The organism is Pseudomonas sp. NFPP25 (assembly GCF_900116505.1).
Classification (GTDB): domain Bacteria; phylum Pseudomonadota; class Gammaproteobacteria; order Pseudomonadales; family Pseudomonadaceae; genus Aquipseudomonas; species Aquipseudomonas protegens.
Genome location: NZ_FPBG01000008.1, coordinates 194,597 through 252,267 on the forward strand (window position 1 = coordinate 194,597; position 57,671 = coordinate 252,267).

A 57,671-nucleotide genomic window follows, 5' to 3' on the forward strand; every position below is an offset into this window, starting at 1 on the left:
TGGTTTTCGATTTTGGTGGCGTGCTGTTCGACTGGAGCCCGCACCACCTGTACCGCCAGCTGATCCCCGACGATGAGCGCCGCCAGTGGTTCCTCGACACCATCTGCACCCAGGCCTGGAATACCCGGCAGGACGCCGGCCGCAGCCTGGCCGAGGCGACCCGCAGCCTGGTGGCCGAGCACCCCGACCATGCCCCCTTGATCGAGGCCTATTACGGGCGCTGGCCGGAGATGCTCAAGGGGCCACTGGATCAGGGCGTAGCCCTGCTGGAAGAACTGCACCAGGCGCAGGTGCCCCTGTTCGGGCTGACCAACTGGTCCCGGGAAACCTTTCCCTATGCCTGGGACAATTACCCGTTTCTGCAGCGCTTTCGCGACATCGTCGTGTCGGGGCAAGAGCGCCAGATCAAGCCGGATGCCGAGATCTATCACACGACCCTGGGGCGCATTCGTGCGCATTTGCCGGGGGTGGCTCCCGAGGAACTGGTGTTCATTGACGACCATGCGCCCAATATCGTCGCCGCAACGGCGCTGGGGTGGCATGCGATTCATCATGTGACGGCGGCTGAGACCCGGCGCCGGCTGGAGGAGTTGGGGGTGGTCCGAGCGCACTGACACCCCGTAGGGGCTGGCTTGCCAGCGAAGGCGCCGGCCAGGGCGATGCATGGCTGTCGCGGGCCTCTTCGCCGGCAGCCGGCGCCTACGCTCGCCCCCCTTTCTCACCCCCTCCTATCGCCATCCGCAATCACCTCCCGCCTGCATATCGCCCTTTGGAATGTCTCCAAAATCAACCCTTTACCGACCGTGAATCCACCGGTCGGAAACCCACAAAATCAATGTGCCATTACCCTGCCAATTCCACCCGCGCTGCTTAACTGCAAAAGCTGCCGAGTAGCGCAGCACCCCATCCACACCCACGGAAGGCAAACGCCATGAGCAATGCATCCCAACATGTGATCTCCCCCTTCGGAGTCGCCATCCAGTCGGCCATCAGCGAAGGCAAGCTGCCGGAGATGAAAGCCCTGCTGGCCAAGCGCGATCCGGCCAGGAACGAACCCAAGGATCTGCACAACGCCTACGAACAGCTGGCCAAGGAAGTCGCCCGCCTGGAACGCCGCTGATCGCGGTTCCCCTGTCATTGAATGGAGGCAAAGCAAATGTCCGGCAACTACTCGCAAGCCGAAGGCCTGTTCCCCCTGAGCTACCGCATCGGCACCTCGCAACCCGGCGCACCCACCCTGATCCTCAACCTGCTGGCCTATACCCCGGAACACAGTGTGCGCGGCACTTCCAGCATCACCCAGGCGGTCAACCCGCCCCTGGACCTGCACAGCGATGTCTGGGGCCAGTACACCTACCTCACCGTCATGCCGCCCAGCACCAGCAAGATCCTCATCACGGCCCAGGGCAACCAGGGCGGCCCGGGGTCGAACTCGGTGATCAACTTCAAGCTGCACCTGGTGGTCAGCGACGACTGGAAGGAAGGCGTGGCCAACTATCAGTACTACAACGGCCACAGCTGGGTGACGGTCAACCAGGTGCCCGCCCACCTGCAGGAAACCGTGCAGTCCAGCACCCTGTCGGCCCCTCTGCACCGCGGCCAGCCCAACCATCCGCTGCCGCCGATCTCGGCGCTGTACGGGGCGCCGATCCACGGTGCCATCGCCAGCGGTGACCTGGCGCAGATGAAGAGCCTGCACAAGGTCGCCACCCAGCAACTGGAACAGCTGCCGCTGATCCGCACCGCACTGGTGGCCGCCAAGGCCGAGATCAGCCAGCAGGAGCGGCGCTGAGCCCGGCCGTCCATCGAACCTGATGTCTTCAAGAAGATAAGGAGTTGCAGCATGACAATCGGACTGTTCCATACCCGCCTCATCGTCGCCAACCCCGTGATCGGTGGGCCGGTGCTGACCCTCGACCTGCTGGTCGATACCCCGAAGAAACGCGTCAGCGGCGTTGCCCGCGTGACCCAGAGCACCTCGCCACCGGTGCAGTTCCATGCCGACGTGTGGGGCGACTACTCGCAGGTCAAGCTCGACCCCTCCAGCGAGGGGCACATCATCCTCAGCCTGGCCGGCAACCCCAGCGGCCCCACCAGCCAGATCGCCGAGACCTTCCATCTGCAGGGCATCCTCGGCCTGGACTGGGCCAGCGGTTTCGCCAGCTACAAGTACCAGTTCCAGGGGCACTGGCACGTGGTGCAACACGCCGCCGTGAGCCCGGCCCCGGTGGAGCAGGCGCAGGCAGCGGACTACGCCAGCCAGGCCGGCCCGGCCGCCGAAGTGCGCCACCCGCTGTATGCCGTGGCGCTGCAGCAGGCCCAGGCCAGCGGCGACCTGGCGCGGCTCAAGGCACTGGTGGCCCAGGGCGAGCAGCAACTGGCCAACGCTGACAACCTGACCCAGGCGGTGCAGCAGTTGAAGGCAGAAATCAGCCGCCTGGAACAGCGCTGACCACCAGCACCCGGGGCCGCCCGCCGCGGCCCCGGGGGCTGCCACAAAACGACCGCGCCATTGCGACACAAGGAAGGCGCGCCTATTTCGATGGGTTGGTGCCGCGCACCGCCGGGTGCGCAAGGAACTCTCATGTCAGACCGTCTCCCCGCCCGCTACCTCAGCGAAACCGACCTCAAGCGCTTTGTCCCGGTGCATGTGGTCTGGGAAATCACCCTCGCCTGCGACCTCAAGTGCCTGCATTGCGGCTCCCGCGCCGGGCATCGGCGCCCGGGCGAACTCAATACCCAGGAATGCCTGTCGGTAATCGATTCGATCGCCGCCCTGGGCACCCGGGAAGTCACCCTGATCGGTGGCGAAGCCTATCTGCGCAAGGACTGGACGCGGCTGATCCAGGCCATCCACGACCACGGCATGTACGTGGCGATCCAGACCGGCGGGCGCAACCTGACCCCGGCCAAGATGCAGGCCGCGGTGGATGCCGGGCTCAATGGCGTCGGCGTCTCTCTGGATGGCCTGGCGCCGCTGCATGACGCGGTGCGCAATGTCCCCGGCTCCTTCGACAAGGCCCTGGATACCCTGCGCCGGGCCAAGCAGGCCGGGCTCAAGGTCAGCGTCAACACGCAGATCGGCGCCGCCACCCTGCCCGACCTGCCGGCCCTGATGGAGCTGATCATCGATGCCGGCGCCAGCCACTGGCAGATCCAGCTGACCGTGGCCATGGGCAATGCGGTGGATCACCCCGAGCTGCTGCTGCAGCCCTACCAGTTGCTGGAGGTGATGCCGCTGCTGGCGCGCCTGTACCGCGAAGGCGCCGAGCGCGGGCTGCTGATGAATGTGGGCAACAACATCGGCTACTACGGCCCCTACGAGCACATGTGGCGCGGCTTCGGCGACGACCGCGTGCACTGGAGCGGCTGCGCCGCCGGGCAGACGGTCCTGGCCCTGGAGGCCGACGGCACGGTCAAGGGCTGCCCGTCCCTGGCCACCGTGGGTTTCTCCGGTGGCAACGTGCGCAGCATGAGCCTGCACGACATCTGGCACTACAGCGAAGGCATCCACTTCGGCCGCCTGCGCTCGGTGGACGACCTGTGGGGCTACTGCCGCACCTGTTACTACAACGATGTCTGCCGCGGCGGCTGCACCTGGACCTCGCACTCTCTGCTGGGCAAGCCGGGGAACAATCCCTACTGCCACTACCGGACCCTGGACCTGGCGAAAAAGGGCCTGCGCGAACGCATCGTCAAGCTCGAAGACGCCGGCCCGGCGTCGTTCTCGGTGGGCCGTTTCGACCTGATCACCGAACGCATCGACACCGGCGAGGCGGTATCGAGCGTCAACGACAGCGGCCAGGTGATCAAGCTGGCCTGGGTCAACCAGGGCCAGGCGTCGCCCGAGGAAGGCCGCATCCCGCCGCGCCTGGCCCTGTGTCGCAGTTGCCTGGAGTACATCCACGCCCATGAAAGCACCTGCCCGCACTGCAACGCCGATGTCGCCGCCGCCGAAGCCCGGCACCAGGAAGACCGGCTGCGCCAGCAGGCGCTGATCAACACCCTGCACCAGTTGCTCGGCACGCCCCAGGAGCAGCCGCGCCTGTAACCCCCGCCCGCACCGCCGCCGCGCCCCCAATGGCGCGGCGACGGTTATATCGCCACGGGCGAGCATGGAAAAACCATCTATAAAAAAACCTCCGCGCAGGGCCGATAGCGGCTTTGCTATGGAAGTTCGTCCACAGGCCCGCGTGCCTGCCCGTTACCTGCGACCGGAGCACAGCATGAAAATCAACCCCTACCTGGTGTTCAACGGCACCTGCAAGGCCGCCTTCACCTTCTATGCCCAATGCCTGAACGGCACCCTGGAAATGATGATGACCTTCGGTGAAAGCCCGGCCCGTGATCACATCTCTGCCGACTGTCACGAACGCATCATGCACACCCGCCTGAGCGTCGGCGACCAGGTGCTGATGGGCTCGGACACCACCCCTGAGCTGCCCTACCTGGGCATCCACGGCTGTTCGATCTCGCTGAACATCGACAACGCCGCCGAAGCCGAACGGGTATTCGCCGCCCTGGCCGAACAGGGCAACGTGCAGATGCCCCTGGAAGCCACCTTCTGGGCCGAGCGCTTCGGCATGCTGGTGGACCGCTTTGGTGTGCCATGGATGGTCAATTGCGAGAAGCGCCCGTAACCCGGCCCACCTGCAAGCCCGGCCCCGGTGCTGTGCAACGCAGCGCCGCACCGCTGCGCCCGCCGGGAAAGATTTTGCGCACTTCATCAAACAGCCACCGCAACCCTGTACTAGGATACGAGGCGACCCTTTGTCGCCCAGAGCAAACAGGAGGTAAATCAACCCTGACCCAAACTCGTTGCTATAAGGCAGCCCCCCTCCACACCTTCACATTCATGGATGAAATGATGAACTCACAAATACTGTTTCCACACATTGGTAAGGTCATCGCCAGCACCGGCAGCCGCAACTTTCCGCGCATGCTGCACGACCTGATACTCACCCAGCTGGCTGTGGACGCCACCCATATCACCCAACTGCGGGCCGACCCGGAACAGGCCATCGGCAGAACCGGCAACACCCTGATGCAGACCCGCCACCCGCTGTACAGCGATGCCCATGCCAGCAATGACCCGCTGCTGCTCACCGGCTTTCCCGAACAACCCGGCGAACCGGCCCCGGGCCCGTCGCTGCAACGCCAGCGCGGCCACGCGGACCCGGCACAACTGCACCTGACCGGGCGCAAGGACTCCTACCACTACGTGCTCTCGGTGTACCGCAGCAGCCAGGACCAGAGCTTTTCCCCCCAGGAACGCCTGCTGCTGGAGGACATCTCGCCGTTGCTGCTGCCCATGGTGGAAAAACACATCAGCGCCCTGCAGCCCCGTGGCGATGCCGCCGAGCAGGACAGTGCCGCCATCGAGGGCCTGGCAAGCCTGCGCCTGCGCTTTGCCGCGCGCCTGGAACAGTCCGGGCTGCGCCTGTCCAACCGCGAGCTGGAGGTCTGTGTCGGGCTGCTGGCCGGGCGCACCGCGCCGCAGCTGGCCGAGCAGCTCAAGCTCAAGGTCAATACCGTCGAAAGCTACTTGAAGCGCGCCGCCATCAAGCTCGGCATCAGTGGCCGGCACTCGCTGCTGCGCTGGATGTACTCGCCCGAGGAACAAGCGCCGCACAGCAGCGAAACCCCGACGGCCTGATCCGGCCTTGGCCCTGTAACCCCCGCCGGCCCCAGCGCCGGCGGTTCGGTCTACGGCCTGTCAATCCCGGGCCAGGGCCTCGATGGGATCCAGGCGCGCGGCGTTGCGCGCTGGAACGAAGCCGAAGACGATGCCGATCAGGGTCGAACAGGCGAACGCGGTAATGATCGACCCCATGGAAAACACCATCTCCCACTCCTTGATGAACAGGGTGAACAGGTAGCCGATGGCGAACGACAGGCTGATGCCGATGGCCCCGCCGATCAGGCAGACCATCACCGCCTCCACCAGGAACTGCTGGCGGATATCCGACTGCCGGGCCCCCACCGCCATGCGGATGCCGATCTCCCGGGTCCTCTCGGTGACCGACACCAGCATGATGTTCATCACCCCGATTCCCCCCACCACCAGGGAAATCACCGCGATCAGCGACAGCAGCAGGGCCAGGGAGCGGCTGGTGCGCTGCACCGTCTGCATGATGCTGTCGAGGTTGTTGGTGAAGAAATCCTTGGTGCCGTGGCGCTGCTCCATCAGCTTCTTCACATGCTCCTCCACCACTTTGCTCGGCTGGCCGTCCTTGATCCGCACGCTGATGCTGTCCAGGTGGCGCTGGCCGAGCACCCGCCCGGCGGCGGTCTCGTAGGGCAGCCAGACGTTCAGCAGGTTGCTGGCGGCGAACATGTTCTTGTTCTCCCGGGTCACGCCGATCACCGTGCACGGCAGGTTGCCCACCAGGATCACCTGCCCCAGCGGGTCGACATCCGGCCCGAACAGGCGGTTGCGGGTGTTGTGGTCGATCACCACCACCTGGGCCTGGCGCCGCGCGTCGTTCTCGCTGAAGGAAATGCCGCTGGCCAGCTTGATGTCGCGAACCTGGAAATACAGGTGGCTGACGCCGTTGACCGTGGCGTTGAGGTCGATGTTGCCGTAGCGCAGCAACAGGCTGCGGCCGACCATGGGCGTGGCACTGTCGACGTAGTACAGCTGGTTCAGGGCCGTCACGTCGGCGGGCATCAGGGTCTGGATCGCCGCCGCCCGGCTGTCGCCGAAACTGGCCCCGGGGAAGATGTCGATGGTGTTGCTGCCAATGGCCTGGATGTCCTTGAGCACGTAGCGCTTGGCGCCCTCGCCGATGGCCACGATGGACACCACCGAGGTGATGCCGATGACGATCCCGAGCATGGTCAGCAGGGTGCGCATACGGTGCGAGACCAGCGCCACCCAGGCCATCACGAAGGCCTCCTTGAACAGCCCCAGGCTGGCCACCAGGCGCCGCGCACCGGCGGGCCGCACGCTGACCGGTGGCTCGCTCGGCGCCTCGTCCGCCGGGCGCGGGTTGGCCCGGTCGCTGACGATCTCGCCGTCGCGCACTTCGATGATGCGCTGGGCGTTGGCCGCCACCTTGGGGTCGTGGGTGACGATGATCACCGTGTGCCCCAGGCCGTGCAGTTCCTGGAGGATGTTCATCACCTCCTTGCCGCTGGCGGTGTCCAGGGCACCGGTGGGTTCGTCGGCGAGTATCACTTCGCCGCCGTTCATCAGCGCCCGGGCGATGCTCACTCGCTGCTGCTGGCCGCCGGAGAGCTGGCTGGGCCGGTGGCCCAGGTGCCCGGACAAACCCAGGCGCGCCAGCAGTTCCCGGGCCCGGCCATGGCGCCTGACTTGCGGGGTACCGGCGTAGATCGCCGGCATCTCGACGTTGTGCATGGCGCTCAGGTGCGGCAGCAAGTGGTAGCGCTGGAAGATGAAGCCGAAGTAGTCGCGGCGCAGTTCCGCCAGGGCCTGGTCGTCGAGGTCGCGGGTTTCCCGGCCGTTGACCTTGTAGCTGCCGGCGGTGGCGTAGTCCAGGCAGCCGAGGATGTTCATCAGGGTCGACTTGCCCGACCCCGAGGCCCCGGTGATCGCCACCATTTCCCCGGCCTGGATGCTCAGGTCGATGTGCTTGAGGGCCAGGAACTCCCGATCCCCGGCGGTGAAGCTGCGGCTGATGCCGGTGAGGTGCAGCAGGGGCTCGCTCATGCTCAGGCCCCTGCCGTGCCGGGCAGCGGATCACCAATCACCACCCGGTCACCCTCCGCCAGGCCGTCCTTGATCTGCACCTTGACGTTGTTGTTGATCCCGGTGCTGACGTTGCGCGCCTGGGCATGGCCCTTGGCGTCCAGCACCCGCACCGCGAAGCTGCCGTCGGCATTGCGCGGGCCCAGGGCCGCCACCGGTACCATCAGCACGTCCTTGGCGGTATCCAGCACGATGCGCACCTGGGCAGTCATGGAAATGCGCAGCCGATGGTCCGGGTTGGGCACGTCGAACAGCGCGTTGTAGAACACCGCGGTGTTCTGCTTGGGGGTGCCGGCGGTCTGGGTTTCGAGAAAGTTCTGCGGCGCCGGCTCAGTGCCCCGCAGTTTGGCGTAGTAGCGTTTTTCCGCCTCGCCGAGGATGGTGAAGTACACCTGTTGGCCGGGGGCGATATGGATCACATCGGCCTCCGAAACCTGGGCCTTGACGGTCATGGTGTCCAGGTCCGCCAGTTTGAGCAGCACCGGCGCCAGCTGGTTGGCGATCACCGTCTGGCCTTCCTGGGTCACCACCCCCACCACATCGCCATCGATCGGCGCGACGATGCGGGTGTAGGCCAGGTTGACCTTGGCGGTGTCGATCTGGATGTGCGCGCTCTTGATCTGCGCGTCCAGGGACAGCAGGTTGGCCCGCTGCACCTCGTAGTTGGATTCGGCGGTCTCGTAATCCTGCTGGGAAATCGAGGCGTCGGACTGCAAGTCACGGTAGCGCTCGTAGATGGCCTTGGTTTCCTTGAGCTGGGCCGCAGTGGCGCGGCGCTTGGCCTGCAGGTTCTCCTCGTCCACCTGGGCCTGGCGCAGGGTGTTCTGCAGCACCAGCGGGTCGATTTCCGCCAGCCACTGGCCCTTTTTCACCTTGTCCCCGACCTTGACCTTGAGCGACTTCAACTGCCCGGAGACCTGGGCCCCGACATCCACCTGCTTGATGCCTTCGAGCAGGCCCGAGGCCAGGACCGCGTTCTCGATATCCCCCCGTTCGACCTTGGCGGTCAGGTACTGCGGCGGCTCCGCCGGCGCCTGCACCGTATAGAAAATCAACCCGGCCACAACCACCAGCAACAGCCCCATACCGATTTTGCGAAACTTCGACTTTTCCATAGATGACCACAAGTCCGTTGAGGGCGGGCTGCACCGGCCAGCGGCGAGCCCCCTTACAGAACACCGTGCTGCCGTAGTGAGCGGTGTTCCAGATGAATGAAACCGGGTGTCCAGGCGCCGGCAGGGCCAGCGCCTGTGTTGCCCCGCGCCCTATGACATGACCTCCCCCTGGGGCAGCGCCAGGCCGTCATGCCACCAGGCCGCCAGGTGGTAGACGTTGGGCACCTTGAGCAGGCTGAAGTGGTTGCCCGGGCCGTACCACACCTGCAGGTGCGCAGCCTGCCGGCGCCAGCCCTGGACCATCCCCTGCTGCTCCCGGCGGTTGCCGGCGGCGTCCAGGCTCGGGTCACCCGCCAGCACCAGGCGCACCTTGCCCTGGTACGGGCGCAGAGGCTGGTAGCGGGTGCGCAGGGCGCTGGCGAAGGTTCGCGCCGGGCCGTGCATGGCCCGCGGGTCGGCGCGCGGGGACAACAGCCCGACCCGTACCATGCCGGCATGCAGCAGGTGCATCTGCATGCCATCGTCCTCGGCGGCGAAGCGCTCGGGGTCGATGCCCATGTCCTGGCCTGCAGCCAGTTGCATGGATTCGATCAAGCGCCACAGCGCCGCGGTGGTGGTATAGGGCCGCCCTAGCGCGCCATTGCCTCCGGGAGCCTCACTGTCGATCAGGGTCAGCGACACCACTTCGCGACCGGCGGCCTGCAAGGCCCCGGCCATCTCGAATGCCACCCAGCCGCCGAAGGAATGGCCGATCAGGTGCAGCGGCCCGTCGGGGTACTCGGCGGTGATGGCCTCCAGGTAATGCCGGGCCGCCACTTCGACCTGGCCATGGGGCACCCCGCAGCCGTCCAGGCCCCGGGCCTGCAGGCCGAGGATCGGCCATTCGGCCCCTAGGGCCTCGCTCAGGCCGATAAAGCCGGTGATGCTGTCACCGGCCCCGGGCACGCAGAAGATCGGCGTGTGCCCGGGGCGCCCGCTCTGGATCCGCAGCAAGGGCTGGTGCGGCACAGCGCTCACCGCGCCCTTGGCCCTGGCCGCCGCCAGGGCCTGGCCCAGGGCATGCCCCAGGGCCTGGATATGCGGCGCCTTCATCATGCTCAGGTGGTCCCCGGGTACGCTGATGCAGTGCAGTTCGCCCGCCGGCAGGATCTCGCCCCAGCCCAGGGTCGGGCTGCGCCGGGACAGCTCGGTGGGCCGTTCGGCGGCGCAGAACAGATGCACCGGCATGCCCAGGGGATGGACCCGGTAATGGGCCAGGGCATGGCCGTGGGCGACCTCGCGGTCCAGGTAATGGCCGAGCGCTTGCGGCGGCGCCGTGGCCAGTTGCTCGAACAGCAGCCCCTGGTCGCGGCAGCGTTGCAGCAGGTCGGCAAAGTCCAGTGGCTCCAGCAGCGCCTCCAGTTGTTCCAGGTGCGCCAGGGGCTGCACCCCGGCCGCGCCCTGGGCGCTCCAGTAGGCGCGGCACTGCAACAGCAGGTGGCGCTTGTGCGCGTGCTCGCCAGACCAGCGAGCCTTGCCCTGGTCGGTCAGGCGCGGCACGTAGCTGTCGATCAGGCCGAGGAACTCCACCTCCTGGTCCAGGCCCAGCAACTGCTGGGCGATCTCATAGGCCAGGACCCCACCGAAGGACCAGCCGGCCAGGCGATACGGCCCCTGCGGCTGGGCCTTGCGCATCACGTCAAGCAAGCGTGTGGCCAGGCATTCCAGGGTGCGCAACTGCGGCTCGCCGACCGCCACGCCGGGCAGGCCGTAGATCGGGAAATCGCCTTCCAGGTGCTGGCCCAGGGCCGGGAAATACACGTCCAGCCCGGTGAACTCATGGACCAGGAACAGCGCCGGGCCACTGCCGCCGGTGCGCACCGGGATCAGCTCGGTGGAGCGCGGCGCGGCCGTGCGCTCGCTCAACAGGCGCGCCATGGCCGCCACCGTGGCGTGCTGGAACAGCTCCGCCAGGGTCACGTCGAACGCCGCCTGTTGCAGGCGGTTGAGCAACTGGATGGCCGAGAGCGAATGCCCGCCCTGTTCGAAGAAGTGGTCGTGGCGCCCTACTTGCTCGAGCTTCAGCACCGCCGCCCAATGCCCGGCCAGGGCCTGCTCCAGCGCGCCCTGGGGCGCGGCATAGGCCTGGGCGAGCTGGGCCGCGCTGCCGGGCGCCGGCAGCGCACGGCGGTCCAGCTTACCGTTGCGGGTCAGGGGCAAGGCCTGCAAGTGCACATAGGCCAGGGGCACCATGTAGTCCGGCAACTGCTGTTGCAGGTGGCTGCGCAGTTGCTCGGCATCCGGCGCCGGGGTGTGCTCGTGCAGGGTGTAGTAGGCCACCAGGCGCTTGTCCCCGGGGCTGTCTTCACGCACCACGACCGCGCCGTCCCGCAGGCCGGGGAAGCGGGCCAACTGCGCCTGGATTTCCCCGGGTTCGATGCGCAGGCCGCGGATCTTCACCTGCTCGTCATTGCGCCCGATGCATTCCAGAAGACCATTTTCCAGCCAGCGGCCCAGGTCGCCGGTGCGGTACATCAGGGCCAGCGCAGCGGTGCCGTGGGTTTGCTGGTGAAACGGGTCGATGAGGAACTTCTGCGCCGACAGGTCCGGACGGTTGAGGTAGCCCAGGGCCACGCCATCACCCCCGATGTACAGCTCCCCCACCACCCCCACCGGCAGCGGCTGGCCCAGGGCATCGAGCACGTACACCCGGGTGTTGGACAGCGGCCGGCCAATGGGCACGCTGTCGGCATCCGCCGCCAGCTCACCGGGCTCATGGGTCACGGCAAAGGTGGTGGTCTCGGTGGGCCCGTAGCCGTTGACCAGGCGCAAGTGCGGCAGCTCGGCCTGGATCCGCCGGAAGGCCGTGGCATCCGCCCGTTCGCCGCCACAGAGCAGCATGCGCAGCCCCTTGAAGGCCTGGGGAACCAGTTGCACGTACTGGTTGAACAGGCTGGTGGTGAGGAACAGCAGGCTGACCCCGGTGCGTTCCAGCAGCGAGCCGAAGGCGTGCGGGTCCAGCAATGTCGCGTGGTCCACCACCACGACCCGGCCACCGTTGAGCAGCGGCCCCCAGACCTCCAGGGTGCTGGCGTCGAAGGCCGGGTTGGAGGCGAAGGCCACCCGGTCCTCGGGGTTGAAATCGGCATAGCCGTTGTTGATCACCAGCCGGGTGATGGCCCGGTGCGGCACCCGCACGCCCTTGGGCGCTCCAGTGGAACCGGAGGTGTACATGACGTAGGCCACCGCCTCGGACGACAACGCCAGGTTCGGGTTGTGCCCGGCCAGCCGGTCGAAGCGCAGACGGTCCAGGTCGACCCGTTGCACCGCGGCTTCCAGCACCCGCTCGCTGTGGCTGAGCAGCACCGGCGCCCCGCTGTCGGCCAGCATGAACCCCAGGCGCTCGGCCGGGGCATTGACGTCCAGCGGTACATAGGCGGCGCCGCACTTGCTCACCGCCAGTTGGCTCACCAGCAGGTCCAGGGAGCGCGGCAGCAGCAGCGCCACATGATCCCCGGGCTGCACCCCCAGTTGCAGCAGATGCTGGGCCAGTTGGTTGGCCCGGGTGTTGAGCTGGATATAGCTGAGCTGTTCGGCGCCCTGCACCGCTGCCACCTGCTGCGGCCGGGCCAGCACCTGCTCCTCGAAACACTGGTGCAGGACCTGCTCGCGCGGGTAGTCGCGCACCGTGTCGTTGAAGCCCTCCAGTACCTGCCGGCGCTCGGCCTGCGGCAGCACCGGCACCTGGCCGATGGTCTGTTCCGGTTGCTGCTCCAGGGCCAGCAGCAGCTGTTCCAGGGTGCCGTGCAGGTAGTCGCAAATGCGCCGGGCATCGATCCCGGCGGCCACGGCGGTGAGCATGAAGCCGTCCCCCAGGTCGTCGATGCTCAGGGTCAGCGGGTAGTTGCTGCGCTCCTGGGCATTGAGCAACTGCATGCCCTCCCAGGCACTGTCGGCCTGCCCCGCCTGGTTTGCCGCCGGGGCACTGTGGCGGTAGTTGAGCAGGCTGCTGAACAACGGTGTACCCGGCTCCACCCCACTGCAACGCTGGACCAGGGCCAGCGGCGCCTGTTCGTGGCCAAGCAGCTGCGCCAGCCGCTCATGGGTGGCCAGCAGGGCCTCGCGCACCGGCAACTCGCCCAGATCGACCCGCAGCGGCAAGGTGTTGATGAACACTCCCAGGGCCCGTTCGGCGCCCTCGCCGCCCTGCATCCGCCCCAGCAGCACGGTGCCGAACACCACCTGCTGCTGCCCCGCCAGGCTGCCCAGCACCCGGCCCCAGGCCAGGTGCATCAGGCTTGCGGCACTGACCCCCAGTTGCCGCGCCTGCAAGCGCAGGCGCCGGCTCAGCAGGCGGTCCAGGGGCTGGCGCGCTTCGCTGAGTTCGGCGCTGCCTCCCGGTACTTCCTGCAGGCCCAGCGGCAGGGTCGGCTGGTCGATATCGCCGAGCATCTGGCGGAAGAACGCCTCATGCTCGGCCTCGCCGATGCCCAGGCGCGCCTGGGCCACGTAGTTGCGGTACGGCACCGCTTCCCCCAGGCGCTGCCGCTGGCCCAGGAGGAAGGCTTGCAGTTCGTGCTGCAGCACCTCCAGGGCCACGTGGTCCATCACCAGGTGATGGAACAGCAGCAGGGCCACCACTCGCTGGTTCACCGGGTCGGCGGCATGCACCAGGCGCAGCAGCGGCGCCTGGGCGATGTCCAGGCGGTAGCGACGGCTGTCGAAGCGCGCCTGCAACTGGCCCAGCACCTCGCCGTCGCCAGGCTCCAGGGCGATCTCTTCGCAGCACAGCGGCGCCTGGCGCCAGACCACTTGCAGCGGCTGCTCCAGGCCTTCCCAGAGCACCGCGCTGCGCAGGATGTCATTGCGTTCGATCACCCCCTGCAAGGCCTGGGCGAAGGCCTGCAAGCGCTCGGTGCTGGCAAAGGCGAACTGCGCCTGCAACACGTAGGGGTCACCCGCTCCAGCCGCCAGATGGTGGAACAGGATGCCGGCCTGCAACGGCGCCAGCGGGTAGATGTCCTGCACATTGGCGGTACCGCCGGGCACCGTGGCCACCACCCGGTCGATGGCGGCCTGATCCAGTGCCAGCAGCGGCAGCAGGTCCGGGGTGATGCGCGGGCAGTCGCGGTAGATCAGGTTGGCCGGTACCTGCACCTCGCGACCGCGGCCCACGGCAGCGGCCAGGGCCGCCAGGGTCGGCTGGCCGAACAGCACCCGCACATCCGCCGAGAGCCCGGCCCGGCGCATGCGGCCGATCAGGCTCACCGCCAGCAGCGAATGGCCGCCCAGTTCGAAGAAGTGGTCGTGGCGCCCCACCCGCTCGACCTTGAGCAGTTCGGCCCAGAGTTGCGCCAGGAGGATCTCGGTGTCGCCCACCGGGGCCTCGTACTCGCGCACCTGGGCCGCCTCCAGCCCCGGGGCCGGCAGGGCCTTGCGTTCCAGCTTGCCATTGGGGCTCAGGGGCAGCGCCGCCAGGTGCACGAACAGCGCCGGCACCATGAACTCCGGCAGGTGTTCCAGCAGCGCCCGGCGCAGTTGTTCCACCGCCAAGGCCGGCTGCCCGGCAACGGTGGTGTAGTAGGCCACCAGGCGCTGGTCGCCCGGCACATCTTCCCGGGCCAGCACCACCGCTTCCTTGACCCCTTCGAGCTGGGTCAGGCGCGCCTGGATTTCCCCCAGCTCGATGCGCAGGCCGCGGATCTTCACCTGGTCGTCGTTGCGCCCCAGGTACTCGATAGTGCCGTCGGCCAGGTAGCGGGCCAGGTCGCCGGTGCGGTACAGGCGCGCGCCCGGTTCCTGGCTGAACGGGTCCTTGAGGAAGCGTTCGGCGCTCAGTTGTTCGCGGTTCAGGTAACCCCGGGCCACCTGCACCCCGCCGATGTACAGCTCGCCCACCACCCCCAGGGGCACCGGTTGCATCTGCCCGTCCAGCAGGTAGATGCGGGTATTGGCGATGGGCTTGCCGATGGGGGTGTTGTCCGGGGTCTGTGCCAGCGGGCCGGCACAATCCCAGGCGGTGACGTCCACCGCCGCTTCCGTGGGGCCGTAGAGGTTGTGCAGCGCCACCTGCGGCAACTGCTGCTTGAAGCGCCGCACCAGGCTGCCCGGCAGCGCCTCGCCGCTGCACATCACCTGGCGCAGGCCGGCGCATTCGCGGGTGTCGCCATAGGCCAGGAATACATCGAGCATCGAGGGCACGAAGTGCAAGGTGCTGATGCGTTCATCACGGATCACCTGGCGCAGGTAGGCCGGGTCCTTGTGCCCATCGGGGCGCGCCATCACCAGCCGTGCGCCGGTGAACAACGGCCAGAAGAACTCCCAGACCGAGACGTCGAAACTGAACGGGGTCTTCTGCAATACCGCGTCCTCGGCAGTGAGACGGTACTGCTCCTGCATCCACAGCAGGCGGTTGACCACGGCCCGGTGCTCGTTCATCGCGCCCTTGGGCCGGCCGGTGGAACCGGAGGTGTAGATCACATAGGCCAGGTGGCTCGGGGTCAGGCCGTTGAGCCGCGGGTTGACCCGGGGCTGGCGGTGCCATTGCGGCTGGTCGAGATCCACCAGGGGCAGCGCCAGGTTGCCCAGCAGCGGCCGGGTCGCGCTATCGGCCAGCAGCGCCAGGGGCGCGCTGTCGTCGAGCATGTAGGCAATGCGTTCGGCGGGGTAGCCCGGGTCGATGGGCACGTAGGCGCCGCCGGCCTTGAGGATGCCCAGCAGGCCCACCACCATGGACAGCCCGCGCTCGACGCAGATCGCCACCCGGCTGTCGGGGCCGACGCCCAGGTGCAGCAGGTGCCCGGCCAGCTGGTTGGCCTGCTGGTTGAGCTCGCGGTAGCTCAACTGCTGCTCGCCGGCCTGCACGGCGATGGCCTCGGGGCGGCGCAGCACCTGGGTCTCGAACAGCCCGTGCAAGGTCTGTTCCAGGGGGTAGTCGCGGGCGGTGGCATTGAAGCCGTGCAGCAGCTGTTCGCGCTCGGCGGCATCCAGCAGCGGCACCTGTGCCAGCAGCATCTGTTCATCGGCCACCATGGCCTGCAGCACCCGCTGCAGGTAGCCGGCATACCGCAGCATGGTGGTTTCATCGAACAGCGCCGTGGCGTATTCCAGGCTGCCTTCGATGCGGTCCTGCACCTCCCCCAGGCTCAGGGACAGGTCGAACTTGGCGAAGTGGCTGGCCTCGTGGATGCCCTCCAGTTGCAGGTCCCCCAGCTCCAGCTGCGGGCCGTCGCCGTTCTGCCAGGTGAACAGGGTCTGGAACAGCGGGCTGTGGGACAGGCTGCGCAACGGCCGCAGGATCTCCACCACCTGCTCGAACGGCAGGTGCTGGTGAGCCTGGGCCTCCAGGGTGCGGGCGCGGACCTGGGCCAGCAGCGCCTGGACCCGGGGCGCCGCCTCCAGGTCCAGGCGCAGGGCCAGGGTGTTGACGAACAGCCCGATCAACCCTTCCACCTCGGCGCGCATGCGGTTGGCCACCGGGGTGCCGATCACCACCTCGGCCTGCCCCGAGAGCCGCCCCAGCAGCAGCGCCCAGGCGCCCATCAGGGTCATGTACAAGGTGGTGCCATGGCGCTGGCTCAGGGCTCGCAGGCCGGCGGTCAATTGCGCATCCAGGCGCACCTCGACGCTGCTGCCGGCGTAGTCCTGCTGGGCCGGCCGTGGCCGGTCGGTGGGCAGCATGAGCAACGGCGGCGCCCCCTCCAGGGCCTGGCGCCAGTACTGCGCCTGCTGCTCCAGCACCGCGCCACTGAGCCAGTGCCGCTGCCAGTGGGCAAAGTCGCTGTACTGCACCGCCAGCGGCGCCAGGGGATCGGGCAGGCCACGACTGAAGGCCTGGTACAGCGCCACCAGTTCCCGGGTCAGCACGCCCATGGACCAGCCGTCGCTGACGATATGGTGCAGGGTCAGCAACAGCACATGGTGGTCGTCCGCCAGGCTGACCAGGCGCCCGCGGATCAGCGGCCCGCGTTGCAGGTCGAACGGCGCCGAGGCCTCGCCCTGCACCAGGGCCTGCAAGGCGTCGCTGGCCTGGGGGTGGCCCCGCAGGTTTTCCAGCAGCAGCTCCAGCCCGGATTCGGCCGGGGCGATCAGCACCTGGGCTTCGTCACCGTACTGGGCAAAGCGGCTGCGCAGGGTTTCATGGCGCGCGACGATGCGCTCCAGGGCCTGCTGCAGGGCCGCGCCGTCCAGTGGCCCACGCAGGCGCAGGCCGATGGGAATGTTGTAGGCGGTGTTGGCCCCTTCCATCTGCGCCAGGAACCACAGGCGCTGCTGGGCGAAGGACAGCGCCAGCGGCTGGTTGCGCGGCGCCGGCAGCAGATCCGGCAGGCTGCTGCGCTCGGCCCGGGCCAGGGCCGCGGCCACGGCGCACAGTTCGGCATTGGCGAACAGCTCGCCCAGGGCCAGCTCCACCCCCAGGCGCTGCCGCACCTGGGACAGCATGCGCATGGCCAGCAGCGAATGGCCGCCCAGTTCGAAGAAGTGATCGTGGCGCCCTACCCGCTCGACCTGCAGCAGCTCGCTCCAGATCTGCGCCAGGGCGATCTCGCTGTCGCCCTCGGGGGCCACATAGTCCCGGCTCAGCAGCGCCTCCAGCGGCGGTTGCGGCAACGCCCGGCGGTCGAGCTTGCCGTTGGCGGTCAGGGGCAAGGCAGCGAGGTGCACATAGGCCGCCGGCACCATGTACTCCGGCAGTTGCTCCAGCAGGCGCCTGCGCAGCTCGGCCGGGCTCGGCTCGGCGCCGGGGGTTGCACTGAAATAGGCCACCAGCCGGGTCTGCCCCGGCTGGTCTTCCCGGGCCAGCAGCACCGCCTCGCGGATGCCCGGAAGGCGGTTGAGGCAGGTCTCGATCTCCCCCAGCTCGATGCGCACGCCACGCACCTTCACCTGGTCGTCGTTGCGCCCCAGGTAGTCGATGCGCCCGTCCGCCCACCAGCGCGCCAGGTCGCCGCTGCGGTACATGCGTGCGCCCGGCACGGTGCTGAAGGGGTCTTCAAGAAAGCGTTCGGCCGTCAGCTCCGGGCGGTTGAGGTAACCCCGGGCCACCCCGGCGCCGCCCACATACAGCTCACCGGCGACGCCGATGGGCACCGGCCGCTGCTGCGGGTCCAGCAGGTAGATCCGTGCATTGGCGATGGGCCGGCCGATGTCCAGGGGCCCGCCGGCCAGCAGCCGCCCGGAGCTGGCCACCACCGTGGTTTCGGTGGGGCCGTAGTTGTTGACCACGGCAAAGCTCGGCTCCTGGCTGAACTGGCGCAGGCGGTCGCCGCCGATCAGCAGGGTGCGCAAGGTCGGGTGGCCCAGGCCCTGGCTGAAGGCGTATTCGGCCACCGGGGTCGGCAGAAAGCTCAGGTCCAGGGGCTGGGCCTGCCACCAGTGCAGCAGTTGGTCGAGGTCCTGGTGGCCGATACCGGCCGGCGGCAGGTGCAGGGTGGCGCCGCCGCAGAGCGTCGGCCAGAGTTCCCAGGCCATGGCGTCGAAGCCGAAACCGGCGACGCTGGAGGCATGTCGCCCCGGCCCCAGGTCGAAGGCCTGGCAATGCCAGTCCAGCAGGTTTTCCAGGCTGGCATGCTCCACCATCACGCCCTTGGGCAGGCCGGTGGAACCGGAGGTGTAGATCACATAGGCCAGGTGCGCGCAGCTCATGCCCGGCACCTGCAGGTTGCCCTCGGGCCGGGCCTGCCACTCGGGCTGGTCGAGGTCCACCCGGGCCATGGCCGGTTGGCCCACCAGGGCCCGGGTGCTGCCCTGCACCAGCAGCGCCAGCGGCGCGCTGTCCTGCAGCAGGTAGGCGATGCGTTCCGCGGGGTGACCCGGGTCGATGGGCACATAGGCGCCACCGGCCTTGAGAATCCCCAGCAGGCCGATCACCATCCCCGGCCCGCGCTCGACGCAGATCGCCACCCGCTGATCCGGGCCCACCCCCAGCGCCCGCAAGTGCCAGGCCAGTTGGTTGGCCCGGGCATTCAACTGGCCATAGCTCAGGCGCTGCGCGCCCACCTGCAGGGCCGTGGCCTCGGGCTGCCGAGCGGCAAAGGCCTCGAAGCGCTGGGCCAGGGTCCGGCCCCGTGGGTAGTCCACGGCGCTGGCGTTGAAATCCTCCAGCAGTTGCCGGCGCTCGGTCTCATCCAGCCACTGCACCTGGGCCAGGCATTGCTGATCGTCGGCCACCATGGCCCGCAGCACCTGCACCAGGTAGGCGGCATAGCGCTGCACCGTGGCCTCATCGAACAGCGCGGTGGCGTAGTCCAGGGTTCCGCGGATCTGCCCCTGGCTTTCTCCCAGGCTCAGGGTCAGGTCGAACTTGGCCACCGCGCTGGCCCCGGCCACACCTTCGAGTTTCAGGTCCCCCAGTTGCAGGTCCTGGGCGAAGTTGTCGACCCAGGTCAGCACCACCTGGAACAGCGGGCTGTAGGACAGGCTGCGCTGGGGCCGGACGATTTCCACCACCTGCTCGAACGGCAGGTCCTGGTGCGCCTGGGCCTCCAGGCTGCGGGCGCGGACCTGGGCCAGCAGCCCGCTCACGCTCTGCCCCGGGTCCAGGTCCAGGCGCAGGGCCAGGGTGTTGACGAAGAGCCCGATCAGCCCTTCCACCTCGGCGCGCATGCGGTTGGCCACCGGGCTGCCGATCAGCAGATCGTCCTGCCCCGAAAGGCGGCTCAGCAGCAGCCCCCAGCCGGCCAGCAGGGTCATGTAGAGGGTGCAGCCATGGCGCTGGCTCAGGGCCTTGAGCTGGTCGCTCAGGGCCCGGTCCAGCAGCAGCTCGATGCTGCCACCGCTGAAATCCTGCTGCTGCGGCCGCGGCCGGTCGGTGGGCAGCATCAGCAGGCTGGGCGCGCCGGCCAGGGCCTGGCGCCAGTAGTCGCTCTGCTGCTGCAGCACCTCGCCGCTGAGCCAGCGCCGTTGCCACAGGGCAAAGTCGCTGTACTGCACCGCCAGCGGCGCCAAGGGATCGGGCCGGCCCTGGCTGAAGGCCTCGTACAGGGCCACCAGCTCCCGGGTCAGCACGCCCATGGACCAACCATCGGCAACGATGTGGTGCAGGGTCAGGAGCAGCACATGGTGATCGTCCGCCAGGGCCAGCAGGCGCGCGCGGATCACCGGCCCCTGCTCCAGGTCGAAGGCCTGGGCGGCTTCGGCACGCACCCGCCCGGCCAGGGTCAGCGGCGCCTGGCGCAGGTCTTCCTCGTGCAGTTCCAGAGCGCTGTCCAGGGGCCCGATCAGCACCTGGGGCTGGTCCTCTACGCGCACGAAACGGCTGCGCAAGGTGGCGTGGCGGCTGACGATGGCCTGCAGCGCCTGGCGCAGCGCCGAGCGATCGAGCTGCCCGCGCAGGCCCAGGCCGATGGGAATGTTGTAGGCGCTGGCGGCACCGTCCATCTGCGCCAGGAACCACAGGCGCTGCTGGGCGAAGGACAGCGGCAGGTCGTGATCCTGCACCGCCGGGAAGATCTCCGGCAGATGGCTGCGCCCGGCGCGCTCCAGCACCGCGGCCACCGCGCTCAGCTCGGCATTGGCGAACAGCTCGCCCAGGGCCAGTTCCACCCCCAGGCGCTGGCGTACCTGGGACACCATGCGCATGGCCAGCAGCGAATGGCCGCCCAGCTCGAAAAAGTGATCCTGGCGCCCGACCCGCGGCAGGTGCAGCACCTCCTGCCAGATCGCGGCCAGGGTGGTTTCGGTGGCGCCTTGCGGGGCCTGGTATTCACGGCCAAACAGCGCCGCCTGATCCGGCGCCGGCAGGGCCTTGCGGTCGAGCTTGCCGTTGGCGGTCAGGGGCAAGGCGTCGAGCCGTACATAAGCCACCGGCACCATGTAGTCAGGCAACTGCGCCAGCAGGTGGGCGCGCAACTGCGCCACGTCCAGGGCGACGTCCTGCTGCTGGGTGAAATAGGCCACCAGCCGCGGGTTGCCCGGCTGATCCTCGCGGGCCAGCAGCACGGCTTCCTGGATACCGGGGAACTGGCAGAGGCGGGTCTCGATTTCCCCCAGCTCGATGCGCACGCCGCGGATCTTCACCTGATCGTCGTTGCGCCCCAGGTAGTCGATGCGTCCGTCCGCCAGCCAGCGCGCCAGGTCGCCGCTGCGGTACATGCGCGCCCCAGGCTGGTCGCTGAAGGGATCGTCGAGAAAGCGTTCGGCGGTCAATTGCGGGCGGTTGAGGTACCCCCGGGCCACTCCGGCGCCGCCCACATACAGCTCACCGGCGACGCCGATGGGCACCGGGCGCTGCTGGGAATCCAGCAGGTAAATGCGCGCGTTGGCCACCGGCCGGCCGATGTCCAGCTCGCCACCGGCGTGGATCGGCCCGAAACTGGCCACCACCGTGGCTTCGGTGGGGCCGTAGTTGTTGATCAGGGCAAAGCCCTGGTCGTGGCTGAACTGGCGCAGGCGGTCGCCGCCGATCAGCAGGGTGCGCAGGCTCGGGTGGCCCTGCTCCTGGCTGAAGGCGTACTCGGCCACCGGGGTCGGCAGGAAGCTCACGTCCAGGGGCTGGGCACGCCACCAGGCGAGCAACGCATCCAGGTCCTCGCTGCCGTCCTGGGCCGGTGCCAGGTGCAGGGTCGCGCCCACACACAGCGCCGGCCAGACCTCCCAGGCCATGGCATCGAAACCGAAGCCGGCCAGGCACGAGGCCTGGCTGCCGGGACGCAGGTCGAAGGCCTGGCAGTGCCAGTCCACCAGGTTGCCCAGGGTCCGGTGCTCCACCATCACCCCCTTGGGCAGGCCGGTGGAGCCGGAGGTGTAGATCACATAGGCCAGGTTGGCCGCGCTCAGCCCCGGTACCTGGGCATTGTCCGCCGTCTGATCGAGCCACAACCGCTGGTTGAGTTCGATCACCGGCACCGCCAGGGCCGGCAGGCGCCCCAGCAGCTCGGCCTGGGTCAGCACCGCCCGCGGGCCGCAGTCCTGGAGCAGGTAGTTCAGACGCTCGGCCGGGTGGGCCGGGTCGATGGGCACATAGCAGGCCCCGGCCTTGAGAATCGCCAATAGGCCCACCACCGTTTCCAGGCTGCGCCGGGCAACGATGGCCACCCGGTCATCGGGCTGCACCCCCAGCCCGCGCAGTTGCCGGGCCAGGACATTGGCCTGTCGGTTGAGCTCGGCATAGCTCAGCGAGCGGCCCTGGTAGCAGGCCGCCAGGGCGTCTGGGGTGCGCTGCGCCTGGGCCTCGATGCGGCCATGGATAGCCTGCCCCCGGGGGTAGTCCACCGCGCTGCGGTTGAAGCCTTCCAGCACCTGCTCGCGCTCCGCCACCGGCAGGATCGGCAACTGCTCCAGGGCCAGTTGCGGCGTCTGCTCCAGGGCCTGGGCCAGGTTCTCCAGGGTGCACAGCAGGTAGCCGAGGATGCGCCGCGGGTCGACCTGGGTGCTGGCCAGCAGGGTCAGGCTGAAATCCTGCCCGAGGTCGTCGACGCTCAGGGTCAGGGGGTAGTTGGTGCGCTCCTCGGAGCTCAAGGTGCTGATCCCGGCCCAGGCGGCCTGGGCCGCGGCACTGGCCCCGGCAGCACTGTGCCGGTAGTTGAGCAAGGCGCTGAACAGCGGGGTCGGTGCGCTCACGCCGCTGCAACGCTGGGCCAGGGCCAGGGCCGCGTGTTCGTGGCGCAGCAAGGTGGTGAGCCGGGCGTGGGTGGCCTTGAGGGCCTCGCCCAGGCCCTGGCTGTCCACATCCAGGCGAAACGGCAAGGTGTTGATGAAGATCCCCAGGGCCCGCTCGGTGGCTTCGGCGCCTTGCAGGCGGCCCATCAGCACAGTGCCGAACACCACCTTGTGCTTGCCCGCCAGGGTGCCCAGCACCCGGCCCCAGGCCAGGTGGAACAGGCTGGCCGCGCTGACCCCGGCCAGCCGGGCCCGGGTCCGCAGGCGCTGGCTCAACTCGGTTGGCAGGGCCTGGGTGCATTCCTCGATGGCCCGGCCATCGCCCTGCACATCCTGCAGGCCGTAAGGCAGGGTCGGCTCGTCGATATCGCCGAGCATCTGGCGGAAGAACGCTTCGTGCTCCTGTTCGCTGATGCCCAGCCGCGCCTGGGCCACGTAGTTGCGAAACGGCATGGCCGGCCCCAGGCGCTCGGCCTGCCCGGTGAGGAAGGCCTGCATCTCGTGGCGCACCACATCCAGGGCGCTGTGGTCCAGGGCCATGTGGTGGAACAGCAGCATGGCGACGATGCGCTGCCCGGCTTCATCCCGGGCATGCACCAGGCGCAGCAGCGGCGCCTGGCTGACGTCCAGGCGATAGTGGCGGGCGTCGAAACGCGCATGCAACTGGGCCAGAACCTCACCGGCCGCAGGGTCGGTCTCGACCTCTTGCAGCTCCAGCCCGGCCTCGCGCCAGACCACCTGCATCGGCTGCTCCAGACCATCCCAGAGCACCGCGGTGCGCAGGATGTCGTGCCGCGCAATGACCCCGCGCAGGGCCTCGGCAAAGGCTTCCAGGCGTTCCTCGCTGGCGAAGGCGAACTGCGCCTGCATCACATAGGGGTCGCCCTGCTGCGCACTGACGTGGTGGTAGAGAATGCCCTCCTGCAGGGGCGCCAGGGGGTAGATGTCCTGCACGTTGGCGACCCCGCCCGGGACGCTGGCGACAATGCGCTCGATGGCCTCCTGGTCGAGGTTGGCCAGGGGCAGCATCGCCGGGGTGATGCGGCTGATGCCCGGGGTGATGCCATTGGCCGGCACCTGCACCTGCCCGGCCTTACTCGGCGAATACTGGCCGGCGCGGATCAGCTCGATCAGCTCCGGCTTGTGCTCGCGCAAGCGGGCCAGCAGCTGCGGTTCGCTCAGGGCCTGCTTGTTGCCCTGGACCACCAACTGGTCGTCCTTGAGCACCAGTTGCACATCCTTTTCCTTCAGTGTCGCCAACAGTTCGATCACGCTCACAGGACGATCTCCATTCGTTCGGTCATGGCCGCGTAGGCCGCCAGGGTCGGCTGTTCGAACAACGCCCGGACATCGGCTTCCATGCCTAGCTCACGCATGCGGCTGATCAGGCTGACCGCCAGCAGTGAGTGCCCACCCAGTTCAAAGAAATGATCGTGACGCCCCACCCGCTCGACATTGAGCAGTTCGGCCCACAGCCGCGCCAGGGCGATTTCGGTGTCGCCCACCGGGGCCTCGTACTCGCGCACCTGGGCCGCCTCCAGCCCCGGGGCCGGCAGTTCCTTGCGCGCCAGCTTGCCGTTGGCGCTCAGGGGCAGCGCCGCCAGGTGCACGAACAGCGCCGGCACCATGAACTCCGGCAGGTGCTGCAGCAGTTGCGTGCGCAGGTGCTCGACGGGCAGGCGCCGGGCGCTGTCGTGGGTGGTGTAGTAGGCCACCAGGCGCTGGTCGCCGGGCACATCCTCGCGGGCCAGTACCACCGCCTCCTTGACCTCCTCCAGCTGGGTCAGGCGCGCCTGGATCTCCCCCAGTTCGATGCGCAGGCCGCGGATCTTCACCTGGTCGTCGTTGCGCCCCAGGTACTCGATAGTGCCGTCGGCCTGATAGCGCCCGAGGTCGCCGGTGCGGTACAGGCGCGCCCCCGGTTCCTGGCTGAACGGGTCCTTGAGGAAACGTTCGGCGCTCAACTGCTCGCGGTTCAGGTAACCCCGGGCCACCTGCACCCCGCCGATGTACAGCTCGCCCACCACCCCCAGGGGCACCGGCTGCATCTGCGCGTCCAGCAGGTAGATGCAGGTATTGGCGATGGGCTTGCCGATGGGCGTGTGGTCCGGGGTATCGGCCAGCGGGCCGCTGCAATCCCAGGCAGTGACGTCCACCGCGGCCTCCGTGGGGCCGTAGAGGTTGTGCAATGCCAGCTGTGGCAGTTGCTGCTTGAAGCGCCGCACCAGGCTGCCCGGCAATGCCTCGCCGCTGCACATCACCTGGCGCAGGCCCAGGTCCTCGGCGCCCTCGCCCTGGGCCAGGAACACATCGAGCATCGAGGGCACGAAGTGCAAGGTGCTGATGCCCTGCTCGCGGATCACCTGGCGCAGGTAGGCCGGGTCCTTGTGCCCGTCGGGGCGCGCCATCACCAGGCGCGCGCCGGTGAACAGCGGCCAGAAGAACTCCCAGACCGAGACGTCGAAACTGAACGGGGTCTTCTGCAACACCGCGTCCTCGGTGCCAAGGCGGTACTGCGCCTGCATCCACAACAGGCGGTTGACCACGGCCCGGTGCTCGTTCATCGCGCCCTTGGGCTGGCCGGTGGAACCGGAGGTGTAGATCACATAGGCCAGGTGCCCCGGGGTCAGCCCCTCTACTTGCGGGTTGCCCGGCGCCGGCCCGCTCCAGGCCAGCTGGTCGAGGTCCACCAGGGGCCGCGCCAGTTCGCCGAGCAATGCCCGGGTCGCGCCCTGGGCCAGCACCGCCAGGGGCGCGCTGTCGTCGAGCATGTAGGCGATGCGCTCGGCGGGGTAGCCCGGGTCGATGGGCACATAGGCGCCGCCGGCCTTGAGGATCGCCAGCAGGCCGACCACCATTTCCAGCCCGCGCTCGACACAGATCGCCACCCGGCTGTCGGGGCCGACGCCCAGTTGCAGCAGGTGCCCGGCCAGCTGGTTGGCGCGCCGGTTGAGTTCTCCGTAGCTCAGCTGCTGCTCGCCGGCCTGTACCGCAGTGGCCTCGGGGCTGCGCCGTACCTGGGCCTCGAACAGCCCGTGCAGGGTCTGCTCCAGGGGGTAATCCACGGCCGTGGCGTTGAACCCTTGCAGCAGGTGCTGACGCTCCTGCGGCGGCAGGATCGGCACCTCGCGCAGGGGCCGCTGCGGCGCCGTCTCCAGGTTCTCCACCAGGGCCAGCAGGGCCTGCTGCATGTAGCCGCAGATACGCTCGGCACCGATCCGCGCCAGGGTCATGGCGGTGAGACGGAACCCCTGGCCCAGGTCGTCGACGTTGAGGCTCAGGGGGTAGTTGGTGCGCTCCTCGCTGTGCAGGGTCTCGATACCCTGCCAGGCCTGTTGCACGGCCTGGTTCGGCACCCCGTCGCTGCCGTGGCGGTAGTTGAGCATGGCACTGAACAGCGGCAGCGGCGCGGCCACCCCGCTGCAACCCTGGGCCAGGGCCAGGGAGGCGTGTTCATGACCCAGCAGGGCACTGAGCCGGGCGTGGGTGTCCTTGACCGCGGCACGGCTGCCACGCGCATCCAGGTCGACCCGCAGCGGCAAGGTGTTGATGAACATGCCCAGGGCCCGGTCGGCGCCCTGCCCGGCGCTCAGGCGCCCCAGCAGCACGGTGCCGAACACCACCCGGTCCTGGCCCGAGGTGACGCTCAGGACCCGGGCCCAGGCCAGGTGGAACAGGCTCGCCGCACTCACCCCCAGCAACCGGGCCTGGGTCCGCAGGCGCGCACTCAGTGACGGCTCCAGGGCCTGCTGGCGCTCTTCGATGGCATCGCCATCGCCCTGCACGTCCTGCAGGCCGAACGGCAGGGTCGGCTCATCGATATCGCCGAGCATCTCGCGAAAGAATGCCTCGTGCTCTTCACGGCTCACACCCAGGCGCGCCTGGGCCACGTAGTTGCGATAGGGAATCGCCGTGCCCGCGGGCGACTGCCCCAGCAGGCAGGCCTGGATTTCCTCGCGCACCACCTCCAGGGCGGTGTGGTCCAGGGCCATGTGATGGAACAGCAGGATGGCGACGATGCGCTGGCGGGCCGGGTCCTGGGCATACACCAGGCGCATCAGCGGCGCCCGGGTCAGGTCCAGGCGCAGGTGCCGGGCATCGAAGCGCGCCTGCAGTTGCTCCAGGACCTCGCCCTGGGCGGGGTTCGCTTGCACCTCTTGCACCTGCACACCTGCCTGGCGCCAGACCACTTGCAGCGGCTGCTTCAGGCCTTCCCAGAGCACCGCGGTGCGCAGGATGTCGTGGCGCTCGACCACCCGCTGCAGGGCTGCGGCGAAATCATCCAGGCGTTGCCGGCTGGCGAAGGCCAGCTGCGATTGCAGCAGGTAGGGGTCGCCCTGCCGGGCACTCAGGTGGTGATAGAGGATGCCCTCCTGCAACGGCGCCAGGGGGTAGATGTCCTGCACGTTGGCCACGCCGCCGGGCACGCTGGCCACCACTCGGTCGATGGCTTCCTGCTCCAGTTCCACCAGCGGCAGCAGGTCCGGGGTGATGCGCGGGCAATCCGCGGTGATCCGGTTGGCCGGGACCGCGACCTCGCGGCCACTGCCCACCGCAGCCGCCAGCGCAGCCAGGGTCGGCTGGCCGAACAGCACCCGCACGTCGGCGTCCAGGCCGATCTGGCGCATGCGTTCGATCAGGCTCACCGCCAGCAGCGAATGCCCGCCCAGTTCGAAGAAGTGATCATGGCGCCCCACCGCCTCCACCTGCAGCACCTCGCTCCAGATCCGTGCCAGGGCCTGTTCCACCTCGCCTTCGGGGGCCACGAATTCCCGGTTCAGCCAGGCCTCTTCCCCCGGCGGTGGCAGGGCCTTGCGGTCGAGCTTGCCGTTGGCGGTCAGGGGCATGGCCGGCAGGCGCACATAGGCCACCGGCAGCATGTAGTCCGGCAGCCGGCCTTGCAGGTGGTCGCGCAGGTCTTCGGCGGCGGCTTGCACGCCCTCGGTACGGGAAGTGAAATAGGCCAGCAGGCGCCCCTCGCGGACCAGCACCAGGGCTTCCTTGAGGGCCGGATGGGTGAGCAGCGCCGCCTCGATTTCCCCAGGTTCGATGCGCATGCCGCGTACCTTCACCTGGTCGTCGTTGCGCCCCAGGTAGTCGAGGTTGCCGTCGGCGCGCCAGCGGGCCAGGTCACCGGTGCGGTACATGCGTGCCTCGGGCTCGGCGCTGAAGGGGTCGTTGAGAAAGCGTTCAGCGGTCATTTGCGGGCGGTTGAGGTAACCCCGGGCCACCCCGGCCCCGGCCACATACAGCTCGCCACTGACCCCCTGGGGCACCGGGCGCTGCAGTTCGTCCAGCAGGTAGAGCCGCGCATTGGCCACGGGCCGGCCGATATGCAGGGCGCTACCGGCCTCGATCCGCCCGGAGCTGGCCACCACCGAGGCTTCGGTGGGGCCGTAGTTGTTGATCACTGCAAAACCCGGGTCGGCGGCGAACTGGCGCAGGCGGTCGCCACCGATCAGCAAGGTGTCCAGTGTGGGGTGGCCGAGCCCCTGGCTGAAGGCGTATTCGGCCACCGGGGTCGGCAGGAAGCTGACATCCAGGGGCTGGGCGCGCCACCAGTGCAGCAGCGCTTCGATATCCTGGCTGCCCACTTCGGCGGGCGGCAGGTGCAGGGTCGCGCCGCTGCACAGGGTCGGCCAGACCTCCCAGGCCATGGCGTCGAAGCCCAGGCCGGCGACGCTGGAGCTGTGCCGCCCCGGGCCCAGGTCGAAACTCGCGCAGTGCCAGTGCACCAGGTTTTCCAGGCTCTGGTGCTCCACCATCACGCCCTTGGGCAGGCCAGTGGAACCGGAGGTGTAGATCACATAGGCCAGGTGCGCCGGGGTCAGGTGCGACAGCAGCGGGTTGCCCTGCTCGGCCTCCTGCCAGGCAACCCCATCGAGATCGATCGACACCACCGCAAGGCTGCCCGGCAGCTCGCGGGTGGCGCTTTGCACCAGCACCGCCAGCGGCGCGCTGTCCTGCAGCAGGTAGGCGATGCGTTCGGCCGGCAGGCTCGGGTCGATGGGCACATAGGCCGCCCCGGCCTTGAGGACCGCCAGCATGCCCCGCAACAAGTGCGGCCCGCGTTGCAGGCACAGGGCCACGCGATCGTCTGGGTGCACGCCCAACTCCAGCAGTTGCCGGGCCAGCTGATTGGCCTGCTGGTTGAGCTGGCGGTAGCTCAGGTGCAACGTCCCCTGTACCAGCGCCACAGCGTCGGGAGCCTGTGCCGCTCGCGCCTCGAACAGCCCGTGCAGGGTCTGCCCGCGGGGGTAGTCGGCGGTGCTGGCATTGCAGCCCTCCAGCAGTTGCTCGCGCTCTTGTGGCGGCAGCACCGAGCACTGTTCGAGGGCCGCCTGCGGGTTGTGTTCCAGGGCCTGGGCCAGTTGCTCCAGGGCACTTTGCATATAAGCGCCGACACGCTGCGCACCGATTCCGGCCTGGGCCAGCAGCGCCAGGCTGAAGCCTTCGCCCAGGTCATCGACGCTGAGGCTCAGCGGGTAGTTGCTGCGCTCCTCGCCCCCCAGCAGTTCGACGCCCTGCCAGATATCCAGGCCGTCCGGCGCCGCCGTGTTCGGCACGCTGTGACGGTAGTTGAGCAAGGTGTTGAACAGCGGCGCGCCGGCCGCCACCGCGCTGCAGCGCTGGGCCAGGGCCAGGGAGGCGTGCTCATGGCCGAGCAAGGCGCTGAGCCGGACGTGGGTGGCCTTGACCGCGGCACGCACGCTGCCCTGCACATCGACCCGCAGCGGCAGGGTATTGATGAACACCCCCAGGGCGCGGTCGGCGCCCGCGCCGCCCTGCATGCGGCCCATCAGCACGGTGCCGAACACCACCTGACGACGGTTGGCCAACTGCCCCAGCACCAGGCCCCAGGCCAGGTGCATCAGGGCCGCGGCGCTCACCCCCAGGTGCCGCGCCTGTTGCCGCAGGCGCCGGCTCAGGGCCTCGGGCAGCACCAGCTCGGCCTCTTCGATACCCAGGCCGTCACCCTGTACATCCTCTACGCCGAAGGCCAGGGTCGGCTCGTCGATGTCCCCGAGCATGTCGCGAAAGAACGCCTCGTGTTCCGCCTGCCCGGCACCCAGGCGGGCCTGGGCCACATAGTTGCGGTACGGCACCGGTGTGCCCAGGTGCTGCGCGCGGTCGAACAGCAGGTCGCGCATTTCCTCGCCGATCACCTCCATGGCGGTGTGATCCAGGGCCAGGTGGTGGAACAGCAGGATCGCCGGCACCCGCTGCTGCCCGGGCTCTCGCGCATAGACCAGGCGGATCAGCGGCGCCTGGGCCAGGTCCAGGCGCCAGTGACGGGCGTCGAAGCGCTGCTGCAACTGCGCCAGCAGGTCACCCTCGGCCGGGTCCAGGTGCTGTTCCTCGACCCGGAGCTCGGCATGGCGCCAGACCACTTGCAGCGGTTGCGGCAGGCCTTCCCAGAGCACCGCGGTGCGCAGGATGTCATGGCGCGTGATGACCTGCTGCAGGGCCCCGGCGAAACGCTGCAGGCGCTCCAGGCTGTCGAAGGCCAGGCGCGATTGCAGCAGGTAGGGGTCGCCCTGCCCGGCGCTCAGGTGGTGATAGAGAATGCCCTCCTGCAACGGCGCCAGGGGGTAGATGTCCTGCACATTGGCCACGCCGCCCGGCACGCTGGCCAGCACCCGGTCGATGGCCTCCTGGTCCAGTTCCACCAGGGGCAGCAGGTCCGGGGTGATGCGCGGGCAATCAGCGCTGATGAGGTTGGCCGGCACCTGCACTTCCCGGCCGCTGCCCACGGCATCGGCCAGGGCGGCCAGGGTCGGCTGGCTGAACAGCACCCGCACATCGGCGCTCAGGCCGATCTGGCGCATGCGCTCGATCAGGCTCACCGCCAGCAGCGAGTGCCCGCCCAGTTCGAAGAAGTGGTCGTGGCGCCCCACCTGCTCCACCTTGAGCAGCTCGCTCCAGATCCGCGCCATGGCGATTTCCACCTCGCCCCGGGGGGCGACGAATTCACGGCTGAGCAAGGCCGACGGGGCCGGCGCCGGCAGCGCCTTGCGGTCCAGCTTGCCGTTGTTGGTCAGGGGCAAGGCCTGCAACTGCACGTAGGCCAGGGGCACCATGTAGTCCGGCAGTTGCTGCTGCAGGGCCGCGCGCAGGGCTTCGGCCGGCAGCGGCGCGGCGTCCGCCTGCAGGGTGTAGTAGGCCACCAGGCGCTTGTCCCCGGGCTCGTCTTCCCGGGCCAGGACCACGGCCTCCTTGACCCCGGCGCAGGCAGTGAGGCGCGCCTCGATTTCCCCCAGTTCGATGCGCAGGCCACGGATCTTCACCTGATCGTCGTTGCGCCCCAGGCATTCGAGCAGGCCGTTGCCCAGCCAGCGGCCAATGTCCCCGGTGCGGTACAGCAAGGCCCCGGGCTGTTCGCTGAAAGGGTCGCGGATAAATTTCTCGGCATTGAGTTCGGGGCGGTTGAGATAACCCAGGGCCACGCCGTCGCCGCCGATCACGATCTCCCCCGGGGCACCGATGGGCAGCGGCCGCTGTTGAGCGTCCAGGACATACACCCGGGTGTTGCCAATCGGCCGGCCGATGGGCACGTGCTCCGCGTCATCGGCCAGGGCGGTGACTTCATGGGTGGTGGCGTAGGTGGTGGTTTCGGTGGGGCCGTAGCAGTGCACCAGGCGCAGCCGCGGCGCCAGCGCCAGCAGGCGGCGAAAGGCCGCCGGGTCGGCACGCTCGCCGCCGCAGAGGAGAATCCGCAGACCCTTGAGGGCCTCGGGAATCAGTTGCACGTACTGGTTGAACAGCGCCGTGGTAACAAACAGCACCGTGGCCCCGGCCGTGCTCAGGGCCCGGCCGAAACGCGCAGGCTCCAACAGGGTGTAGTGATCGATCACCAGCACCCGGCCGCCATTGAGCAAGGCGCCCCAGACATCCATGGTGCTGGCGTCGAAGGCCGGGTTGGAGGCGAAGGCCACCCGGTCCTCGGGGTTGAAGTCGGCATAGCCGTTGTTGAGCACCAGGCGGCTGATGGCCCGGTGCGGCACCTGCACGCCCTTGGGCACGCCGGTGGAGCCGGAGGTGTACATGATGTAGGCCACGGTCTCGGACGACTGCGCCAGGTCCGGGTTGTGCCCGGGCAATGGCGCCAGTTGCAGGCGGTCCAGGTCGACCCTTCTGGCCGGGCACGCAAGCACCTGGTCGCTGCGGCTGAGCAGCAGCACGCTGGCGCTGTCTTCCACCATGAAGGCCTGGCGCTGGGCCGGGGCGTTGATATCCAGGGGCACATAGGCCGCGGCGCATTTGCAGACGGCCAGTTGGCTCACCAGCAGGTCCAGGGAACGGGGCAGCAGGATCGCCACCCGGTCGCCGGGCTGCAGCCCGAGCTCCAGCAGGTGCCGGGCCAACTGGTTGGCCCGGGTATTGAGCTCGCCGTAGCTGAGCTGCGCCTGGCCTTCGACCGCCGCCACCCGCTGCGGGTGGGCCTGGGCCTGGGCCTCGAACAGCCGGTGCACGGTGTGCTGGCGCGGGTAATCGCGGGTGCTGGCATTGAACTCCAGCAATACCTGGCGGCGCTCGGCCGCCGGCAGTACCGGGATGTTCTCCAGGGCCAGGGCCGGGGTTTGCTCCAAGGCTTGGGCGAGGTGTTCCAGCACGCACTGCAGGTAGCCACAGACCCGATCGCCGTCCACCTGCGCCACGGCCTGCACGGTCAGGCGCAGGCCGTGGGCGTCATCGTCGATATTCAGCGCCAGGGGATAATTGCTGCGCTCCCGGGAGTCGAGCACGCGGATCCCCTCCCAGCTCGCCGGCCCCTGCTGCGCGGTGTCGGCAGCGCTGTGGCGGTAGTTGAGCAGGCTGTTGAACAGGGGCAGCGATGCCGGCACGCCGCTGCAGCGCTGGGCCAGGGCCAGGGAGGCGTGCTCGTGGCCCAGCAATCGGGCCAGCCGGGCGTGGGTGGCGCGCAAGGCCTCGGCCACACCCTGCTCCCCTACACTGACCCGCAACGGCAAGGTGTTGATGAACATGCCCAGGGCCCGGTCGGCACCGGCGCCGCCCTGCATCCTTCCCAGCAGCACGGTGCCGAACACCACGTCATCGCGGCCCGCCAGTTGCCCCAGCACCCGGCCCCAGGCCAGGTGCAGCAGGCTGGCCAGGCTCACTCCCAGGTGCCGCGCCTGTTCCCGCAGGCGCCGGCACAGCGCCGGGTCGAGGCGCAGTTGACGCTCCCGGATGCCGCTGCCGTCGCGCTGCACGTCCTGCAGGCCGAAGGCCAGGGTCGGCTCGTCGATGTCCGCCAGCATCTCGCGGAAGAACGCCTGGTGCTGCTCCTCACCATGGCCCAGGCGCGCCTGGGCCACATAGTTGCGGTACGGTGCCGGCGCCGGCAACTGCGCGGCGGCGCCCTGCAGCACCGCGCTGATCTCCTCCACCAACACCTCCAGGGAGCTGTGGTCCAGGGCCAGGTGGTGGAACAACAGCAGGCCCAGCCAGCGCTGCTGCCCCGGGTCCGCGGCGCAGGCCAGTTGCAGCAGCGGCGCCCGGCTCAGGTCCAGGCGGTAGCGACGGGGGTCGAAACGCGCCTGCAGCTGCTCCAGCACCGGGCCCTGGGCCGGGTCCGTCTCGACCACCTGAATGTCCAGGGGCGCCTGGCGCCAGACCACCTGCACCGGCTGTTCCAGGCCTTCCCAGGCCATGCTGCTGCGCAGGATGTCGTGGCGCGCGATGACCTGCTGCAAGGCCAGGGTGAAGGTTTGCAGGGCGTCTTCGCCGGCAAATTCGAACTGCACCTGGAGCACATAGGGATCGCCCTCGGCGCTGCTCAGGTGGTGATAGAGGATCCCCGCCTGCAAGGGCGCCAGGGCATAGATGTCCTGGACGTTGGCGGCGCCGCCGGGCACCCGCGCCAGCAGCCGGTCGATGGCGGCCTGATCGAGGTCCGCCAGGGGCAGCAGGTCCGGGGTGATGTGGCGGCAATCGGCGGCGATGCGGTTGGCCGGCACCTGCACCTCGCGCTGCCCGCCCACGGTCGCCGCCAGCGCGGCCAGGGTCGGCTGGCCGAACAGCACCCGCACATCGGCGCACAGGCCCACCTGGCGCATGCGCTCCATCAGCTTGACCGCCAGCAGCGAGTGCCCGCCCAGCTCGAAGAAGTTGTCCTGGCGCCCGACCTGCGGCAAGCCCAGCAGCTCTTGCCAGATCGCCGCGATGGCCTGTTCCACCTCGCCCTGGGGCGCTGCATATTCACGCCGGGCCAGGGCCTGGCCGTCCGGCGCCGGCAGGGCCTTGCGGTCGAGCTTGCCATTGGGGGTCAGGGGCCAGGCCTGCAACGTCACAAAGGCGCTGGGCAGCATGTGCTCGGCCAGGCTCTGTTGCAGTTGCTCGCGCAGTTGCGCAGCGCTGGCAGCGGCCCCCGGCCGGGGGATCACATAGGCCACCAGGCGCTTGTCCCCCGGGGTGTCTTCCCGGGCGATCACTACCGCTTCGCGCACGCCGTCGCAGGCCGCCAGGCGGGCCTCGATCTCCCCCAGCTCGATGCGAAAGCCGCGGATCTTCACCTGGTCATCGTTGCGCCCGAGGTACTCCAGGCTGCCGTCGCTGCGCCAGCGCGCCAGGTCACCGGTCTTGTACAGCCGCGCCCCCGGCTCGTGGCTGAAGGGGTCGGCGATAAAGCGCTCGGCGGTCAGCTGATCGCGGTTGAGGTAGCCCCGGGCAACCCCGGCGCCGCCCACATACAACTCACCCACCACGCCGCTGGGCAGCGGCTCGCGGTGGGCATCGAGCACATACAGTTGCAGGTCGGGAATGCGCCGGCCGATGGGGCTGCTGCCCACCAGCTGGGCATCCGCCGCCTGCAACGGGCGATAGGTCACGTGCACCGTGGTTTCGGTGATGCCGTACATGTTCACCAGCTGGGTGCCGACGTTTTCCAGGTGGGCATACCAGGGCTTGAGCATCCCCGGTTCCAGGGCCTCGCCGCCGAAGATCACCTGGCGCAGAGAGTGCTTGAGGGGGCTCTGGTCCTGGGCCGCGATCAGCGAACGGAAGGCGCTGGGGGTCTGGTTGAGGATGCTCACCCGGGCTTCGCAGAGCAGCCGGTAGCAGTCATCCGGCGAACGGCTGACGGCCTGGGGCACCACCAGCAACTGGCCGCCATGCACCAGCGCCCCCCAGATCTCCCACACCGAGAAATCGAAGGCGAAGGAATGGAACAGCGCCCACACGTCCCGCCAGTTGAAGTCGAACCAGTCGCGGGTGGCGCTGAACAGCCGGGCCACGTTGCGGTGCTCCACCATCACCCCCTTGGGCAGGCCGGTGGAGCCCGAGGTGTAAATCACATAGGCCAGGTGGGCCGGGGTCAGCCCCGGCACTTCGGGGTCCTCCTGGGCTTCATGGGCCAGGGTGCGGCTGTCGAGGTCGATCAGCGGCACCCGCAGGTCGGCCACCAGGGACTGGGTGCCGGCCTGCACCAGCAGCGCCACCGGGTCGCTGTCCTGCAGGGTGTAGGCGATGCGCTCGCGGGGGTAGGCCGGGTCGATGGGCACGTAGGCGCCGCCGGCCTTGAGGATGCCCAGCAGGCCGACGATCATTTCCACGCCGCGCTCGACACAGATCGCCACCCGCTGGTCCGGGCGTACACCCAGCGCCAGCAAACGGTGGGCCACCTGGTTGGCGCGCCGGTTGAGCTCGCCGTAGCTCAGCCGCAGCTCGCCGAACAGCAGCGCCGGGGCCTCGGGCTGGACCCGGGCCTGGGCTTCCACCTGCTGGTGGATCAGCGGGCTGTCCGGGTAGTGCCCCAGCGGCGTGTTCAGGCCCTGCAACAGGTAGCGGCGCTCGCTGGCCGGGAGCATCTCCAGGCTGTACAGCGGTGCCTGCGGAGTGCTCTGCAAGGCCAGGGCCAGGCTCTCCAGGGCGGTCAGCAGGTAGCCGGCGATGCGCTCGGCGCCCAGTTGCCGATCCACCAGGGCGGTGATGCAAAAATCCTCTCCCAGGTCATCGATGTTGATGGTCAGCGGGTAGTTGGTGCGCTCTTCGGCGCCCAGCACCTGGATGCCCGGGGCCACCTCCTGCACCTGGGCGCCATCGGCGGCGTGGCTGTGGCGGTAGTTGAGCATGGCGCTGAACAGCGGCGTCGGCGCACTGACCCCGCTGCAGCGCTGGGCCAGGGCCAGGGACGCATGCTCATGGGCGAGCAAGGCACTGAGCCGCTGATGGGTGGCCAGGACCCCGGCGCGCACGCCCTGGGCGCCGACATCCACCCGCAGCGGCAAGGTGTTGATGAACATGCCCAGGGCCCGCTCGCCGCCTTCGCCGGCCTCCATGCGGCCCAGCAGCACGGTGCCGAACACCACCGCTTCGCGCCCCGACAACTGGCCCAGCACCCGGGCCAGGGCCAGGTGCATCAGGCTGGCGCTGCTCACCCCCAGCTGCCGGGCCTGGGCCCGCAGGCGCTGGCTGAGCTCGCGGTCCAGGGTCAGCCGAGCCTCTTCGATCACCCGCCCGGCGCCCTGCACATCCCCCAGGCCGCACGGCAGGGTCGGCTCGTCGATATCGCCGAGCATCTCGCGAAAGAAGCGTTCGTGGGCCGCCTCGCTGCGGCTTGCCAGGGCCTGGGCCAGATGGTTGCGAAACGGTACCGGGGCCGGCAGGCGCTCGCTGTGCCCTTGCAGGCGGGCGTGGATTTCCTGGCGTACCAGGTCCAGCGCGGAGTGATCCAGGGCCAGGTGATGGAACAGCAGCAGCGCCACCTGGCGCTGGTTGGCCGGGTCCTCGGCGTGCACCAGGCGCAGCAGCGGCGCCTGACGCAGGTCCAGGCGAAAGTGCCGGGAGTCGTAGCGGGCCTGCAACTGGCCGAGCACATCGCCGTCGGCCGGGTCCAGCGCCACGGCCTCGATCACCAGCGGCGCCTGGCGCCAGACCACCTGCAACGGCTCATCCAGGCTTTCCCAGGCGATGGCGGTACGCAGGATGTCGTGGCGGTCGATGACCCATTGCAAGGCTTCGGCGAAGGCTTGCCGTCGCTCGGCACTGGCAAAGGCGAAGCGCGCCTGCAGCACATAGGGGTCGCCCTGGGCGGCGGACAAATGGTGATAGAGCATGCCCTCCTGCAGCGGCGCCAGGGGGTAGATGTCCTGCACGTTGGCGGCGCCACCGGGCACTGCGGCGACGATGCGCTCGATAGCGGGCGGGTCCAGCTGCACCAGGGGCAGCATGTCCGGGGTGATCCTGAAGGCCGGGCTCAGCCAGCTGCCGCCCTGGCCGTCGAGCAGTTCCAGGAGCCGGGCCTTGTGCTGCACCAGACTGTCCCAGAGCCCGTCGTCCAGCGCCTCGTCATCGCCCTGGACGAGCAGGTCTTCCTGTTCCCGTTGAAGACGGATCGCCAGGGTCGAAAGCACTGCCATCAATTCGCTGAACTGCATCTTGTAACCTGCCTGAGAATTCGGAAACGGTTGAAGAGAACGTCCTTGTTTCAGATGCAACCTTTCACCGGCGCCCCGCTGCCCGGACGGGCGACAAGCGCCGCTGCCAGGCACCGCGCGGGGCTGTCGCGCCGTTGCGCAAAAAGCACCAGGGACAGTGAGCCCGCCAGGCTTGCTGGCAGCTCGCAGACGCTAAAACATCCGCCGCAGCGGGGCTGACATGGGAAGCCGGGACATGGCGCGGGGCCTGTCCCGCTGAGGCACCACGGCCCGCGCCGGCCCTGGGGCCGGCGCGGGGAAAAGCACTTGCAGCGACCTCAGAGACGCCGCTGGCGCTTGAGCTGGGGGATGGTGGTAGCGGGAATCTCCAGGCGCTGCAACTGGCCCAGGGTATGGGCCGCCAGCGCCGCCAGGGTCGGCTGGCTGAACAACAGGCGGGCATCGGCGTGCAGGCCTTCCTGGCGCATCCGCGCCACCAGGCTGACCGCCAGCAGGGAATGCCCGCCCAGTTCGAAGAAGTGGTCGTGGCGCCCTACCCGCTCCACTTGCAGCACCTCGGCCCAGAGCCGCGCCAGGGTGGTTTCAAGCGGCCCCTGGGGCGGCTCGAAATCGCGGCTCAGCACCGCTTCCAGGCCCGGCTCCGGCAGTGCATCTCGCGCCAGCTTGCCGTTGGCGCTCAGGGGCAGCGCCGCCAGTTGCACATAGGCTGCCGGCACCATGTACTCCGGCAGACGCTCCAGGACATGAGCCCGCAGCGCCTCGATCCCCGGCGCCGCCACCCCGGGGTGCAGGCTGAAATAGGCCACCAGGCGCTCGCCACGCATCAGCACCGCCACCTCGCGCAGGGCCGGGTGGCTGGCCAGCCGCGCCTCGATTTCCCCCAGCTCCAGGCGCAGCCCCCGCAGCTTGACCTGGAAGTCGTTGCGCCCGAGGAACTCCAGGTCGCCGTCAGCGTTGTAGCGCACCCGGTCACCGCTGCGGTACAGCCGGTCGCCGGCGACGAAGGGGCTGTCGATAAAGCGCTCGGCCTGCAACTGCGGCAAGCCCAGGTAACCCCGGGCAACCCCGACCCCGCCAATGTGCAGCTGGCCGCTGACGCCCTGGGGCACCGGCTGGTCATGGGCATCCAGCACATACAGCCGGGTGTTGGTGATGGCCTTGCCGATCGGCAGTTGCACCGGCGGCACCGCCGCCCCGGGCTCCAGGGTCCAGGCGCTGCTGTCCACGGTGGCCTCGGTGGGGCCGTAGACGTTGTGCAAACGGGCCCCGGGCAGGCGCTGGCGGAACAGCCGGGCAATCGCTTCGGTCAGCTCGCCGCCGCCGCAGAACACATCGGTCAGGCTGTGGCACTGGCCGGCCTCTTCCAGCTGCAGAAATTGCAGGAGCATGGCCGGCACGAACTTGATCATGCTCACCTGCTCCTCGCGCACCAATTGCGCCAGATACAGCGGATCGCGCTGGCCGTCGGGCCGCGCCAGCAACAGGCGCATGCCGGTGACCAGGGGCCAGAACAGCTCCCAGACCGAGCCGTCGAAACTGAACGGCGCCTTTTGCAGCAGGGTACCCCGGGCCCGCTCGCCACACAGCTGCGAACTCCAGTGCATCAGGTTGCCCAAGCCGCGGTGCTCCACCATCACCCCCTTGGGTGTACCGGTGGAACCCGAGGTGTAGATCACGTAGGCCAGGTGCGAAACCGTCAGCCCTGCCACCACGGGATCATGCTGCGGCGCCTGCTCCCAGGTACTGCGGTCGAAGTCGATCAGCGACAGGGGCAGCGGGCCCAGCAGCTCGCGGGTCGGCTGGTGCACCAGCACCGCCAGTGGCTGGCTGTCCTGCACCAGGTAGCGCAGGCGCTCCAGCGGGTAGTCCGGGTCCAGGGGCACATAGGCACCGCCGGCCTTGAGGATGCCCAACAGGCCGATCAGCAGTTCCGGGCTGCGCTGCACGCAGAGCCCGACTCGCACATCCGGCCCCACACCCTGCTCGCGCAGGTAATGGGCCAGCTGGTTGGCGCGCTGGTTGAGCTGCCGGTAGCTCAGTTGCCGCGCGCCGGCCTGCAGTGCAATGGCCTCGGGCGTGCGTCGCACCTGGGCCTCGAACAGGGCATGCAGGGTCAGCTCCCGCGGGTATTGCGAACGGGTGGCATTGAGCGTTTGCAGCAGGTAGCGCGACTCCACCGGCGGCAGGATCGACAGGCTGTGCAACGGCGTCTGCGGCGCCTGTTCCAGGGCCAGCACCAGCGCTTCGAGAGCGGTGCTCAGGTAGCCCAGCAGGCGTTGCGCGCCGATCCGCCGCGGGGCCCGGCAGCCCAGGCGGAAACCCGGTTCCAGGTCGTCCACCGCCAGCATCAGCGGGTAGCTGAGCACCTCTTCGCTGCTCAGCAACTCGACCCCAGGCAAACCCTGCAACAGGTCGCCGCCGAGGTTGTGGCGATAGTTGAGCAAGGCATTGAACAGCGGGGTCGGCGCCGCCACCGCGCTGCAGCGCTGGGCCAGGGACAGCGGCGCCTGCTCGTGGGCGAGCAAGGCACTGAGGCGCTGCTGGGCCTGGCCCAGCCCCTCGGCCACCGTCAGCCCCGCCAGCTCCAGGCGCAGTGGCAAGGTGTTGATGAACATGCCCAGGGCCCGGTCGGCCCCCGCCCCGGCTTGCAGGCGGCCCAGCAATACACTGCCGAAGAGCACGTCCTCACGGCCGCTGGTACGCCCCAGTACCAGGGCCCAGGCCAGGTGAAACAGGCTGGCGGCGCTGACCCCGAGCTGGCGCACCTGGGTCCGCAGGCGCTGGCCAAGCTCGGCTTCCAGCAGGCCGCTGGCGTGCTGCAGGTCCAGTTGTTCCCCGGGCCGTTCCTGCAGTTCGAAGGCCAGGGTCGGCTCGTCCACCGTGCCCAGGCCGGCCTCGAAGAACGCCTTGTGGGCGGCCTGCCCCTGGCGCGTGCGAGCCACGTAGTCACGGTAGGCATAGGCCGGCGCCAGGCTGGCTTGCCGGCCTTGCACATGGGCGGCGATTTCCGCCAGCAGCACCGCGGTACTGGTGGCGTCGTTGACCAGGTGATGGAAGCGCAGCAGGCCGATCCAGCGCCCATTGGCCCGGTCCTCGGCCCAGGCCAGGGCCAGCATCGGCGCCTGGCGGATATCCAGCGGGTTGTGCTGCGGGTCGAAGTGCTCGCGCAGTCGATCCGCTACATGGCCGCCGGGCCCGCCCTGCCACTCTTGCACCGTCAGCCGTGCCTGGCGCCAGACCACCTGCAGCGGCTGCTCCAGCACGTCCCAGACCAGGCTGGTGCGCAGGATGTCGTGGCGCTCGATCACTGCCTGCAGCGCCAGGGCGAAGGCGTCCAGGTCCTCGCGCCGGGCGAAGGCGAACAGCGCGTGCTGCTGGTAGGGATCGCGGGCGGCGGTCATGTGGTGATAGAGCAGGCCCTCCTGCAACGGCGCCAGGGGGTAGATGTCCTGCACATTGGCAGCGCCGCCGGGGATGCAGGCCACCACCCGGTCGATGCTGTCCTGGTCCAGCTCCACCAAGGGCAGCATCGCCGGGGTGATGCGCTGGCAGTCGGGCGGGACGCGGTTGGCCGGGACCTCGACGACCTGCCCGGTGCTCACCGCCGCAGCGAGACTGGCCAGGGTCGGCTGGCCGAACAGCACCCGCACATCGGCCTGCAGGCCGGCCTGGGCCATGCGCTGGATCAGTTGCAGGGCCAGCAGCGAATGCCCGCCCAGTTCGAAGAAGTGATCGTGGCGGCCCACCTGCTCCACCTGCAGCAGCTCGCTCCAGAGCCCGGCCAGGGTGATTTCCAGCGGGCCCTGGGGCGCCTCGTAGGCGCGGCTGATCAGGTCCTCGGGCCCCGGCGCCGGCAGCGCCCGGCGGTCCAGCTTGCCGTTGCCGGTCAGCGGCCAGGCGTCGAGCGGTACGTAGGCCATGGGCAACATGTACTCCGGCAACTGCTGGCGCAGAAATTCCCGCAGTTGCAGGGCCGTGACCGCCTGGCGCGGAATGAACCAGGCCAGCAACTGACCGTCCCGGGCCTGGACCAGCGCCTCGCGCACTGCCGGGTGATCCCCCAGGCGGGTCTCGATTTCCCCCAGCTCGATGCGCAGGCCGCGGATCTTCACCTGATCGTCGTTGCGCCCCAGGTATTCCAGGCTGCCGTCCTCCCGCCAGCGAGCCAGGTCGCCGCTGCGGTACATGCGCGCGCCGGGACGGTCGCTGAAGGGGTCCGCAAGGAAGCGTCCGGCATTCATCCCATCGCGGTTGAGGTAACCCCGGGCCACCCCGCCACCGCCCACATAGAGCTCGCCGGGCACGCCGATGGGCAGCAGTTGCTGCTGTTCATCCAGCAGGTAGATCCGGGTATTGGCGATGGGCCGGCCGATATGCAGGGCCTGCCCGGCCTCGATGGCACCGGAAGTGGCGACCACCGTGGCCTCGGTGGGGCCGTAGTTGTTGATCACGGCAAACCCGGGGTCAGCAGGCAACTGGCGCAGGCGGTCGCCGCCGATCAGCAAGGTGCGCAGGGTCGGGTGGCCCAGTTGCTGGCTGAGGGCGTACTCGGCCACCGGGGTCGGCAGAAAGCTCACCTCCAGCGGCTGGGCGCGCCACCAGGCCAGCAGGCGGTCCAGCTCCTCGGGGCCGTCGCTGACCGGCGCCAGGTGCAGGGTCGCCCCGGCGCACAGGGCCGGCCAGACTTCCCAGGCCATGGCATCGAAGCCGAAACCGGCAAGGCATGAGGTGTGGCTGCCAGCCTGGAGGTCGAAAGCCCGGCCATGCCAGTCCACCAGGTTCGACAGGCTCTGGTGCTCCACCATCACGCCCTTGGGCTGGCCGGTGGAGCCGGAGGTGTAGATCACGTAGGCCAGGTGCTCGGCGGTCAGCCCGGCGGCCTCGGCAATCTCGCCCGGGCCGTCCAGCCACTGGCCGTTGTCGAGGTCGATCAGCGGCACGTTCAGCGTCGGCAGGCACTGGCGCAGGGCGCCCTGGGTCAACACCGCCCGCGGCGCGCTGTCGTGCAGCAGGAAGGCCAGGCGCTCAGTCGGATGGGCCGGGTCCAGGGGCACATAGCCCGCGCCGGCCTTGAGAATCGCCAGCAGCCCCACCAGGGTTTCCGGGCTGCGCCGGGCGACAATGGCCACCCGCGCATCCGGCCCCACTCCCAGCTCGCGCAGGTACAGGGCTAGGGCGTTGGCCCGGCGGTCGAGCTGTCCATAGCTGAGGGCCTGGCCCTGGGCGACCAGGGCAATGGCCTGGGGCGTGCGCCGGGCCCAGGCTGCAACCCGGGCGTGAATCCGCTGTTCGGCGGCGGCTGGCTGTTCGTTGGCGTTCCAGGCCTGCAAGCGGCGCAGCTCGGCGGCAGGCAGCAGGGAGAAGCGGGCCACCGGCAGTTGCACATTGTCCAGCCCCTGCTCCAGCACATGCAGCAGGCGCGCGGCCAGGGCCTCGATTTCCTCGGGCTGGAAATACGCCGAGTCGTAGACGTAGTGCATCCAGGCGCTGTCATCGAAGCTGTTGCTGCGCAGGTGGATGGCCAGGGGCGTGGGCTCGTGGCGGTTGGAGACTTTCACCGATGAGGCCGCCGCCTCGCCGTAGCGGTAGTCCAGGTCTTCCAGTTCGTAGGACAGCGACAGCTCGAACAGCTGCGCGCGGTCTTCGCGCAGCAGGCCGAGGGCGCGGTTGAGTTCGCTCAGGGGAAAGCGCTGGTGGCGGAAGTCCTGTTTCAGTACATCGCGCACCGCCCCCACCAGGGCCTCGAAGCTCAGTTCGCGGCCGAAGTCCATGCGCACCGCGCTGACCTGGGTGAAGGAACCCAGGGTCACCTTGAAGGCCGCATTGGGGCGGTTCAGCACCGGCATGCCCAGGACCCATTCGTCCCGTTGCAGGGTGCGGGTGAAGTACACATGCAGCGCCGCCAGCAGCACATGAAAGGCCGAGGCCCCGGTGCTCTTGCCCAGGGCCTTCATGCGTTCGTGCAAGGCCGCGGGGAACGCCTGGACCAGGGTCGCCCCCGGGGTCGCGGCGTCGGCGGCGGGCCGGTAGCGCGGGCGCAGCACCGGCTCCGGCAGGCTCTGGTACTTGTCCAGCCAGTAGTCGCGGTCCCGGGCATAGCGGCTGGACTGGTGGTAGCGGGCGTCGTCCTCGATGAAGTCGACAAAGGACGGCGCCGTGGCCTGGGGCTCCTCGCCGCTGGCCAGGGCGCTGTAGAGCCCGCCCAGGGACTGGGACAGCTGGGCGAACCCCCAGCCGTCGAGGATCAGGTGATGGGCCTCGACTTCCATCAGGTGATGCTCGGGGCCCACCCGGAACAGCGAGAAGCGGCACAGCCGTTCGCCGTCGAGCTTGAACGCCTGCTGCATCTGCCGGCGGATCTGCGCCTGGGCCGCCGCCAGCGGATCGGCCGCCGCGGACAGGTCATGGAACACCAGCTCCACCGGCCACTGCCGGTCGAAGTGCTGCAAGGGCAGGCCGTCGACGCTGCCCTCCAGGGACAGCACCGTGCGCAGCACGTCGTGCTTGTCCACCAGCAGCTCCACGGTGCGCTGCATCAGCTCGGGCCGGAACGGCCCCTTGAGCACGGCATAGCCGCCGATGTTGTACAGCGGCGAGTCGCCCCGGCTCAGTTGGTCGAGCCAGATATCGCGCTGCCCGGCGGTCAGCGGCAGGCCCCGGGCCTGTACCGGACCGGCGTTCATGCGCGCCCCCGGGCGGGGTGCCCGGCCCATGGCGGGCAGTGGCTGGCTGGGGTGACTGGCGCGACGAAAGCGCCCACGGCTGCGGCGGAAAAATGCGTCATAAGATCCTTCTCATGTGATGGGCCCGGGCACCGGCGTCCGCGGATTTAAGCATCGGCCCCAGGGCCTGTATGTCACCCGAAACCCGGACAGTTCCGGCCCCGGTCGGCCACCTCGGGCAGCACCGCGCCGGGCTGTTGCAGCAGCTCTGCTGATCAGCTGAATCGGCTGTAGGAAATTGGCTACGCGTGAACGACGCTCATGGCCTGCGGAGGGCTTTTGCGTTCCACCGCAGGCTTGCCCCTCGGGCAACCTTGACGCCGGGAAACACCCCGCCGGCGGGCGCGACGGGGCCGTCGCAAGGGCTTGACCCAGAGCCTTGGCGAGGCCCTGGCAGGGCCATGATGTCCCGGTTTCCCCCTACAGACGCCAGGCAAAGCCATAGGCTTAAATCAACGCCCGGGAACTGGATCAGGTTCATCGGGAATCTGCCACGGCATGCCGCGGCAAGCGCGCGTCGATCAGCGATTTGTCTCGATCAAGGATGATAAGGATATGAGTCTGACCAGCAGTATTGCGAACCTGGAAACCCCGCACTTCTACTTCGAACTGGGGCAGTTGATTTCCAGCTCCGGCCACCCGCAGTTCGCCAGCGAAATGCTGCAACTGGTGGACAAGCTGGTGCCTCTGACCCAACTGGTGCTCAGCGAATGGACCCTGGACGAACGCCAGGCCAGCCCCCTGGCCATTACCCTGCTGGGGCGCGCCGGGCTGCACAAGGATCTGCCACTGCCGGAGCCGCCGCGACGCCATGACCCGCTGCTGCAGCAAATGCTGGAAATGGACGACTCGCTGCTGATTCAAATGAATGCCCAGGCCCGCAGCGGCCCTTCCCGCACCACCGCGCACCAATGCCACCTGGTCTCGCGCAAAGCCAATCGCCGCTGTGTCATCGCCCTCTACCGGGCTCCCGACCAGGGCGGTTTTTCCCTGTCCGAACTGTCGTTTCTCAAGAGCCTGTCGCAGACCCTGCTGCCGTTGCTGGAACGCCACGCCCAGCTGCACCGGCAACAGGCCCTGAAGAACCTGCGCAGCTGGAGTGCCAAGCCCGCCGATGCCTTGCAGCAGACACCGCTGCAACGGGAGTTCGATGAGCGCCTGTCCCTGGGTGACATCACCCTCTCGGCGCGGGAAAAGGAAGTCTGCCTGGGGTTGCTGACCGGCGGCACCGTGCCGGAAATGGCCCAGCGCCTGAGCGTCAAGAACAGCTCGGTGGAAACCTACCTCAAGCGCGCCGCCGCCAAGCTCGGGGTCAGCGGCCGTCACGGGCTGGCCAAGTGGATGGTCGGCGCCTGAAACCGCCCGCACGCCCCTGGCTGTCCGCCATCAGGATGTCCTTGTCACGAGGCTGATCAATGCGTAACTCCCCACTGACCCTGGCGGCCCTGGCCCTGGCCCTCGGCGGCTGCTCCCTGGCCCCGGACTACCAGCGCCCGACCGCTCCCGTGGCGCCCCAGTACCCACAGGGCGCAGCCTTCGCCCCCGCTGCCGGCAACCCGGGGGCCGACTGGCAGGGACTGTTCCAGGACCCGTTGCTGCAGCAATTGATTCACAGCGCCCTGCAGAACAACCGCGACCTGCGAGTGGCGGCGCTGAATGTCGCGGCCTACCAGGCCCAGTACCGCATCCAGCGTGCCGACCTGTTCCCGGCGGTGAGCGCCGGCGTCTCGGGCAAGCGCCAGCGCCTGCCGGAACAGATGACCGGCAGCAAGGCACTGATCAGCTCCAGCTACTCCGCCAACCTGGGCATCAGTGCCTATGAGCTGGACTTCTTCGGGCGCATCCGCAGCCTCAGCCAGCAGGCGCTGATGATCTACCTGTCCAGCGAAGAGGCACGGCGCAGCGCGCAGTTGAGCCTGGTGGCCAATGTCGCCACGGCCTACCTGAGCTGGTGTGCCGACCAGGAGCTGCTGGAGCTGACCCGCAAGACCCTGGCCGCGGACGAACAGAGCCTGCGCCTGACCGCCCGCAATGGCAGCGCCGGCAAGATCTCGGCCCTGGATGTGGCCCAGGCCCGCACCAGCGTCGACAGTGCCCGCGCCAGCCTGGCCCGCTACCAGCGCCAGGTGGCCCAGGACCTGAACAACCTGACGCTGCTGGTGGGGGCGCCGCTGCCCGACGCCCTGCCCCGGCGCGGGCTGGCCGAGGGCATGCTGGCCCAGGTGCCTGCGGGCCTGCCCTCGGACCTGTTGCAGCGGCGCCCGGACATTCTCCAGGCCGAGTACCAGTTGCAGGCCGCCAACGCCAATATAGGCGCGGCCCGTGCAGCGTTCTTCCCCAGCGTCAGCCTGACCGCCAACGCCGGCAGCGCCAGCAAGGAGCTGTCCGGGCTGTTCAAGGGCGGTGCCGGGGCCTGGACCTTCCAGCCGCAGATCAACCTGCCGATCTTCAATGCCGGCAGCCTGCGGGCCAGCCTGGATTACGCCCGGCTGCAGAAGGACATCAGCGTCGCCCAGTATGAAAAGGCCATCCAGACCGCCTTCCAGGAAGTCGCCGACGGCCTGGCCGCGCGCCAGACCTTCCAGCAGCAACTGAGTGCCCAGCACAGCCTGGTGCAGGCCAGCCAGGACTACTACAACCTGGCCGAGCACCGCTACCGCATCGGCGTCGACAGCAACCTGGTGTTCCTCGATGCCCAGCGCTCGCTGTTCAGCGCCCAGCAAGGGCTGATCAACGACCGCCTGGCGCAGTTGCTGGCCGAGGTAAATCTGTTCCGGGCCCTGGGTGGTGCCTGGGAGGATGGCGCGCAGGCACCGAGCCTGGCCCGCGCCCAGACCTTGCCCTGAGCCACTGGCGATGGCCGGGTATCAGGGGGCTGGGGCGATGAGAGGTTGGGGGGATGCGGGGACCGGGGCCATGAGTGCCCCACGCTGTAGAACCAACCCGGTCAGCCTGGGCAGTAGGCGAAACATGGACCGGGCAGGCAGGTACAGCCGTGTTGCAGCCCGCCCTGACCAACCACCGCCATTCAGCGTGTTGCCTGTGGTAGCTGGCCGGGCGAACGGGGAGCGAGTCTAGACAGCGCCCCCCACAGCGTCTGTAGGAAAATTCTGAATTCAGAACGTTCCGAATCTCGGAGTGGAATCGGATAAAGCACGCCCGTTCCACGGCCCTGCGAAGGGGGTTGGCCGCGAGTGCCTAACGGGTGCCCGGCACCAGGTCGAGGATCTCGTCGATGCCCAGGCACCGCGGCTCCACCTCCAGGGTCCGGCCATGCTCGAGAATCCCCACCGCCACATCACGCATGGCCATGTAGGCACTGCGCAGCATGTGGTTGGCGTAGATCACCGCGTTGAAGCCGGCCCCCTCCAGCTCGTCGAAACTCAAGTGAGCGTAGCTGGTGGGCACACAGATCAGCGGCACCCGCGGGCAGTGGCGGCGGAACAACCGGGCGAACTCGAGGATCTCCAGGCCGTCCTTCTTGCGGCTGTGGATCATGATCCCGTCGGCGCCGGCCGCGACATAGGCCAGGCAGCGCTCGATGGCATCGTCCATGCCCTTGTCGAGGATCAGGCTTTCACAACGGGCGATGATCAGCAGATCCTCGTGGCTGCGGTTGGCGCAGCCCACGCGGATCTTTTCGCAGAACTCCTCGATGGAGTCCTGGAGCTGGCTCACCGCGTTGCCGAACAGCGAGTTCTTCTTCAGCCCGCACTTGTCCTCGATCACCACCGCCGAGACCCCGGCCCGGTCCAGCATCTTCACGTGGATGGCGAAGTGCTCGGCCTTGCCCCCGGTATCGCCGTCGAAAATCATCGGCAACGAACACACATCGAAGATCTCGCGGATGCCGTGCAAGCGGTTGCTCGGCGAGAGGATCTCGATGTCCGGCAGGCCCTTGTGGGTCGAGTCGGTAAGGGAGCTGGACCAGATGGCGTCGTAGACCAGGCTCGGTCCGCTGCCCCGCTCCAGCCTGGATTGCTCCGCCAGCAGAGCGGAGATCGGGCTGTGGGCTTCGAGCACGCGAAGGCAGCGCTTGCGGCGCAGCAACTGGCTCAGGTTGGTTCGGCGAATATCAGCTTCCTGCATGGGATTCACACGCCTCTTGTGGTTGGGGAACACCGGGTTCGCTCAGGGGTGGGTCATGTCCAGGGCCACCACGTAGCGGTCGAAATCCGCCGCCGAGACATAGCCCAGCTGCTGGGCCACTTCCCGCAGCGACTTGCCCTCGTGGTGGGCGGTCTTGGCGATGATCGCGGCCTTGTCATAGCCGATGTGGCGGTTGAGGGCGGTCACCAGCATCAGGTTCTTCTCGATATTGGCCTCGATGCGCGCCCGGTTCGGCTCGATGCCCACCGCGCAGTGGTCGTTGAAGGCCCGGCAGGACTCGGCCAGCAAGGTGATGCTTTCCAGCACGTTGTGCACCATCACCGGCTTGTAGACGTTGAGCTGGAAATTGCCCTGGCTGCCGGCGAAGGCCACGGTGGCGTCGTTGCCGAAGACCTGGGTACAGACCATGGTCAGCGCCTCGCACTGGGTCGGGTTGACCTTGCCCGGCATGATCGAGGAGCCCGGCTCGTTCTCTGGAATGTCGATCTCGCCGATGCCGCAGCGCGGCCCGCTGGCCAGCCAGCGCACGTCGTTGGCGATCTTCATCAGGGCCATGGCCAGGGTGCGAATCGCCGCCGAGGTGTTGATCAGCGCGTCATGGGCCGACAGGGCGAAGAACTTGTTGGCGCAGGACTTGAACGGGTAGCCGGTGAGCTCGGCGATGATTCGTGCGCACTCGTCGCCGAACTGCGGGTGGGAGTTGAGCCCGGTGCCCACCGCCGTGCCGCCGATGGCCAGGTCGTAGAGGCCGGTGAGGTTGTGCTGGATGGCCGCCAGGGCATAGTCGATCTGCTCGACCCAGCCACCGATCTCCTGGCCCAGGGTGATGGGGGTGGCGTCCTGCAAGTGGGTGCGTCCGACCTTGACCACATCGCGGTACTGCTCGGCCTTCTCGAACAGCGTGTCGCGCAGCACCGAGACGCCCGGCAGCAGGGTTTCGAAGATCTCCGTCACCACCACCATGTACATCGCCGTGGGGAAGGTGTCGTTGGACGACTGGCCACGGTTGACGTGGTCGTTGGGGTGGATCGGCTTCTTGCTGCCCAGCTCGCCGCCGAGCATCTCGATGGCCCGGTTGGCGATCACTTCGTTGGCGTTCATGTTGGACTGGGTGCCGGAACCGGTCTGGAACACCACCAGCGGGAAATGCTCGTCCAGTTGCCCGCTGATCACCTCATCCGCCGCCTTGACGATGGGCAGCGCAATGGCTTCCGGCAGCTCGCCGAGCTTGAGGTTGGCCAGGGCCGCGGCCTTCTTCAGGATGCCCATGCTGCGGATCATCGGCGCCCCCCACTGGAAGCGTGCACGGCCAATGGGGAAGTTGTGGATGGAGCGTTCGGTCTGGGCTCCCCAGTACTTGTTGGACGGTACCGAAATGGAACCCATCGAGTCGGATTCAAGACGCATGTGGGTAGTTCTCCAATAAATGAATGAGGGTCCGGCCTGCGGTGCCGGGCAGGCGCCCTGCCCGGCCTGGTTGGCAGGCGCTTATTCCTTGAGTACGGAGGCCATCTTCTCCAGGTGCTGGCAGGCGCGCAGCACGTACTCATCGGACAGCGCTGCGATGCGCCGGTAGTTGACCTGCTGGCCGGTGGCCTGGGTGTAGAGCTTCAGGGCGTCGGTGGCGTGGCGGAAATGCCGGGCCTCGACGGCGCCGCAGTGAACGCTGAGGAAGCCGGCGATGCGGTTGGCTTCCCCGGCGGGGTAACCGCAGGATTCGCGCAGCCAGTTCTTCCACAGCGGTGTCATCAGGTTGTACTCGCCGGTGTTGAACAGCTCGGTCAGGGCCATCATCTCCAGGGCTTCCACCAGGTTCGGAGCCAGCGGGCGCTTCTCGCCGACCCAGGTGGAGAACTCCTTGGTGATGGGGTTCAGGTACTTGTCCTGCAGGCGCCAGTTGTCCGAGCCGCAGATGGCCGAGGCCATGCGGTGGTAGAGCTTGGAATGGTGGGGATGGCCGTGCATCTCGCCCAGGCCGACGTCCTCGACGATGATCTCGCCGCAGTGCCGGGCCGCCTCCAGCAGCTTGAGCTTGTTGTCATCACCGGGCAGGTCCTCGGACTCCTGCAGCAGCCGCACGATGATGCTGGACACCGCATGGGCCGCGCCATCCGGGCTGCGCCAGCCGCAGAAAAAGGTGCACAGCGAGTCCTCGGACCACTTGCGCGAGGTCATGCGCTGGTAGGTCAGGCAGTAGCCGTCCAGCTTGTCGGGGTGGTTTTCAAAGCCCGTCAGCAGGGCCTCCACCAGGTTGCGGTCCTCGACATCCACCAGGGCCTGGTGCACGTAGCCGATGAACGCCTTGCGGGAACTCTCCATGTTTTTCTCCTGTAATTGTTCTTCACTTCACGGACAACAAGATGAACGACGCCGGCCCGGGCCACGGCGGGCTCGGGAACGGGCTTGATCCCCTGGGGGCTGGGCTGCCGGGAGCCGCTTCAGTCGATGACGATCGCCGAGATGAACTGGGCGAAACGGCCCAGGCCTTCGATCAGTTCCTCATATTCCACGGCGTAGGAAATGCGGATGCAGTGGGGGTCGCCACAACCGGAACCGGGCACCACCGCGATGTGCGCCTCGGTCAGCAGCAGGTCGGCCAGGTGATCCACATCGCGCACCGCTTCGCCCTGGTAGTAGCCGCCGAGCCGGGAAGAGACATCGATATACAGGTAGAAGGCGCCTTCCGGCGGCGCATAGCTCACCCCTTCCAGGCGGTCGAGGTAGGTGCGTGCGGCGTGCAGCTGGCGTTGCAGGAACGGGTTGACCAGGTCGGCAAAGTGCGACGAATCGGCGTTCAGGGTATTGAGCGCGGCGTACTGGGACAGGCTGCTGGGGTTTGAGGTGGTGTGCCCCTGCAGGTTGTGCATGGCCGCGATCACCGGCGCCGGGGCGCAGGCGTAGCCGACCCGCCAGCCGGTCACCGCCTGGCTCTTGGAGAAGGAATCGATCAGCACCGTCTGCCCTTTCAATGCCGGGCACAGCGCCAGGATGTTGTGGTGCTCGTGGCCTTCGCGCACCAGGCCGCGATAGCACTCGTCGAACATCACCCACAGTTGCCGCTCCTGGGCCAACTGGGCGATGGCCAGCAGTTGCTCGCGTTCATAGACGGTGCCGGTGGGGTTGTTGGGGGTGTTGATGACGATCATCCGGGTGCGCTCGGTGAGCGCGCCACGCACCGCGTCCACCGTCAGCCGGTAGTGGTCGGCGCGGGTCTGGACGCACACCGGGGTGGCGCCGGCCAGGCGGATCTGGGTGGGAAAGGTTTCCCAGTACGGGGTCGGCACTATCACCTCCTCCCCGGGGTTGAGCAGCACCATGCAGGCGTTGTAGAGCGCCTGCTTGGCCCCGGCGGTGACCGCCACTTCATTGGCGGCGAACTCCACCCCGGTGCGCTGGCTGACCCGTTGCGCGAGCTTCTCGCGCAGGGCCGGCAGGCCGATGGGCGGGGTGTAGCGGTTGCGCGCATTGGCGATGGCTTCGATGGCCCCGGCGCGCATGTCCTCGCAGGCATCGAAGGACAATTCGCCGGCGGCGAAATTGATCACCTTGATCCCGCTTTCCTTCAGGGCGTTGGCTTTGCTGCGCATGCTCGAGGTGCCTGGGGCACTGAGGCCCAGCGCACGCTGGGACAAGGAAAAACGGACGGCCGTGGCTTCGCTGCTTGTCATTTTTGTACCTGCGAAAACAATCGGAAAACAGAGTGAACCGAGCCTGTACCCATGCGCCTCCGGCAACCTGGAAAGCTGGTCTAGGCTGGTCGTCTTACATTCTGATGACAGTCGCAAATAGCGGCCAATACTGTTTGCGTCGTGATTGATACTGGAAAAACAAGAAATGCTAGAGCTCCGTCGTCTGCGTTATTTCGTCACCGTTGCCGATGAATTGCACTTCGGCCGCGCCGCCCTGCGCCTGCGGATCGCCCAACCGCCGCTAACCCGGCATATCGCCGCCCTGGAGGCGCGCCTGGGCATCCGCCTGTTCGAACGCTCGACCCGCACCGTGTGCCTGACCCCGGAGGGCGAACTGTTCCTGCAGCAGGCCCGGGGGGTGATCAGTGCCGTCGGCGAGGCCGAGGCCACCGCGCGCAAGATCGCCCATGGCGCCATCGGCCGTATCGTCATCGGCTATGCCAGCTCGATTCCCCTGTCCAACGCTTTCTCCGAGATGATCCGCAACACCAGCCGCAGCCTGCCGGAGGTGGAGCTGGCGTTTCGCGAGGTGTCCACCGCCAGCCAGCGCCAGCAGTTGATCGATGGCAGCCTGGATATCGGCTTTGGCTGGGGGGCGCCCAACTTGCCGGCCCACGGTTTGCAGTCGCTGGTGAGTTCGCGCGATTCCCTGGTGGTGGCGGTACCGTCGCGCAGCGCTTTCGCCGGCAGGAGCAGCCTGGGGTTTTGCGAACTGGCGGGGGAATCCTTCGTGACCTTTCCGAGCGCCTACGGATCGGCCCTGAACACCGCCCTGGAGGACCTCTGCGCCCACAGCGGGATCATCCCGCGCCTGGGGCCCACGGCGTCACAGATGACCACCCTGGTGTCCCTGGTGGCGGCGGAGCGCGGGGTGGCCGTGGTGCCCGACTACACCGCGACCCTGCAGCGTCCCGGGGTGGTCTATGTGCCGCTGGCCGAGCCCTATGTGCTGGAACAGACGGTCAGTTGGCGCACGCCCCTGGGGTCGCGCTGCCTGGAGCGCTTCGTCGAACTGGCCAGGACCCTGGCAGCGCCGCTGCCGGCCCCTGCCGCGGGGCCCGAATGGCGCCTGCGCGGCTAGCGCTCCACCAGCAAGCAGCAGGCCCGGACAATCCCGCTCCGGGCCTGCGCTTTCAATGCATTGGCGGGACCTCAGCCGGGGCTGGGCAAGGACCGGGCGTCGGCGTCCAGGCCACGCTGCACGTACCAGGACAGCGGCAGGGTCAGCAGCAGGGTCGCGGCCAGGGCCATCACCGCCAGGGGAATCCCGGTGACGTCGCCGAGGCTGCCGAACAGCACCGGCGCCAGTGCCCCGCCGCCGATGGTGCCGGTGTAGAACAGCGAGAACGCCTGCTCGCGCTTGCCCGCCCCCGCCAGGTCCGGCACCGCGCCATAGAGCACCGACGAGGTGCCGTTCAGCGCCAGCCCCAGCAGCGGCAGCATCACCATCAACCCCACATAGGGCAGGAACACCGCCAGCACGATCAGGCTGGCGGTGGTGAACTCGGTGATCCACACGGTCTTCATCATGCCGATACGCGCCCCGAGGTAACCGCACAGCAGCTTGCCGAAAGCGCCACCGACGAACAGCAGGGTCAGGGCCAGGCCGATACCGGCGGTGCCGGCGCCCTTGGCCTTGAGCAGGAACGGCAGGAAGGTCAGGAAACCCATGCGTACCGCACTGTCCAGGGTGCCGGTGAGGATCAGTGCCCGCAGGCCGCCGACCGAGCCCTGGCCCTTGACCGTCTTCGGCGCCTTTTCCTGCATGGCCAGGGTCGCCGCCCGGGACGGGATCAGCCACCACAGCGCCAGCGCAGCGGCCAGCCCCAGGAGGCCGATCAGGGTCACGCTGGCACGCCAGCTGATCACGGTCAGCAGCAGCCCCACCAACCCGGGAATCAGGGTCTTGCCGATGTCCCCGGCGAAGTTGTACTGGGACAGCGCTTCCTTGACCCCGCCGCCAGCCTCGTGGGTGTCGGTGATGATCGAGGACGCCAGCGGGTGCTGGGTACTGGCCCCCAGGCCGCCCAGCAGCAGCGCCAGGAGCAACACCCCCAGCCCCCCGGCCTGCCCCGCCAGCAGGTAGGCCAGCCCGGCCAGGGCAGTGCCACCCACCAGCAGGCGCTCGCGCCCCCAGCGCTTGGCTCCACGGCTGGCCAGCAACTGGAAGCCGGCCATCATCCCGGAATAGGCACCGCGCAGCAGGCCGATCTGGGCGTAGCTCATGGCGAACTGCGCCTGCCAGATCGGCAGCAGTACATAGATCACGTCAGTCAGGCCGTCATGCACCGCGTGGGCGCCGCAACCGGCCACCAGGGAACGGCGGCGCACCGACACATCGGACGCCGGCAATGCCTCCGGGGAGGCGTGATGGTTCAGGTCATTCATTGTCGAGGCAGGCTGCAAAATGAAAAGGAAGGGTCAATCAGCAACAGGATAGGCGAGCCTGGGTCAGCCACAAGCCCCGTTGCCGGGGCCGGGCCGGAGCCATCAACGCAACAGCTGGGCACAGTCGCGCATTACCCGAGCCTTGCGCTGCAGGTATTCGGCGAAGATTTCCCGCGCGGCCTGCGGGTCGACCCGCACCTGCATGGCATCGACGAACTCGTTGACCGCCGCCACCGCATGGGCGAAGTGATTGCTCTCGGTGCCGCCGGTGTGCACCGTGACCCAGGCCACGGTGGTGCGCGCCTTCTCTGCCGGCACCCCCATGTCGCGGACGAACCACTGCTTGTACAGCGGGTGGATGAACTCCACTTCGCCGTGGGTGTAGACCTCGTGGATCAGGGTGGTCAGCAGGCCCTGCAGCAGGTCGCGGTCACGCAGGCGGCGAAAATCCGTCCAGTCCTTGAAGCCCTGGGCCGAGGGCAGGCAGTTTTCCTTGAGCAGCCACTGGTCATCGCCGCAGATCGGCGTGGCCATGTTGTAGAACAGGTCCGAATGCAGGGTATTGCCCAGGGCGCCCAGGTCTTCATCGGTGATCCGCTGCAGGCTGCCGCAGGCCCGGTACAGGCCGTCGGCGGCTTCCGAGCCCTGCCCGGAGCGGGCCAGCAAGGTGATGCGGTTGGCCAGCCCGGACACACTGGTGGCGGAGTTGTTGGTCTTCGACCAGCTGGCGAAGAACTTGCGCAGCACCGCCGGCTCGTGGCGACGGGAGGTGAGCTTCTCGAAGGCATGCTCGATGTCCACCAGGGCGCCCTCTTCGCTCCAGAACGCCTCGAACAGCGCATGCTTCAAGACACTGGCCGGCATGTCGTTCAACACAGGTTCGACAATCTTCAGCAACTGGCTCTGCCGGGTCAGTACGTTATTCATGGTCACCTCACGTATTCCTTGTTGGATGATGAATCTATCGGGTTGGACGGTTCGCGAGCCGCGACCGGGGTTTGGGGTTCGAGGGGCTTCCAGCCGCCCCAGGCAATCAGCAGCGACAGCAGTTGGAACAGCACGATCAGCGCCACGCAGCCCTGCCAGCCCCAGTGGCTCCAGAGCAGGGCCGGGACCACGGCGCCAAAACTGCCGCCCAGGTAGTAGCAGGTCAGGTACAGGCCCACGGCGCCGGCCTTGTTGTGGCGGGCGGTGGCGGTGGTAAAGGAGTTGGCGGCGGCCTGGGCCAGGAACACTCCGGTGGAACTCAGGGCCAGGCCCAGCACGATCAGCCACAGCGACGGCAGCAGGGTCAGGGCCGAACCGCAGACCCCGAGCAACGCCGCAGCCACCAGCAGCTCGGCCTGGGGCCGCGACTTGCTCAGGCGCCCGGCGATGGGGATCACCACCAGGGCCAGCAGGAACACGCTGTAGATCGCGCCCAGGGCAGCAGCCCCCAGGTCGAACGGCGCCTGGCTCAGGTAGAGCCCGGCGTAGGTAAAGGTGGCCACTTGCGAGAACAGCACGCAGAAGCCCACGCCGTACGCTGCCAGCAAGGGCCGCCGGCACAGCTCGCGCAGGGCACTGAGGCCGCCGGATGCCCGGGGCGCGGTCAGGGGCGGGTTGGCCGGCAGCAGCAAATGAATGGCCACCCCGATCAGCAGGCTCAGGCCCGCGAGCAAGGCAAAGGCTTCGCGCCAGCCCACGTATTCGGTCATGAAACCGGTGACAAAACGCCCGGCAAAGCCGCCCAGCACGGTGCCGGCGACATACAGGCTGGTGACTTCGGTCACGGTGCCGCCGCTCCAGCGGTCGCCGATGTAGGCCACGCTGGTGGCGAACACCACCGGGATCAGCATGCCCTCCACCAGGCGCCAGACCAGCAGCTGGGTAAAGCTGCCGGCACAGGCCGCCAGCCCCGCCGGCACCGCCAGCAACAGCGCGGCCACCACAATCACCCGGCGCTGATCGAAACGCCCGGTAAAGCGGCTGACAAAGGGCGCAGTGAGGGCCACCGCCAGGGTGGTGACGGTGATGCTCCAGCCGGCTTCCCGGATGCTCACCTGAAAGCTCTGGGCAAATTCCTGGAGAATGCCCTGGGTCGCATACAGGTTGAGAAATGCCGCACAACCACACAGAAACAGGGCGATGCGCGCACAATGCTGACGCGAATTCATGAAACCTCTCGTTTTATGACCAAAGGCCTTTATAAAATACGTCGCCAAGCCAAGACCAATACCGAATTCCGACCGATCAATACCCAGGGAACAGGATGCTCGATCTACGCAAGTTGCGTTATTTTCTGACGGTCGCCGAAGAGCTGCATTTTGGTCGCGCCGCCCTGCGCCTGCACCTGGCGCAACCGCCGCTGACCCGGCAGATTTCGGCCCTGGAAACCGAACTGGGGTTTCGCCTGTTCGACCGCACCAGCCGCACCGTGACCCTCACCGCCCAGGGCCGGCATTTCCTGCCGTACGCCCGGGCCGTGCTGGAACAGGTGGACCTGGCCCAGGTCATGGCCGGCAAGCTGGCTGCAGGTTGCGCCGGGCAACTGGCCCTGGGCTACGCCAGTTCCATCGCCCTCTCGGACCTGTTCAGCCAGGCGATCCAGGCCTTCGCCCAGCGCTTCCCGGACGTGCAATTGACCCTGGTGGAAGGTGCTTCGGTCAGCCAGTGGTCGCAGATTGTCGACGGGCGCATCGACATCGGCATGAGCCGCATGCAACCGCCGAGCGAGCAGAGCGATATCCAGTCCCTGTCCCTGGGGGACGAACCGCTGGTGGCGGCGATCTCCAGCGACAGCCCCCTGGCCGCGCAGGCGCAAGTGACTCTGGCCGAGCTTAGCGAGCATCCGCTGATCCTGTTTCCCGCCGACTACGGCTCGGGGCTCAACGAAGCCATCGAACAACTCTACCGACGCAACGGCCTGCCATTGCGCCCGGGCCCCAGCGGCCGGCAGATCACCTCGATCATCGCCCTGGTCGCCGCCGGCCAGGGCATTGCCCTGGTGCCCCGCTGCACCCAGACCCTGGCGAAAAAAGGCGTGACTTACCGCCCCCTCGCCGACCCCAGCGCCACCGCCCAGTTGCTGGTACTGACCCGCAAGCAGGGCCGCAGCCAGTTGGTGGAAGCCTTCATGGGGGTGCTCGACGAATTGCTGCAAGCCCAACCCGCAGCGGCCGGGCTCTAGTCAGAGCACGGTCAGGCCCAGCCCGGCCAGGAGCATGCCGGCCTGGCTGCGGGAAATGATCGCCCCCTTGAACAGCTTGGCATCCACCAGGCGCAGCCCATGCAGGCTGGCTTCGCGCAGGTCGGCGTCATCGAAGCGGGCATTGTTGACCCGGGCCATGGACAGGCTGCCGCCGTCGACAAACACCGCCTTGCGAAAGTCGCAGTAGGTCAGGTCGGCTTCGCTGAAATCGATGTTGTGCAACTGCGACTTGTAGAACGAGATACCCGAGAGCATGGCGCTGTTGAGCAGGCAGTCGGAAAAGCTCAGGCCCAGGGCCGACACGTCGCCGAAGTGGGCGCCGGTGAGCTTGCAGCCATCGAAGCTTGCATGGGCCACCTTGCTGCGCTGCCATTGCGTGTTGTTCAGGTCACAGCGTTCGAAACGGGCATCGGTAAGCACTGCAGAACGCAGGTTGGCCTGGCCGCCGCGACAGCTGGTCCAGCGGGTATTGATCAGGTTGGCCGCGGTGAGATCGGCGCCGGTCAGCAGGCAGCGTTCGAACCAGGCCCCGGGCAGGCTGATGCGGGACAGGTCCTGGCCGCTCAGGTCCAGCCCTGCGCAGCGCAGCGGCAGCGGCTGCCCGGCGGCCAGCTCGGCCAGGGAGCGGTCCTGCAGCGCCTCGGCGTCGATAGTGAAGTAAGCGTCATGAGCCTGCATGCCCTCTCCCGAGACTGGATACGAAGGGCCGCATCTTCTGGGCGTCGGCCAGGGAGGTCAATCTTGATCTTTGCCGCGCGCTGTGAGCAATGCGCGCCCCTAGCGGCAC

At 68.4% G+C, this 57,671-nt stretch carries 25 protein-coding genes (2 of these 25 running past the window's edge); 11 read left to right on the forward strand and 14 right to left on the reverse strand.

Annotation, left to right across the window (positions count from 1 at the left end; all coding sequences use genetic code 11):
* The 7 genes from BM382_RS28390 to BM382_RS28420 all read left to right on the forward strand — a co-directional run.
* Window positions 1–614: the 3' portion of an HAD family hydrolase gene (locus BM382_RS28390; RefSeq protein WP_011060457.1), read on the forward strand. It extends 16 nt beyond the left edge of the window; the window shows 614 of its 630 coding nt (coding positions 17–630); its start codon lies beyond the left edge, outside the window; the stop codon is at window positions 612–614.
* A 317-nt stretch (window positions 615–931) separates the two neighbouring features.
* A complete protein-coding gene (locus BM382_RS28395) occupies window positions 932–1,120 on the forward strand; it encodes a DUF1843 domain-containing protein (RefSeq protein ID WP_072444791.1) in 189 nt (62 codons plus the stop codon).
* Window positions 1,121–1,156: 36 nt separating this feature from the next.
* Window positions 1,157–1,792, forward strand: a complete 636-nt coding sequence (locus tag BM382_RS28400) for a DUF1842 domain-containing protein (RefSeq protein WP_011060455.1) — start codon at window positions 1,157–1,159, stop codon at window positions 1,790–1,792.
* Between the two features lie 51 nt (window positions 1,793–1,843).
* Entirely contained in the window at window positions 1,844–2,452 is a 609-nt protein-coding gene (locus BM382_RS28405) for a DUF1842 domain-containing protein (RefSeq protein ID WP_072444793.1), read from the forward strand.
* 132 nt (window positions 2,453–2,584) lie between these two features.
* On the forward strand, window positions 2,585–4,051 hold the full coding sequence (locus BM382_RS28410; protein WP_026020220.1) for a GDL motif peptide-associated radical SAM/SPASM maturase: 1,467 nt from the start codon (window positions 2,585–2,587) through the stop codon (window positions 4,049–4,051).
* Between the two features lie 175 nt (window positions 4,052–4,226).
* Window positions 4,227–4,640: a VOC family protein gene (locus BM382_RS28415; RefSeq protein ID WP_011060452.1), complete on the forward strand. Its 414-nt coding sequence runs from the start codon at window positions 4,227–4,229 to the stop codon at window positions 4,638–4,640.
* Window positions 4,641–4,867: 227 nt separating this feature from the next.
* On the forward strand, window positions 4,868–5,656 hold the full coding sequence (locus BM382_RS28420; RefSeq protein WP_072444795.1) for a helix-turn-helix transcriptional regulator: 789 nt from the start codon (window positions 4,868–4,870) through the stop codon (window positions 5,654–5,656).
* Between the two features lie 60 nt (window positions 5,657–5,716).
* Here BM382_RS28420 and BM382_RS28425 read toward each other — a convergent pair whose 3' ends face one another.
* The 5 genes from BM382_RS28425 to ofaA all read right to left on the reverse strand — a co-directional run bounded on the left by BM382_RS28425 (window position 5,717) and on the right by ofaA (window position 43,468).
* Window positions 5,717–7,675 carry a MacB family efflux pump subunit gene (locus BM382_RS28425; RefSeq protein WP_011060450.1) on the reverse strand — a complete coding sequence of 653 codons (1,959 nt, stop codon included), beginning with the start codon at window positions 7,673–7,675 and terminating at the stop codon, window positions 5,717–5,719.
* Between the two features lie 2 nt (window positions 7,676–7,677).
* Complete coding sequence (gene macA / locus BM382_RS28430) at window positions 7,678–8,829, reverse strand: macrolide transporter subunit MacA (protein WP_011060449.1); 1,152 nt, start codon at window positions 8,827–8,829, stop codon at window positions 7,678–7,680.
* Window positions 8,830–8,979: 150 nt separating this feature from the next.
* Window positions 8,980–23,685, reverse strand: coding sequence for an orfamide A non-ribosomal peptide synthetase OfaC (gene ofaC, locus BM382_RS28435; protein ID WP_072444797.1), 14,706 nt, complete (start codon window positions 23,683–23,685; stop codon window positions 8,980–8,982).
* On the reverse strand, window positions 23,682–36,785 hold the full coding sequence (gene ofaB / locus BM382_RS28440; protein ID WP_072444799.1) for an orfamide A non-ribosomal peptide synthetase OfaB: 13,104 nt from the start codon (window positions 36,783–36,785) through the stop codon (window positions 23,682–23,684). Before ofaB ends, ofaC begins: the two co-directional genes overlap by 4 nt.
* Window positions 36,786–37,102: 317 nt before the next feature.
* A complete protein-coding gene (gene ofaA / locus BM382_RS28445; RefSeq protein WP_072444801.1) occupies window positions 37,103–43,468 on the reverse strand; it encodes an orfamide A non-ribosomal peptide synthetase OfaA in 6,366 nt (2,121 codons plus the stop codon).
* Window positions 43,469–44,062: 594 nt separating this feature from the next.
* Between ofaA and BM382_RS28450 the strand changes: the two genes are divergently transcribed.
* Complete coding sequence (locus BM382_RS28450) at window positions 44,063–44,863, forward strand: helix-turn-helix transcriptional regulator (RefSeq protein ID WP_011060444.1); 801 nt, start codon at window positions 44,063–44,065, stop codon at window positions 44,861–44,863.
* Window positions 44,864–44,922: 59 nt separating this feature from the next.
* Window positions 44,923–46,353, forward strand: coding sequence for an efflux transporter outer membrane subunit (locus BM382_RS28455; protein ID WP_072444803.1), 1,431 nt, complete (start codon window positions 44,923–44,925; stop codon window positions 46,351–46,353).
* 352 nt (window positions 46,354–46,705) lie between these two features.
* Here the strand turns inward: BM382_RS28455 and aepX are convergent, their stop codons facing one another.
* The 4 genes from aepX to BM382_RS28475 all read right to left on the reverse strand — a co-directional run bounded on the left by aepX (window position 46,706) and on the right by BM382_RS28475 (window position 51,285).
* Window positions 46,706–47,596: a phosphoenolpyruvate mutase gene (gene aepX / locus BM382_RS28460; protein ID WP_011060442.1), complete on the reverse strand. Its 891-nt coding sequence runs from the start codon at window positions 47,594–47,596 to the stop codon at window positions 46,706–46,708.
* 42 nt (window positions 47,597–47,638) lie between these two features.
* A complete protein-coding gene (gene fumC / locus BM382_RS28465; protein WP_011060441.1) occupies window positions 47,639–49,024 on the reverse strand; it encodes a class II fumarate hydratase in 1,386 nt (461 codons plus the stop codon).
* An 81-nt stretch (window positions 49,025–49,105) separates the two neighbouring features.
* Window positions 49,106–49,936: a hypothetical protein gene (locus tag BM382_RS28470; RefSeq protein ID WP_011060440.1), complete on the reverse strand. Its 831-nt coding sequence runs from the start codon at window positions 49,934–49,936 to the stop codon at window positions 49,106–49,108.
* Window positions 49,937–50,055: 119 nt separating this feature from the next.
* Complete coding sequence (locus tag BM382_RS28475; protein WP_072444805.1) at window positions 50,056–51,285, reverse strand: pyridoxal phosphate-dependent aminotransferase; 1,230 nt, start codon at window positions 51,283–51,285, stop codon at window positions 50,056–50,058.
* A 166-nt stretch (window positions 51,286–51,451) separates the two neighbouring features.
* On the opposite strand from BM382_RS28475, the gene BM382_RS28480 reads away from it, so the two are divergent.
* On the forward strand, window positions 51,452–52,387 hold the full coding sequence (locus BM382_RS28480) for a LysR substrate-binding domain-containing protein (RefSeq protein WP_011060438.1): 936 nt from the start codon (window positions 51,452–51,454) through the stop codon (window positions 52,385–52,387).
* Window positions 52,388–52,458: 71 nt separating this feature from the next.
* On the opposite strand, the gene BM382_RS28485 is transcribed toward BM382_RS28480, so the two are convergent.
* The 3 genes from BM382_RS28485 to BM382_RS28495 all read right to left on the reverse strand — a co-directional run bounded on the left by BM382_RS28485 (window position 52,459) and on the right by BM382_RS28495 (window position 55,850).
* Window positions 52,459–53,694, reverse strand: a complete 1,236-nt coding sequence (locus tag BM382_RS28485; protein WP_065363496.1) for an MFS transporter — start codon at window positions 53,692–53,694, stop codon at window positions 52,459–52,461.
* 102 nt (window positions 53,695–53,796) lie between these two features.
* Window positions 53,797–54,621, reverse strand: coding sequence for a hypothetical protein (locus BM382_RS28490; RefSeq protein ID WP_011060436.1), 825 nt, complete (start codon window positions 54,619–54,621; stop codon window positions 53,797–53,799).
* Window positions 54,622–54,623: 2 nt separating this feature from the next.
* Window positions 54,624–55,850: an MFS transporter gene (locus BM382_RS28495; RefSeq protein ID WP_072444807.1), complete on the reverse strand. Its 1,227-nt coding sequence runs from the start codon at window positions 55,848–55,850 to the stop codon at window positions 54,624–54,626.
* 95 nt (window positions 55,851–55,945) lie between these two features.
* Here BM382_RS28495 and BM382_RS28500 point away from each other — a divergent pair, with 95 nt between their 5' ends.
* Window positions 55,946–56,863: a LysR family transcriptional regulator gene (locus BM382_RS28500; protein ID WP_011060434.1), complete on the forward strand. Its 918-nt coding sequence runs from the start codon at window positions 55,946–55,948 to the stop codon at window positions 56,861–56,863.
* Here the strand turns inward: BM382_RS28500 and BM382_RS28505 are convergent, their stop codons facing one another.
* The gene (locus BM382_RS28505; protein WP_072444810.1) at window positions 56,864–57,562 is read right to left on the reverse strand and encodes a pentapeptide repeat-containing protein; all 699 of its coding nucleotides are present in this window, start codon (window positions 57,560–57,562) and stop codon (window positions 56,864–56,866) included.
* Between the two features lie 99 nt (window positions 57,563–57,661).
* Window positions 57,662–57,671 carry the end of a hypothetical protein gene (locus BM382_RS28510; protein WP_239690429.1) on the reverse strand. The gene runs 911 nt beyond the window's last position, so 10 of the gene's 921 nt are visible here — the last part of the coding sequence; its start codon lies off the right edge, out of view; the stop codon is at window positions 57,662–57,664.

Bases quoted from the DNA above. Each gene is read 5' to 3' on its own strand.
- BM382_RS28485 (WP_065363496.1), bottom strand. From the start codon at position 53,694: ATGAATGACCTGAACCATCACGCCTCCCCGGAGGCATTGCCGGCGTCC.
- BM382_RS28415 (WP_011060452.1), top strand. From the start codon at position 4,227: ATGAAAATCAACCCCTACCTGGTGTTCAACGGCACCTGCAAGGCCGCC.
- aepX (WP_011060442.1), bottom strand. From the start codon at position 47,596: ATGCAGGAAGCTGATATTCGCCGAACCAACCTGAGCCAGTTGCTGCGC.
- BM382_RS28480 (WP_011060438.1), top strand. From the start codon at position 51,452: ATGCTAGAGCTCCGTCGTCTGCGTTATTTCGTCACCGTTGCCGATGAA.
- BM382_RS28420 (WP_072444795.1), top strand. From the start codon at position 4,868: ATGAACTCACAAATACTGTTTCCACACATTGGTAAGGTCATCGCCAGC.
- BM382_RS28470 (WP_011060440.1), bottom strand. From the start codon at position 49,936: ATGGAGAGTTCCCGCAAGGCGTTCATCGGCTACGTGCACCAGGCCCTG.
- BM382_RS28395 (WP_072444791.1), top strand. From the start codon at position 932: ATGAGCAATGCATCCCAACATGTGATCTCCCCCTTCGGAGTCGCCATC.
- BM382_RS28425 (WP_011060450.1), bottom strand. From the start codon at position 7,675: ATGAGCGAGCCCCTGCTGCACCTCACCGGCATCAGCCGCAGCTTCACC.
- BM382_RS28455 (WP_072444803.1), top strand. From the start codon at position 44,923: ATGCGTAACTCCCCACTGACCCTGGCGGCCCTGGCCCTGGCCCTCGGC.
- macA (WP_011060449.1), bottom strand. From the start codon at position 8,829: ATGGAAAAGTCGAAGTTTCGCAAAATCGGTATGGGGCTGTTGCTGGTG.
- BM382_RS28405 (WP_072444793.1), top strand. From the start codon at position 1,844: ATGACAATCGGACTGTTCCATACCCGCCTCATCGTCGCCAACCCCGTG.
- BM382_RS28475 (WP_072444805.1), bottom strand. From the start codon at position 51,285: ATGACAAGCAGCGAAGCCACGGCCGTCCGTTTTTCCTTGTCCCAGCGT.
- BM382_RS28400 (WP_011060455.1), top strand. From the start codon at position 1,157: ATGTCCGGCAACTACTCGCAAGCCGAAGGCCTGTTCCCCCTGAGCTAC.
- BM382_RS28490 (WP_011060436.1), bottom strand. From the start codon at position 54,621: ATGAATAACGTACTGACCCGGCAGAGCCAGTTGCTGAAGATTGTCGAA.
- ofaB (WP_072444799.1), bottom strand. From the start codon at position 36,785: ATGCAGTTCAGCGAATTGATGGCAGTGCTTTCGACCCTGGCGATCCGT.
- BM382_RS28495 (WP_072444807.1), bottom strand. From the start codon at position 55,850: ATGAATTCGCGTCAGCATTGTGCGCGCATCGCCCTGTTTCTGTGTGGT.
- BM382_RS28500 (WP_011060434.1), top strand. From the start codon at position 55,946: ATGCTCGATCTACGCAAGTTGCGTTATTTTCTGACGGTCGCCGAAGAG.
- BM382_RS28450 (WP_011060444.1), top strand. From the start codon at position 44,063: ATGAGTCTGACCAGCAGTATTGCGAACCTGGAAACCCCGCACTTCTAC.
- BM382_RS28505 (WP_072444810.1), bottom strand. From the start codon at position 57,562: ATGCAGGCTCATGACGCTTACTTCACTATCGACGCCGAGGCGCTGCAG.
- ofaA (WP_072444801.1), bottom strand. From the start codon at position 43,468: ATGAACGCCGGTCCGGTACAGGCCCGGGGCCTGCCGCTGACCGCCGGG.
- fumC (WP_011060441.1), bottom strand. From the start codon at position 49,024: ATGCGTCTTGAATCCGACTCGATGGGTTCCATTTCGGTACCGTCCAAC.
- BM382_RS28410 (WP_026020220.1), top strand. From the start codon at position 2,585: ATGTCAGACCGTCTCCCCGCCCGCTACCTCAGCGAAACCGACCTCAAG.